Below are 57,285 nucleotides of genomic sequence, written 5' to 3' on the forward strand. Positions count from 1 at the left end.
CGCCGCGCTCAATCTCGTCGTCATACGAACGTTCCGTGTCGACGAACTGCCAGTTGCGCCGCGGCAGTTCCTCGCGCGGAATCGTGCTGACCTTCGCCGCGAAGCCGTTTTCATAGCGCTTGTCGACGAGGATGACCGGCGCGAGCGAGGCATAGGACACGTTCATCGCCACGCGCCATTCCTCGGCGTCGTCGGCGACGTCCATCAGCTCCGCCACATACGGCAGCTGCGCCGGATCGAGGCCGACGGCCTGCGCGATCCGGTCGCGCGACGAACGCATGTCGGCGGTGATGCGGGAGCCGGACTTGCGCTTGCGTTCGTAGTCGTCCTCCAGCGCGGCCAGCTGCTGCGCGAGCTCCCTGCGTTCGTGCAGCAGCTCGAAATAGCGCGTCGTCAGCGCGTCCTTGCGTTCGTTGTAGTCGGTAAGGAACGCGTCCAGCTCGCTTTGCAGCGCATCCCACGCGCCCTGGTCCGCCGGCATCGCCGTTTCGGCGCGCTCGAACGCCGACGCCATCCGGCTGCGCCGCACTTCGCGGTCGCGCGCCTGCTGCGACGCCTGCTGCAGCTGCGTTTCAAGCAGCTCGAGCCGTTCGCCGCCGGCGCCGCCGATCTTCGCCTGCAGCGCCTTGGCGCGTTCCTCGAGCGTTCCTATCCGAGATTCGCCGGCTTCCACCGCCGCAGCGCACTGCGCGGCCTGCGTTTCGTACGCCGGCAGCATTTCGGCGACGTCGTCGTCGGCGCGCGCCTGCAGCCATGCGGCGCGCACCGCCGCGCTGCCCTCGCGCTGCGGGTCGACGGCGCGCAGCGCCTCGACCTGCCCGCGCGCCTCGTCGTAGGCTCCGTAATCCCGTTCGATGGTTTCCAGCACGTCCAGGCGACGCTGGCTCCCTTCCATCGCATGGAAGTTCTGCTCGAACTGGCGGTAGTCGTCGGCGGTTTCCCGCCCGCGCTGCACGGCGCGCGGCTCGCCGAGGACGCCTTTGCGGAAGATGTCGTCGAGCTGGCTGGGCGCGTCGGAAGCCTGCATGCGGTGCAGCAGCCGGCAAGCCGCTTCGGTCAGCCCGAAGCGTTTCCAGACCACCTCGCGGAACTGGTTGGCCTGGCGGAAGAACTGGGCGCCGGGATAGACCTGCTTGAGCAGCGGAATCGTGAACGCTTCGTCGCGGCTGTCGTCAAGCAGCCGCGGATCGAGCGGCTCGCTGGACACGGCGAAAATCTTGATGACGTCTTCGGAGGAGCCGCCTGCCGGAAGGTACATGAACTTCGCAATCGACATGTCGGCGCAGTTGGCGGTGTCTTCATAGCGGTCGACGATGGCGCCCCAAACGGCGTACGGTTCGCCGTCGACGGTTTCGCCGCGCAGGTAGACGGCTTCGTCGTGGCCGCCGTCGTTGCGGATGCCGCGCTGCCCGCGCAGGTACGAATAGTCGCTGCGGTCGGAGCGGCCGGCGTTCGACGCCTTGTTGAACGCGGCGCCAGTGGGGTAGAGGAGCGAGACCTGCGCGTCCAGCAGCGTCGACTTGCCGGATTCGCTCTGGCCGGTCAGCAGCGTCACCGTCTGGTCGTCGGCCTCGGACGGCGCGAACGTATGGTAGCCGTCGTAGGAACCCCAGTTGACGAGCTGGCGTTCGCGCAGCACCCAGTGCGGCGCAATCAGCTCGATCTGCGCGTAATCGTCATCCCAGACTTGCGTCATGCCGCCGTGTCCTTTCCATCCGCGCCATCGCCGTCGAGCTGCCCCAGCCATGCCCGCATGCGCTGGCTATCCACCACGGCGGCCAGCAGCGGCGTGATCAGCTTCATGCCGTCGTCGGCTTCGGCGAGGAAGCCGTTGGTTTCCATCGCCGCGATCAGCGCGTCGGCTTCCTTCTCCACCGATTCCTCGCTGTTGCGTCCGGCGAGCGGCCCGGAACCGCTCGACAGCTGCTGAACGAGTTCTTCACGTGAAACAATCCAGTCGCTCGGCGGCACCTTCATGTTTTCGTATTCGAGCGCCTTGCGCCGCAGAATGACGGCCAGCGCCGCCTGCGCCGCCGTCAGCGACGAACGGTGCTTCAGCGACGGCACATGCACGTCGGCGCCGTCGATGGGCTGCGCGTACATCACCTGGTAGTACTCGTCGATGACCGGCACGAGCATGTCGTTGTTCAGCGACCGCTCGACGTCCGGCAGGTAGTCCATCGCCTGCCGGAACAGCGCGCCGCCAATGCTGCGGCTGCGCTTGAGCGCAATCGCCGCCTCGCGCGCCGGCGCCGGCATGTCGCCGCGGTCGCCGTCGAACAGCGCGAACGGATTGGCCACGTCGGCCATGCCGGCTTCGTCCTCGAATACCGGCGCCGCATCGCCGGCTACCGTTGCGTTCGATGCGATGTCGCCGGTATCGTCAGCGAATTCCATCACGCCTCCTTCGCTTCGTCCGTTGCCGTTTCCATTGTCCAAAGATTTCCAAGATTCCGCGCCCCGCCTTCACGCCGCCGCATCCGCTGGTTCCCGAGCCACCATCTACGCCTGCGCGAGGAACTCGCGCAGCGTATCGGCTCCGACGGCCAGCGGCGCCGTCGTCCAGATCCGCTCGTCGCCGTCGGCGTCGACGCAACGCCACCGCCGTTCGAAATCTTGGTGTTCCGACGCTTGTGAACTCCCCTCGCAAGGCGCAAGGTAGCTTAGGAACCCCACGATTTCGCTTTCGCGGCGTTCGTCGACCGGCAGGCCGTTGAAGCTGGCCGCCACGTCGATGAAGCCGCCGCGCATCGCCGGGGCCGCCTCGATGAGTTCCAGCATCCGCACGATCCGCGGGCCGGAAGCGGCGACGATGGCGTGCAGGTCGGGCGGCGTCGCCGGCTGCGCCTGCGCAAGCTGAGGCGCCGAAGCGCGCGCCGGGGTCTCGCGGGCGCGCGTCGCCACCGTCGGCAGCGAAACGGAGCCGGTGCCGATGTCGAATTCCTTCGGCCCGCGCAGCGTACGGCCGCCGCGCGCCGCGTCGCCGAGCCTGCCCAGCAGCGTTCCCAGCTGGCGCGACATCGTGCGGAACTGCATGTCGCTTTGCTGGCGCACGAGCATCCTGATGGTTTCGTCGGTCTGCCGCACCTGGTGGCGCACGGCGTCGATGCCGTCGTAGATGTCGTCGAATTCGCGGTTGACGGTGTCCATCAGCTCGTCGGCGTCGTCGTGCATCCAGGCGCTGTGCGCGATGTCCTGCAGCGCGTCGCCGATTTCGCGACGGCTTTCCGGCGCGTACATAATCTGGAACGCGTCCTCGAACCGGCGCCCTTCGTCGCTGAGCCGGTGGATGCGTTCGTAGCCTTCATGGTAGAACGCCAGCAGTTCGTCGGCCGGAACGTCGGCGCCGTCCATGCGCCGGCGCAGTTCGTCGCCGTTGTCACGTTCGGCGACGACCAGGTCGCGCAAATCCACCGGCACGCCGCGCAACGTGTTGTGCACGACGTTGATGATGTCCGACACCTGTTCCGCCGTCAGCGGCTCGGTGGTGCCGGTCGCCCGCAGCTGGTCGATCTGGCGCTGTCGTTCGTCGATTTCCCCCTGCAGAATGCCGATGCGTTCCTCGACGTCGACGGTAAGCTGCTTGCGGGCGTTCTCCACTTCGAGAATGATCGAGTTGACCTGCGCTCCGGAGAGGGAAACGGTGCGCTGCTGCAGCGTTCCGAGCGCTTCGATGGCGCGGTGCGCGCGCTGCGTCAGCCGGCACATCACGCGGTGCGTACGGCGGTCGACGGAATCGGCGATCCAGGCGTAGTCGTCGTCGCTTTGCGCCTTGAGCTCGCGCAGGATCCGCCGCGCAGCAAGGCCGGCGTCCTCGCCTTCGTGCGGTTCGAAGGAACCGTCGCCGATGAGCAGCACCAGCGAATCGGCCATGTCGGCGAGCAGCCGTTCCTGCGGCACTTCGCCGGTCAGCGGGTCGAAGGCGGCGCGCAGCAGCGCAACGTAGATGCGGGCATTGGGACGCAGCAGCATGCGCAGCGCTCCGGTTTCGTACACGGGCCGCAACTGCGCCAGCTCGGTCCTCACATCCGCCATCGCCACTCCGTTCCGTAATCGTCCCCGATTCTACCAAAACGCCTGAATGGCAGCCGCTGGCGCCTATGCAACGCAAGGAGTCGGAGCAGAATGAAAAGGTTCTGATGCAGTTTGCGTGGGTTGAGTTCGTAGCGATGCCCCTAGCGACGTATACATCGCTACTCTCCGATCAGCCACTCCGGCGCATACTCCACCTTGATTCCCTCTTCCGTCACACCGGTATCGAACCGGTTCAGCGTCAGTACAAGGCGGTCGTAGGCATCGGTGAGTTCCTGCAACGGTTTCAATTCGCGGGACCGGACCCGTTCATCCATCATGTCGAGCGTCACCTGGATGTACAGCCGCTCCGTACCGCGCCGGGCGACGAAATCGACTTCTCCGCCGGAATTTCCAGCTGAATTCGCGTTGCCGAGATCCCCAACCGTCACCGTGTATCCACGACGCACCAGTTCCATGAAGACAATGCCTTCAAGCTGGGCTCCGCGATCCGAATCCGGGTTTCCGGTTGCCAGGTTCCGAAAGCCGTTGTCGACCGGATACCACTTCTTATTCGGGTTGAGCAGCGCTTTGCCGCGGAGCCGTTCCTGCGGCGCCGAATACAGAAGGAAGGCGTCGCTCATCGTCGTCATCCACTGCTCGACGGCGTTTCGGGAAACCAACGTATTGTTTTGCCTGAGCGCTCCGGCCACCTTCGTCACATTGACCAGACTGCCGGACGTGCTAAAGAGATACTGGCAAAGTTTTCCGAGCGCCGTCTTGTCGCGGATCTGGTTGCGCGCGGCAACATCCCGGTTGACTACGCTTTCGTAGATATCAGTCAGCGTTTCGGCCCACCGTACGCCGTCCGGCCGCCCGTCTTCATAGATGGCCGGCATCCCGCCATACCGCATGTACTGGAGGAACTTGTCCTCCAGAGTCGTGTTATCGCCAATCGTTTCACTATACGCAACGATTTCCGCGAACGACAGCGGCTGCACGTCGACACTGACGTACCGTCCCGCAAGATACGTTGCCAACTCGCCAGAAAGCAGGTAGGCATTCGATCCGGTCACGTAGACGTCGACGGCATCCATCGTTTCCAGGCCCCGAACGATTCGCTCCCATCCAGCCACCCCCTGAATCTCATCCAGAAACACGTAAAAGGGGCCATCCGCCTTGAGTTTCAGCGCGTTGCCGATTTCCTCATGGAGATCCTGATCGGTGTAGTTGAAGAGGTACTGGAATTCGTCAAGCCTGCGGACGAAAACGTTTTCCTCCGGAACCCCCGACCCGACGAGCCGGCGCGCGAATTCGGCAAGCAGCGTGCTCTTGCCGCAACGCCGGACACCGGTCAGTACCTTGATCAGTTTGCTATCACGGTATTGTTCGAGATGCTTCATCAGCTCAGGACGTTCGATAAACATGATTTTCAGTATACTGAAAATAGTTACACAACAAGCCACGAATTTTCAACGTACTGAAAATTTACATCTCCCGAATCCTCCTCAGAGGCAGTCAAGGCCGCTCTCGCTGCCCCTCCCGACCTATCAAACTGCCCGCACAAACTACAACTGAGCCATAAAAAGGGTCTCTGTTGACGGCGGGGACTGTCGCGCGATGGCATAATCGGAACATGGGTCGCTTTTTCGCTCGTTGGATTGTTCTGACCGTTGCCGCGGCGGTCATGGTATTGCTGTTGCCGGGCATGCATGCCGTCGGCCATCCGCCGATTCTCGGCATCGCCGTATGGGCGCTGTTCATGGCGTTGCTGAACGCCTCGCTCAAGCCGATCGTGCAGACGCTCGCGTTGCCGTTCACGATACTGAGTTTCGGCTTGCTCGCGCTGGTCATCAACTGGCTGTTCATGGAGCTTGCGTCGTGGATGGCGCTGAGCCTGTTCGACGTGGGCGTCACGATCGGCGGCTTCTGGTGGGCGGTGCTTGGTTCGCTGATCATGTCGATTGTCAGCAGCATCGTTTCGGCGCTGATTGGCGCCGACTAGCCCCACGCCGTTCGAACCGGCCTTTATTTCAGCGCGGTTCCTCCGACGGTGAGCGTGAAGCCGTTGCGTTCGATGTTGGCGTTCGACGCGTCCGCGTTCTTGAGCGACGAGACGGCCGAATCTCCCGTCAATACGAGCGTCGAGGAGGCGTCCAGTTCCAGCGCCAGGCCGGTCGACCCGTCGAGGGTGCCAGTCAGCCGCGTTCCGTCGCGCAGCGCCAGCGTCGCCGAGTCGAGCGAATCGGCGACGTCGCCTTCGATCTGCACGCCGCCGAGCGTCAGCGTGCCGCCTTCGAGCGCGGCGATTTGCCCGCTTTCCGCGGTGTATTGGCCCCCGGAAACGCTCACCTGCGCGCTTCCCGTCAGCCGGAACAGCGGCGACGACTGCGCCGACCATTGGCCGCCTTCCAGCGCCACGCTTCCCGCCGTCGCAACCACGACCGGGCTGGATGCGCCGACCGTCAGCCCGGTGCCGCCGGTCACGCTCACGGCGCCGCCGGTGACCCACAGCGCCGGCGACGAGTTCTGCTTCGTCGTCAGCGACGGCTGCGTCAGCGTCACCGCCGTCCCTTCCCCGGCCACGTACAGCGCCGCCGCGCCGAGCCCGTCGGTCGTGACGGTCAGGTTCGCGAACGTCGCGTTCGCGCCGCCGCGCGCCAGAATCGCCGCGTTGGTGCCGGAATCCATCCACTGCCCGCTGGAAACGCCGGTCTTGATGACGGTATCGCCGCTCGCCTCCACCGTCGCGCCGTCAACGAGCAGCGCGTTCTCGTCGGCGCCGTCGGACTGCAGCATCTGCGCATCCAGCGTGCCGTCGCCTTCCACCGTCGTCACGGCGCTGTACTTCGCGCCCGCGCCGGCGGTTTCGCTGTCCGTATTGGACCCAGATTGGCATGCCGCAGCCGACAGCAGCATCGCCGCCGCGCACATCGCAGCTATGCTGCGTCCAAGATTCCTGTATATATCGCGCATGGGTTCCCTCCCGTTTCGTCGCGGAGCGTACGCCGTTGGGCGCTGGAGCGGCATAAGCTAGGGTACAGGATTCCGCGCGGGCTTCAATGCCGCGCCACCGCTTTTGGGAAAGAGGGCACATGACCGACACAACCGAGCGCACCGAAACGACCGCCAATACGACCTGGAGCGCCATGCTCGCCGGCAACCGCCGCTTTGCCGACGGCAAGATGATCCACCCGGCGCAGACGCCGGACATCCGCAAGGATCTGGAAGGCGGCCAGCACCCCGATGCGCTGGTGCTCTCGTGCGCGGATTCGCGCGTCGCCCCCGAAATCGTTTTCGACGCGGGGCTGGGCGACATTTTCAGCGTCCGCACGGCCGGCCAGTTCGTCGACGCCGGCACGATCGCGTCGCTGGAGTTCGCCGTCCGGTCGCTGCACCCGAGCCTGCTGGTCGTGCTCGGCCACCAGCATTGCGCGGCCGTCGCCGGCGCGCGCAAGGAATACGACGAACTCGTCGCGCGCACGGCGAAGGAAACCGGCAAGCCGGCCGCCGAATTCGAAGACGACATGGACCAGATCATCGACGCGTCCGAGGACCCGGTGTTCCGCTTCACCGGCCAGTCGGTATGGCAGGCAAAGATGGCCGACCTCGACTCCGCTGAAGATTGCGAGCAGGTGCATATCGCCCACACGCTCGAATACATCGTCACGCATTCGGAAACCATCCGCGACGCCATCGCCCGCGAACAGCTGATGATGGTCGGCGCCCGCTACCGCATGGACAACGGCCTGGTGGAAGTCCTCAGCTTCTAGGGCAGCTCTGAGGGCGGTTTCCAAGGCGCCGTCGTCCGCGGCGCCATCCGCAGCATTCCGCGGTTGTTCGAGCCAGCGTTTTAATCTGTTGCCATGTCCCTTGGTTTGAACATCCTGCTGATTTTCGTCTTCCTGCTGCTCGGGTCGGTCTTCGCCGGCACCGAGCTGGCTTTGGTGAGCCTGCGCGGCTCGCAGATCGACCAAATGGAGCAGGAGGACGCCCGCGGCGCCCGCGTCGCCAAAATCGCCCGCGACCCGAATACGTTCCTGTCGACGGTGCAGATCGGCGTGACGCTGTCCGGCTTCCTGTCGGCTTCGTTCGGCGAATCTTCCATCTCCCCGTATATCGTGCCGGTCGTGGAAGGCTGGGGCGTTCCGTCGTCGGTCGCGGCGCCGCTAACGACGATCGTGCTGACGCTGATCATTTCCTACTGCTCGATCGTCATTTCGGAAATGGTGCCGAAACGCATCGCGATGCAGCGCAACGAACAAATCGCCCGTGCCGTCGTGCCGGCAATCTCGGCGTTCGCGAAGATCTGCAAGCCAATCATCTGGCTGATCGGCAAGAATACGAACGGCCTGGTGCGCCTGCTCGGCTTCGATCCGAACGAAACGGAAAGCGAGGTTTCCGACGAGGAGCTGCGCGTGCTCGTCAACTCGAATACGAACCTCACGAAGGACGAACGCACGATCCTCGACGACGTGTTCGACGCCTCCGAAACAATCGTCGCCGAAGTCATGCGGCCGCGTGCCGACGTCGTGTTCCTCGAGGGGAGCATGCCGCTTGCCGAAGCAGCGGAATACGTACGCGAAATGCCGTACTCGCGCTATCCGGTCACCGGCAAGGATTTCGACGACGTGCTTGGTTTCGTGCACGTGCGCGACCTGCTTGACGTACGCGATGAGAACGCGAAGACGGTCGCCGACGTCACCCGCGAGGGGATTTCGCTGCCGGGCACGTCGAAGCTGCTGCCGAGCCTGTCGCTGCTGCGCAAGCGCGGCATCCACCTCGCCGTCGTCATCGACGAGTACGGCGGCACCGACGGCATCGTCACGCTCGAAGACCTCACCGAAGAACTGATCGGCGACATCCGCGACGAGTACGACCTTCCGGCCGAGCCCGGCGCAGCCGACGTGTTCGTTGGCGGCGTCGCCACCGTCGACGGCGGCATGTCCATTGAAGATTTCGACGACCTGACCGGCATCGAACTTGCGGACGGCCCCTACGAAACCGTCGCCGGCTACTTCCTCGCGAAAACGGGCAAGCTTGCTTCCGCAGGAGATTCCTTCTCCGAAGACGGCTACACAATGACCGTTACCAAAGTGGACGGCCGCCGCATAGAAACCCTCCAGGTCACCAAAGACAGCTAATTTCCTCTCACCCCGCTAGCGCCCGCCGCTGAAATATGCAAACGCGAAAGCGTTTGCGGCCTTGTTCGGGGGTCGCTGAGAGCGAGCGAAGCGACGCTCGAAGCGGGGGGTGGTCGCAAACCGGCAAAGCCGGTTTGCGCGAATGCGAGTGGAGGGGCACCGCCCCTCCGCGAGCATCCGCATTAGCAAGCAACCCCGCTCACTAATGCGATGACTCACTCATCGTTTTCCATACCCTTCGGTTCAGCCACCGTATATCGTGTCCTCCGACCGCCTCCGATTGTAACGATGAGCCCCTCTTCGCGCATACGCCGCAACAATACTTGAATACGACGATTCTTAAGATGCATTTTTGTAGCAAGCTGAGCGGTAGTCACCTCTCCGTAAGCGCGTGCATAGCTTAGGATTTCGTTTTGTTGCTCCTGCTCGCGCTGCTTTCGCGCACTGTTTTCCATTTTCGCGCACTGTTTCCTGCTTTCGCGCACTGTTTCCTGCTTTCGCGCACTGTTTTCCGCTTTCGCGCACTGTTTCCTGCTTTCGCGTACTGTTTTCCGCTTTCGCGCACTGTTTTCCGCGCGCTCTGATGATTCTTGGAGTGCGTGTTTTCCCTGATCATTCATTGGCTTCCAACCTTTTCGGGTGAATGCCGGATGCGCCATGAAGGTCACTCTGAAAAAGCTACGGTCATTATCGGTCTCGAAAAGAGGGGGAGTAGAGCCATTGTGTTCCAAGGCCCGCAACATGGTGGGAACACCTGTATTCCGACCCTCCGACAGATGCAGCTCCTTGAGAAAATCTCCAATGCGCCGGTTGCGGTACTTTGCAGAAATCATATGGCGCTGTGCAATATCCTCATCCGAGATAGATCGGTCCGGACCCGGAAGGCTGGTTATGGCCATCCTATCTTGTTCGATGCGAACCGTGACGGGTTCGGGAATCGCATAACTCTTGTGGTACACCGCATTGGTTAACGCTTCTTCGATAGCGGCATAGGGGTAATTGAAAACTCGTACTGCTTCCGCTTGATTGGGGAGCTTGAAGATTTTCTCGGCAACGACGGTGTTGCGGATGTACCGCAATGCGTCGGCAAGTTGCCGGTCTAATGGGCCCCGGAATATTTTTTCTTCCATCCCTTCTCCGGTTGGATCAGGGATGTTGACGACTTCAATTTGCGCAAGACGAATATGCTGCTCGGGCTGCATGGAGAAGAACAACAGCCCAACATTACGCGGATGCATGTCTTCAACGGGACCTCCTACAACACGAAGATCCTGAGCAATGGAAAGCGTATCCTTATCGCTTATAGCCAAGGTGCTGTCGACTGTTGCGAGGTAATCCAGCATGAGGCTGGAACGCAGGTCGCTAATCTGGGCTGCTGGATTTACACGGTCATCATAGGGAATATTCGGCCCCAACGACATGAGCTCGTTAATCTCTGACTGCGATGCGCGAACGGTGTTGGAAAAACGACGAATAAAGTAATCTTTGCCTGTCTCACGCTTGCTGAGAATGCGAGGCGCACGGTATGGGCGTTCATAGCCTCCAGGAGCCCAAATAAGGAGCAGATGCTTGCCCTCGAACTCAACTGGCTGACACACAGGTGCATACACCGGATCGATGCGATGACACATCTGGACGAGATCTTTCTGGTACCTATCTAGCTTTTCTTTTGGTAAGCCAGTGACAGGCAATACAGGAGTACCATTTTCCTCTTTGACGCCGATGACGAGGTAGCCACCACCTAAGTTGTTGATGTCATTGGCAAATGCGCAGAGGGTATGGATAATGGATTCCGGATTCCAGCCCTCTTTATATTCAATACGTGCTTGTTCCACAACTTGGCCACGGAGCAGCTGCTCAACATTGACTGGGATGCTCATCGACTCAGTCCTCCTTGGCGATTGGTTAAGTCATGGTTAAGTCAACATAGTTGGTGCCTACCACTTTACTGATCAAGTCAGCAAGCACCATTCTGGCGCGCCACCCCCTCCACCTCGAACCCGCGCAAATGCTCCGCATTTGCACTTCCTACGTTGTGAATCTTTCTTCCGGCGAACCGGGGGAGTCTTCCGGCGACCTCGGCTAGGCTGGAATGAACCGTGACGGCTTCACCGTCGCGCCAAGCACCCAGGGAAGGGGTACAGTATGGCACTTGAATTCGTTGTTCCGGGCCTTGACGAAGCGGCTTCGGAGAAGGCAATCGGCATCCTGCAGGAAGCGCTGAGCCACGAGCAGGAAACCGCGCTGATCCTCAAGCACGCGCATTGGAACGTTGCCGGCCCGAATTTCATTGCGGTCCACGAAATGATCGACCCGCAGGTCGACGAAGTTCTGGAAATGGCCGACGAGTCGGCCGAGCGCATCGCGCAGCTGGGTGGCTCTCCGGCAGGCCGCGCAACCGACATCGAGCGCTACCGTACGTGGCCGAAGTTCGAGCTGGAAGGCCGCAAGAATGCGCTCGAATACCTCAAGGCGCTCGACGCCTATTATGACAACCTGATCCGTTCGGAACGCCAGGCGTTCGCAGAACTGGAAGAGCTGGACGTCATCAGCTCGAACATCCTGCAGGACCACGTCCAGAGCCTCGAAAAGTTCCAGTGGTTCATGCGCAGCCACCTGGTCGAGGTCCCGGCAGCCCTCGTCTGATAACCGCCGGTTTCAAAGATTCTTGCCAGAGCGCCCGGTTTCCACCATCGGATTCCGGGCGCTCAGCATATTCCGCACAGTAATTATTCAGCACGCAGCTTCGGAAACCGGCTGCAGTGCCGCAACCTCGCCATCGCTATTTTCCGGTTGCTTTCCAAACGAAATCCAGTTTCCCTCCCGCTTCCGCGTACGGGAACCGAGAATAACGCTAACCACGAGCATCCCGAAAATAAATCCAAGCTCATTGAGCGTTATATCGACGATATCGAAGAACCCAAGCGATAAAATCGGCTGCAATGTTTCGCAAACAAGAATGCCAGCAAGGGAAACCAACGCGCTTTTCCACAGCTTATAGCCTTCCAGCGCAGCGCAGCATCCCAGCGGAAGCAGAATGAAAAGATTGACCAGCAATGTCAGCGGGTTTTCTTCAAATTGGGTAACGATATCAAGAAAGTTCAAGTTCACGCCGCCAATGCGGATTCCGCTGCTTTTCAGCATGATCACCACGACCGCAGCCAGAGCGTAGACGATGCCCAGCACGCGCAGATACACGAGATTCAAACGGTTCCGGCACAGCTGATATATCAGGATTCCTGCCAGCACCGCCGGTGTCGCCAGCAACGCCAGCATGAATAGATTGCTTTCCAGCAGCACTGAATCTTCGCCAAGAATATTCACCAGAATATCCCAACCGATAGCGCTATCGACAACAAGATATTTCAACCCAACGAAACAAAGAACACAACTCAATAATCCAGCGATGGCGGAAACACTTTTTCTCATATTCTTCTCCCAACTCTCGTGCGTCCTCGCTGTGTAAATTCATCAACAGCAGGGAACCCATTTTCCTTGATAGCGCATCGAAAAACAGTTCGACCTTGGCTGTCTCATACAGCGAGCAAAAAAGGAGAGGGGAGGAGAGGAAGGGAGCCGTGTCCGCTTTGCCGCGTCGGCTGCCAGAATACCGCAAATCACTGTCCCAGAGGCAATTGACCGGCGCAGCGCCTACCGCAGAATCAGCTCTTTGTTCAGGCGCGTTCGCAACTGTTTCCAGTTGGGCAGCAGCATCGTCATGCGGTTTTGGAAGCCTTCGCCATGGCCATGCTCCCACAGGTGCGTCAGCTCATGGACGACAACGTACTCCAGCAGCTCTTCGTCCATCAACCCCAGCTGAAGGTTAAGCCGGATGCGTCCGGTTTTCGGCGTGCACGATCCCCAGCGGCTCGTCATTTTCCGCAGCGTTACGTCAGTGGGCGCCTTGCCGACGCGCGGCACCCAGCGTTCCAGCAGCCTCGGCACCGCTTCCTCAAGATTTTCGCGTGCCTTGCGTTCCAGATCTTCGTTCCATGTGAAACTCTCTCCCGAAATATCGGGGCGCCCGGCATCCGCCCGCGACTGCGCCATCTTGCGCTGCGCCCCGTCAATCCAGTCGGCGCGCTCCGTCACGAACTGCTCGATGGTGCGACGCGGCATGCGCTGCGGGGCGCTCACTTCGATCTGCCCGTACGGCGGCCGCACCCGCAGGTACATATTGCGGTTATTCTTGCGCAGCACCGTCACCTGCCGCCCGGCGACATCGATAACTTCACGTGAAACAATCTTTCGGGAAGGAGTGGGCTGAGCGAAACCGCGGGCGCGGGGAAGGTTGCGAAACGACATGCCTCACATTCTAAACCGCGCCTTCCGCACCGCTATCTGCGCATCCGTTGCGACCTGGCAACACACAATGCCGAACGCGACAGCGGCACCGCTATGGTTACCCACCAGCTACAATCCCTCGACAGCCAAAGACAAATCAGGGGAAGCCGAAAAACCCGCACCGCCCCAACGGCCCCTAGCATAAAGCAGCAGAATAAAGGCAGCACGTAGAATGAAAAGGACACGCAAGGAGGTGAGCCGCCATGGCCGAATATGTGCTTCACATCGCAGACGACCCCTTGATGACCTTCAGCGCACAACGGCGCACCGGCCTTGGCGGCGGCACGCTGGACATCCATATCCACTGGGTTGACGAAGCAAACCGCAACCGCCTTCCTTTCCCCATCGCCCCTCATCCCACCGCCGAAGCGGTCCGCGAATGGCTCACGCGCCGCACGATACCGCGCAACCGTCAGTTCGCCGAGCAGATTCTTTCCGCCGCCGGCCTTGCAGTCAACGACGTCCTCGGCATCATCGACCTGTGCAAAGGCCTGTCCGTCAACGATGCATACTGGCTCGAACGAGAAGGGGAGAACCTGCGCTTCGCCGACATCAACCTGTTCGACAACCAGCTCGACGAAGCGCTGGCCCTCACCGCCTACACCGGCTACACATCCAGCGAGAAGCACGCCATTGGCCTGTCCAGCGAATGGACGACCGACGGCCAGTTCCCGAAGGCATGGCGCCGCGGCGCGCACGGCCTGGAACTGTGGAAGGGCGGCACCGAAGGCTATGCAAACGCGGGCATGGAGCCGTATTCGGAACTGTTCGCCGCGCAAGTCGCCCGCCAGGTCGGCATCGACGCCGTCAACTACCACCTCGACAAGTGGAAGGGCAAGCTTGCGTCGGTCTGCCCCCTGATGAACACCGCCGACGTTTCGTTCGTGCCATTCTACGCGGCGACCGGCAACCCCGGCTTCCCGCTTGCCCTGGCCACCGCGCGGGCGATGGGAGAAGAGACGTTCGACGCCGTGCGCACGATGTATGTATTCGATGCGCTCATCGCCAACCGCGACCGGCACGCCAACAACCACGGATTCCTGCGCGACAACGCCACCGGCCACATGCTCGGCCCGGCGCCGCTGTTCGACCATAACTGCAGCCTGCTCGCCTACGCCATGGAGGACGAGTGGAGCGATCCGGCATGGATGGATTCCGTCCTCGATACGCAGGGGCCGGCCAGCGTGCGCGAATCGTTCATGGAGCAGGCGCAGTCGATTATGGGCCCGCAGCAGCACGAGATGCTCCGGCGCGCGCTCGACATCCATCTCGTCAACGACGAACGGTATCCGATGGATTCACGGCGCCTCGCAGCGCTGGAACGGTACGTGCGCAACGCGGCCCGGCGCCTGCTGGAGGTGCCGCCGGTCGACGAAGCCGAGCTCATGGCCCAGCTTGACGAATACGAGCAGGAAGCGACGGCCAGCAACCCGGCATGGAACAACGAACGCGAACTCGCCGGCAAGTGACGAGCGGCGAACGGCAGGCAACAGCGAGAGGCAGCCAGCAGCCGGAAGGCACCGCCACCAGGCTTCCACGCCCAGCAATCCGTAGCCGACACGCCGAAACCGCGCTCAGGTTGACATAGTTTTCACGTTGAGTAAGATTTCATTCTGTTGCGCGCGAGAGCGTCCAACACCGAATCATTCGGGCCCGTAGCTCAGGTGGTTAGAGCGCATCCCTGATAAGGATGAGGTCGGAGGTTCAAGTCCTCCCGGGCCCACCATGAAACCACTGCGGTTTCTTTGGGGCTATAGCGCAGCTGGTAGCGCATCTGCTTTGCAAGCAGAGGGTCGCCGGTTCGAACCCGGCTAGCTCCACGGGTGCAATTTCCGGCTTTCCAATTTCCTTCGCTTTCCTTCGATTATTGGAGCTGCACAGCATGCAGCACACGCCCCCATTGCGCCATACATGCTCGACCATTCGAGAAACTGCTCACTTCCACTGTGCAGGATGCGAGCTAAATCCGGCTCGGCTACAATTGCGTGGCCATCCGGGCGCGACCGCTCAAGGCTGTTGTCACCTTGGGTTCTTTCCCCTTCCGCGCCCGGGGCCGGATTTTTTACTTAAGATTTTCTACTTCTTTGCGCGCTTGAGCGGCGACGCCTTTTCCTGCGGCCTGAGTTCGGGGAACTGCTTGAGCATCCAGCGATGCACCGGCGGCACGTTGGCGAGGGCCGCGCCGAACGCCAGCGCCCCGATGGCGATCCAGCTCGCGGCGTCCATCCCCAGCAGCATCAGGATCACGACGGCGCCGAGCGCCGCGATGCCGGCAAGCTGCTGGAACTTGTTCTGCTGTTCGGTCATCTTATGGCTGCGCAGCGGCATCGCACCCATTGCCATGCCTGCGGCCAGGCATGCGATGCCGACGATAATGGACACGGTGATTTCAACTGCAGACATCGGTTCTCCTTTGAACGGGCCTGTTGGCATTGCGTCGTGAAAAATTCTGCGGCTACCGGCTTTCCATGCTATGCGTTGCCGGCTCGCCGGTCAATAGCGAGCCCGCGCACATGCCGGCTGATTTTGCGTGTGGAGATTCCGGCGTCGCCGTCGCTTTTCACGCCCGAGATTTCCGCGATGATCTGTTCGTACGTCGTTTCGCGGGTGTCGTGGATGCTGGCGATATGCCCGCGCCTCATGACGACGATGCGGTCGGACACGGCGAACACGTCGGGCAGGTTGTGGCAGATCATGACAATCGAGCATCCCTGCGCCCGCAGCCGCTTGATATAGTCCAGCACTTCCGCCGTCTGGATGACCGACAGCGACGCGGTGGGTTCGTCCATCACGATGATCGACGGGTCATGCAGCAGCGTCCGCGCAATCGCCACCGTCTGCCGCTGGCCTCCGGACAGCGACGCAATGCTCTGGCTGGGCCGTATGTTGGCGGTCAGCGACGCCAGCGCCTTGCGCGCGCCGCGCACCATCGACTCGTCGTCGCGCAGCCTGCAGCGCCTGCGCTGTTCGTTGCCGAGGAACAGGTTCGCGGACACATCGAGATTTTCGCAGAACTCCTGGTTCTGGAATACGGCGGCGATGCCCTGGTCGCTTGCCTGCTTGACGCTGGCGAACGTCACTTCGCGCCCGTCGCGCAGCATGATGCCGCTATCGGGGGAGGTCACGCCGGTCATGATGTTGGCAAGCGTGGATTTTCCGGCGCCGTTGTCGCCGACAATCGCCACGATTTCGCCGGCATACACCGACAGATCCACGCTCTTGAGCGCTTCGATATGGTCGTAGGTCTTGCAAACGCCTCGCAGTTCCAGTAGCGGTGTCGTTTTCTTCATCGTCTCGCCTCGCGTCCGGCTCTCGTCATTGCTGCGCCAGATTGGTGCGTTCTACGTTCTCGATTGCCATGATAGCCGCGCCGATGGCCGCGCCGGCCGTCGGGTATTTCGCCGGAATCACTTCGATTGCCGACATGACGTTGGGGAACAGCTTGCGTTGCAGCGATTCCGAGAACGGCTCGCTGAACGCGTCGCCTGACTGCGAAAGCAGGCCGCCGATGACGATGAGTTCGGGGTCGAATGCGATGCACGTCGTGGCGGTGACGTCGCCGACGCGCATTGCGGCGTCCTCGATGACGCGGCGGCATCCGACGTCGCCGTCGTTGGCTTTCTGGACGAGATCCTCCATCGTCAGGTGGCCGTGCGTCACCTCCAGCAGCGACGTCAGCCGCTGCTCGTTGACGACGGTGTTGAGGCACCCGCGGTTGCCGCACAGGCAGATGCTGCCCAGCGGATCGACCTGTACGTGCCCGATTTCGCCGGCCAGCCCGGTGACGCCGCGCCATACTTCGCCGTCGCTGATCAGTCCGGCCCCCACGCCACTGGATACCTGCACGTACAGGAACGAGCGCACGTTCTCTTCGGAGGCCGCGCCGATGCGCGCTTCGCACAGCGCCGCCGCGTTCGCGTCGTTGTCGACGAACACCGGAACGTGGTAGGCGTTGCCGATGACGTCGGCGACCGACACGTCCTCCCAGCCGTTGAGCAGCCCGGGCACGGCGATCATGTTCGAACGCTTCTCGACCGGAGCGCCCAGCGCCACGCCGACGCCGGTCACTTCATCGATGGAGAAGCCGCCGGTTTCCAGCGTTTCGGCAAGCAGCATCTGCGCCCGTTCGAGCGTTTCGTCGGGCCGGTGCCCGTCGCCGAGCGGCAGCGCATGGCGCGCGAGGATCTGCTTGGCGGAATCCAGCAGCACGAGGTCGAGCGTGCGGCGCGTAATGGCAACGCCGACGGCGAGGCCCTGGTCGTGGGCCAGCGCGACGAGCGTCGCGCGCCGTCCGTTGCGTACGGTGCTGCGCGTTTCCAGCCTGCCCTCGTCGGCCAGCTCATGCACGAGCGCCGAGACCGTCGCCGTCGACAGCCCCGTCATCTCCGCAAGCTCGACCTGCGTCATCGCGCCGTACTTATGGACAGTATCCAGTAGATTGGCGCGGTTAGCCTCCCGTAACGAACGTTGGGATCCAAAAAGCTTTCCTGCCATAGTTATCTATAGTAAACACAAAAACTTAACAAATCGACAGGAATCTCCAGTTTTGAACGTTTTTCTCACGTTCTCAGCAATCTTGAGTTAACAAACCGAACTCAATAGACATTTTTTCGGAGTGTTGAGTTTGACAATCTAACTCAACATCGACATCATAGAGACTAGCCAACGAGCAATCGGAGGCCAGCGGACAAAGCAGTCCGTTCCTTCAATGAAGAAGATGGAGAAGCACATGAAGTTTCCCAAGAAAGCACTGGCACTGTTTGCCGGCATAGCGATGATCGCATCGCTGGGCGCCTGCAGCAGCACTCGTGCCGGTTATGAGAACAACACGAATACGAAGCTTGAAAAAGGCGCGACCATCGGCATTTCGATGCCGACGAAGTCCGAAGAGCGCTGGAACAAGGACGGCAACAACCTCAAGGCCAAGCTGGAGAAGGCCGGGTACAACGTCGTGCTCAACTTCGCCGACGACAAGCCCGCCCAGCAGAACGCGGACATCGAGAACATGGTCAACAAGGACGCCAAGATCATCGTCGTCGCCGCCAAGGACGGCTCGGCCGTAGGCCCCGCCGTCGAGAAGGCCCGCGACGCCGGCGCCAAGGTCATCGCCTACGACCGCCTGATCATGAACACCGACGCCGTCGACTACTACGCCACGTTCCAGCTGGAGCAGGTCGGCGTGCTCGAAGCCAACTACCTCATCGAAATGCTCGGCCTCAACAGCGGCGCCGAAGGCCCGTTCAACATCGAGCTGTTCACCGGCTCGCCGGACGACAACAACGCCAAGTACTTCTTCAAGGGCGCGTGGGACCTGCTGCAGCCCTACTTCGAGAAGGGCGTGCTGGTGTGCCCGTCCAAGCACGGCGGCGGCGTGACGAAGGACTTCACCGTCGACGACTGGCAGAAGATCTCGGTGCAGAGCTGGAAGACGGAGCAAGCGCAGAAGGACATGGAATCGATCCTCGACTCCACCTACGCCAACGGCCAGAAGCTCGACGCGGTCCTCACCCCGTATGACGGCATCGCGCAGGGCGTCATCAACGCCATCGAATCCAAGCGCCCCGACATGGTCCCCGGCACCGATACGTGGCCGGCCATCACCGGCCAGGACGCCATGGAGATCGCCGTGTCGAACATCGCCGCCGAAAAGCAGGGGGAAACTGTGTTCAAGGACGTCAACGAACTCGGCGAAGCCGTCTACAACATGGTCATCGAAATCGCCGAAGGCAAGGAAGTGTCCGGCATCAACGGCGAATTCAACAACGACGTCAAGGACGTGCCGACGAAGATGCTCGACCCGCAGAACATCACGATTGACAATCTCTCCGACCTTGTCAAGGCTGACTACATCACGCAGGAACGCTTCGACAAGCTCACCAGCGGCAGCGCCGCCGAATGACCCCAACCAGCCACGAAAGGAGCATCCGCATGTCTGGAAACGACACGATCCTGCACATGGACAACATCGTCAAGACGTTCGGGCCCGTCAAGGCGCTTTCCGGAGTGGACCTCAACGTGGAGCGCGGCGAAATCCACGCGATCTGCGGCGAGAACGGCGCCGGCAAGTCGACCCTGATGAACGTGCTGTCGGGAGTCTACCCCTATGGCAGCTACGAAGGGACGATCACCTTCGACGGCAAGGAATGCAAGTACCGCAACATCAGGGATTCCGAGCATGACGGCATCGTCATCATCCACCAGGAGCTGGCCTTGAGCCCCTTCCTGTCCATCGCCGAGAACATCTTCATCGGCAATGAGCAGGAAAAGGGCGGCGTCATCGACTGGGACGTCACGCGGGCCAAGGCGAAGGAGCTGCTGGAACGCGTCGGGCTGCCGGAAAACCCGGACACGAAGATCATGGACATCGGCGTCGGCAAGCAGCAGCTGGTGGAAATCGCCAAGGCGCTGTCGAAGGACGTCAAGCTGCTGATCCTCGACGAGCCGACCGCGGCCCTCAACGACGAGGACTCGGCCCACCTGCTCGACCTGGTGCGCCAGCTGCGCGACGAGCACGGCGTGACGAGCATCATCATCACGCACAAGCTCAACGAGGTGGCGGCCATCGCCGACAACGTGACGGTCATCCGCGACGGCCAGACCGTCGGGGAGATGTTCATCACGCCGGAAACGCCGCTCGACCAGGACGAGCTAATCCGCAAGATGGTCGGCCGTTCGCTGACGAACCTCTACCCGGAGCACGACACCAATCCGCCGGGCCCCGAATACCTGCGCATCAAGGACTGGACCGTCTACCATCCGCTCGATACGCACCGCGTCATCGTCGACCACGCCGACATCGTCGTCCACTCGGGCGAAATCGTCGGGCTGGCCGGGCTGATGGGCGCAGGCCGCACCGAAATGGCGATGAGCATCTTCGGCCATTCCTACGGTTCGCACATCTCCGGCGAGCTGTACGTCAAGGGCAAGAAGATGGACCTGCACAACGTGCAGGCCGCCATCGACGCCGGCCTGGGGTACGCGTCCGAAGACCGCAAGGGCAATGGGCTGAACCTGCTGCAGAACATCCGCGAGAACGCCTCGATGGCGTCCCTGAAGAAGATGAGCTCGCACGGCGTGATGGACGACAACCTCGAGCGCACGACGGTGGAGCGGTTCCGCAAGGAATTCAACATCAAGTGCCACGACATCGACGTCCCCGTCTCCACGCTCTCCGGCGGCAACCAGCAGAAGGTCGTGCTGTCGAAGTGGGTCATCTCCGACCCGGACGTGCTGATCCTCGACGAACCGACGCGAGGCATCGACGTCGGCGCCAAATACGAAATCTATGAAATCATCAACCAGCTTGCCGACGCAGGCAAGGCCGTCCTCGTCATCTCCTCCGAACTGCCCGAACTCATTGGCATCTGCGACCGCATCTACACGGTCAGCCAGGGCGTCGTGACGGACAACGTGGACAAGCGTGGATTCACGCAGGAATACCTCATGAAGGGCATGACCAAGGAAAAGGAGGTGGCAGGACGATGAGCTCGTCTACCGCATCACCCGTGAAGAAAGAGAAGACCGGCGTCCTCGCCACTCTCGCCAATAATTCGAAGCAGTACGGCATCGTCGGCGCCCTCGTCGTCATCGTGCTCGTCTTCGAGTTCCTGACCAAGGGCGTGCTGCTCAAGCCCAACAGCTTCGTGTCGCTCATCCAGCAGAACGCGTACGTCATCATCCTGGCCATCGGCATGGTGATGGTCATCATCGCCACCCACATCGACTTGTCGGTCGGCTCGATAGTCGCCTTCGTAGGCGGCGTGTGCGCCATCCTGATGGAACGCCAGGGCGTCAACTGGATGCTGGCCATCCTCATCGCGCTGATCGTCGGCCTGATCATCGGCTGCTGGCAGGGCTTCTGGATCGCCTACGTCGGCATACCCGGCTTCATCACGACATTGGCAGGCATGCTGATCTTCCGAGGCCTGGCCACCGTCATCGTCGGCGAATCGGTGCCGATCACCTCCCCGGAATTCCGCGCCATCGCCCGCAACTACCTGCCCAACATCTTCCTGTGGTGGGGACCGTTCGACGGCCTGACCATCGTCGTCGGCATCCTGTGCATCGCCGGCTTCATCTGGTCCACGCTGCGCAAGCGCGCCCGCGTCGCCAAGGCGGGCCTGACGCCCGAACCGATGGCCCTCGCCATCACGAAGATCGTCATCGCCACGCTGCTCATCGGCTTCGTCACCTACCTGCTGGCCCTCTCGGGCAACGCCACGCAGGGCGGCATCCCGATCATGCTCGTCATCCTCGCGGTGCTCGTGTTCGTCTACAACTTCATCCTGACGAAGACGGTGTTCGGACGCCACGTCTACGCCGTCGGCGGCAACCGCAAGGCCGCGATCCTCTCGGGCATCAACACCCGCCTCGTGGACTTCAAGCTCTTCGTCCACATGGGCTTCCTGTCCGCCGTCGCAGCCGTCTGCGTGCTCTCCCGCCTGTCCTCGGCCACCGCGCAGGCCGGCATGGAGTTCGAAATGGACGCCATCGCTTCCTGCTTCATCGGCGGCACGGCCGTCACCGGCGGCGTCGGCACCATTCCGGGCGCCGTGGTCGGCGCACTGGTCATGGGCGTCATCAACCAGGGCCTGTCGATCATGGGCGTGGATACCGCCATCGTCAAGACGATCAAGGGCCTGGTGCTCCTCGGGGCCGTCGCGGTCGACATCATGTCGAAGCGCAAGAAGGCCTGACCTACTTACCATCATCACCACCACCAACAGCAACGACAGGAGAACACGACCATGAAGCTCAATACCGCAAGCCGCGCGAGGCTCTACGCACTCACCTGCATCGCCATGATGATCTGGCTCGTACAGACCGTCATGCAGTCGGAAGCGGACGGCACGCTGTTCTCCTGGTCGTCGCTGGTCTTCATCGCCTGCATCGCCACCGTCACCGTCTACTGCGGCTACTGCGCCGTCAAGGACTGGAACGTCAAGGACCCGGCGGAAGGCGACGACGCCGGCGATGGCGATGCCGACGCAACGAAAGGAGGCAAGCAAGTCCAGTCGAAAAAATAACGGCTCTCGTTGAATCTAGTTTTCCTTTAATCTCGTCTCTTTCTCTCCTTACAGCGGCCGGCCGCGATGGCGGCGACAGCACCCGGCAGCGCAGCCGGCCGCTTCCTTCCTTCTTCCCGAACAGGAGCATTCACCATGGCAACCCAATCCTCTTCCCGTACCGACGACATCGTGGCCGGACGCACCGCACTCGGCGTTGAGTTCGGTTCGACGCGCATCAAGGCCGTCCTGATCGGCGAGCGGCACGAAACGCTGGCTACCGGCGAATACGAATGGGCGAGCCATCTGGAAAACGGCCTGTGGACCTACGGCCAGAACGAAATCTGGCAGGGGCTGCAGGCAGCCTACGCCGACCTCGCCAACGACGTCGAGGCGACGTACGGCACCAGGCTGGAACGCATCGCCCATATCGGCTTCTCCGGCATGATGCACGGCTACCTGGCGTTCGGCGCGGACGGCGAACTGCTCGTGCCGTTCCGCACCTGGCAGAACACCAACACCCACGAAGCGCATCTGGAGCTCTCGGAACTGTTCCAGTACAACATTCCGGAACGCTGGTCGGTAGCGCACCTGTACCAGGCCGTGCTGGATGGCGAACCGCACGTCGCCGAAATCTCGTATATCACCACGCTGTCGGGCTACGTCCACTGGAAGCTCACCGGGCGCAAGGCGCTCGGCATCGGGGACGCTTCCGGCATGTTCCCGATCGACCCCGACACCAAAACGTATGAGCAGCGCTTCCTCGAGCAGTTCAACGCATTGCCGGCCATCGCCGCGCAGCCCTGGCAGTTGCAGGACCTGCTGCCCGAGCCGCTGGTCGCCGGCACGCCGGCCGGAACGCTCACCGAACAGGGCGCGCTGCTGCTCGACCCCACCGGAACCCTCCAGCCGGGAGCGGTGCTGGCGCCGCCGGAAGGCGATGCGGGCACCGGCATGGTCGCCACGAATTCGGTGCGTCAGCGTACCGGCAACGTGTCGGCCGGCACGTCGATCTTCGCCACCGTCGTGCTGGAACGCAGGCTTTCGAAGCTCTATCCGCAGGTCGACCTCGTCACCACGCCGTGCGGCGACCTCGCCGGCATGAGCCACGCCAACAACTTCACCTCGGACCTGAACGCATGGGTCGGCCTGTTCCGCGAATTCGCCGCGGCGAGCGGTCATCCGATTTCCACCGGCGACCTGTTCGCCACGCTGTTCAACGCGGCCATCAGCGCCGACGCCGACAGCGACTGCGACGGCCTCATCAACTATCCATTCCGTTCCGGCGAATTCCTCGCCGGCATCGAGGAGGGGCGCCCGCTGTTCGCCCGCGCTCCCGAAGCGCGCATGACGCTGGCGAACTTCATGCGCACGCAGCTGTTCAGCGCGTTCAGCCCGGTCAAGATCGGCATGGACGTCATGACGAAGGACGAAGAGGTGCGCATCGACACCCTCGTCGGACATGGCGGCATCTTCACGACGCCGGTGGTGGCGCAGAAGATCCTGGCGGCGGCGTTCAATACGCCGATCAAGGTCATGGCGACGGCCGCCGAAGGGGGCGCCTGGGGCATGGCCGTGCTGGCCGGATACCTCGACCATGCCGCCGTGCCGCTCGCCGACTACCTCGAGCACGACGTGTTCGCCGGCGCCGAATCGACGACGCTGGAACCGGATGCCGCCGACGTGGCCGGCTTCGAGGCCTTCTTCAGCCGGTTCCTCAACGGGCTGGACATCGAACGGGCCGCCATCCGCGCCATCCCGCTGGAGTCGTGAGATTTTCGCCCGGTCAACGCCGCCCGGGCGAAACCACCCAACGCAACCATCCAGCCAACGCAACCAACGCAATACCTGAACACCTGAATACCTGAACCAACCGAAAGGACACCCACCATGGCAACCCTGGCAGACTACGGGCCCGAAGTGAGGGCCGAAGTCAAGCAGGTGCGCGAAATCGTCGCAAGCCTGCACGAACAGCTCATCAAGTGGAATCTGGTCGTATGGACGGCCGGCAACGTCTCGCAGCGGCTGCACACCGCCGACCTGATGGTCATCAAGCCCAGCGGGCTGCGCTACGAATACCTGACGCCCAGCTCGATGGTCGTCACCGATCTCGACGGCAACGTCGTCGACGGCAACGAGGCGCCGAGCTCGGACACCGCGTCGCACGCGTACATCTACCGGCACATGCCGGACGTGTACGGCGTCGTGCACACCCATTCCACCTACGCCACCGCGTGGGCAGCCACCGGACGCAACATTCCGTGCGGGCTGACGATGATGGGCGACGAATTCGGCGGCCCGGTGCCGGTGGGGCCGTTCCGGCTCATCGGTTCGGAAGCGATCGGGGAGGGCGTCGTCGAAACGCTGCGCAAGTACCCGCATTCGCCGGCCGTGCTCATGCAGAACCATGGCCCGTTCACCATCGGCAAGGATGCCGAATCGGCGGTGAAGGCGGCCGCGATGACCGAGGAAGTGGCGAGGACGATGTGGGCGGCAACGCAGCTGGGCCCGATCATCGAGATCGCCCCCGACGACATCGCCAAGCTCAACGACCGCTACCAGAACGTCTACGGCCAGCACTGAGCAAGGGCCCTCCCGAACAACGCCGGCACTGGGGCAGTTCCCGTACCGGCGGAAGCCGGAGCCCGCAGCACCACCAACTTCACTTAGCTCACCACCTTCATCAATCCCACCAAGGAGAAACAATGACCCTCGAAAACCCGTTTGCAGGCAAGGAAATCTGGTTCGGCGTCGGCTCGCAGGACCTGTACGGCGAAGAGACGCTGCGCCAGGTCGCCGCGCAGTCGCAGGAAATCGTCGATACGCTCAACGCCAGCGACGACATCCCCGTCAAGCTCGTGCTCAAGCCGACGCTGAAGTCGTCCGACGGCGTCAAGCAGTTCATGGTGGAAGCCAGCGCCAATCCGAACGTCATCGGCGTCATCGCCTGGTGCCATACGTTCTCGCCGGCGAAGATGTGGATCCGCGGCCTCGAAGCGCTCACCAAGCCGCTGCTGCAGCTCAATACGCAGCATCATTTCGAAATCCCGTGGGAAACCATCGACATGGACTTCATGAACCTGAACCAGGCCGCGCACGGCGACCGCGAGTTCGGCTACATCCTCACCCGCCTGGGCATCCCGCGCAAAATCGTCGTCGGCCACTACACCGACCCCGAAGTCGCCGCGAAGATCGGCGTCTGGGCACGCGCCTGCGCCGGCTGGGATGCGTCGAACAACATGAAGGTCATGCGCTGGGGCGACAACATGCGCAACGTCGCCGTCACCGAAGGCGACAAGACGGAAGCGGAACGCGTATTCGGCGCCTCGATCAACACCTGGTCGGTCAACGAGCTGTGCGCCGCCTACGACGCCGTCACCGACGACGAGGCCAACGCCATCATCGAGGACTACAAGGCCAAGTACGACATCGCGCCGAGCCTGCTCGACCCGGCGAAGGACTACGAATCGCTCGTCATCGCCGCGAAGGAAGAAGCGGCCATGGTCGGCATGATGCGCGCCAACGGCTGCACCGCCGCCGTCGACAACTTCGAGGACCTCGGCACGCTGCCGCAGCTGCCGGGCGTCGCCGCGCAGCGCCTGCCTTCCGAATACGGCTTCGGCTTCTCGGCGGAAGGCGACTGGAAGACGGCCGTGCTCGTCCGCGTCGGCAACGTCATGGGCTACGGGATGCCAGGCGGCGCCTCGCTGATGGAGGACTACTCGTACAACTTCGTTGGCGGCCACGAGAAGATCCTCGGCTCGCACATGCTGGAAGTCTCGCCGTCGCTGGGCACCATCGCCAAGCCGAAGATGGAGATCCATCCGCTCGGCATCGGCGGCAAGGCCGACCCGGTACGCCTCGTCTTCACCGTCGCGCCGAAGAAGGACGCCGTCGTCGTGTCGATGGCCGACGTGCGCGAACGCTTCCGCCTGACGATGAACGTCGTCAACGTCGTCGAGCCGGACGGCAGCCTCCAGGCGCTGCCGTGCGCCCGCGCGCTGTGGGCTCCGGAACCGAGCCTGAAGGTCTCGGCGGAATGCTGGCTGATGAGCGGCGCCTCGCACCACACCTGCATGACGACGTCGGTCGGCCGCGAAGCGTGGGAGGATTTCGCGCGTATCGCCGGCGTCGAGCTCGCCGTCATCGACGAGGACACCACGCCACGCGGTTTCGAAACGGAACTGAAGATGGAGGACATCTACCACCGCCTCAACAACCGCCACTAAAACCAAGATTGCCAATGGCAGCCCCCGCCAACGTAACGCCCCCACGTCACGTTGGCGCGGCCTGCGGCAATGGAAAGGCCCCGGGAATCCCGGGGCCTTTCCAATTCCAGCGCCATTACGCCGACGCCATTGCATCGGCTATGCGTACGAGAACGTCGCCGGATCATGCCCGGCGCGGGTCGGACCGTCCAGCGCGTCGATGGCCGCATGTTCTTCGGGCGTCAGCTCGAACCCGAACAGCTCGATGTTCTCGCGCTGCCGCTCCGCGTGAACCGACTTGGGGATGATGATCGTGCCGTTCTCGATGTGCCAGCGCAGAATGGCCTGCGCCGGGGTGACGCCGTGGGCGGCGGCGATGCGTTCGATGACGCCGTCGCCGGCGGCGAGGTCGGCGCCGCGCGCCATCGGCGAATACGCCTCGACGGCGATGCCGTGCTCCTTGCAGAACGCGACGACGTCGCGCTGCTGCCAGGTCGGGTGCAGCTCGATCTGGTTGACGGCCGGCCACTGTCCGGTTTCGTCGTGCAGGCGCTGCAAGTCGGACGGCATGAAGTTGCATACGCCGAGCGTGCGGATGCGCCCCTCGTCCTGCAGGCGACGCATCGCGCGCCATGCCTGCGGCGAGCGCCAGTCGAACGGCGTCGGCCAGTGCAGCATGTACATGTCGACGTAGTCGAGCCCGAGCAGCCCCAGCTGCCGGTCGAACGCCCGCAAGCACGAATCGTAGCCCTGCTCGGAGTCCTTGAGCTTCGTCGTGACCCACAGGTCGGCGCGGTCGACGCCAGCGTTCGCGATGCCGCGCCCCACGCCGGCTTCGTTGCCGTACCCGGCCGCCCCGTCGATGTGGCGGTAGCCGATTTCCAGCGCCGATTCGACGACTGGCACGACGCCTTCATCGTCGATGCGCAGCACGCCGAGCCCGACCTGCGGAATGGCGTTGCCGTCGTTGAGCGCGATATTCGGCACCAGCGCCGCCTGCGGATCTTCCATCATCCCTCCCAATCTTGTAGGTAACGGTACGAGCTTACACGGCTCACGCGGCGCTGTGCTTGCCGTTGTGCGCTTCGGCTTCGGCCGCTTCGTTCTGCTTGGCGAGCGAATCGCGGATCTGCTGCAGCAGGATGACGGTCTGCTCTTCGGCGCTCAGGTCCGGTTCCTCGGCGGCCACGTCCTCGCCGCCCTTGCGGTGTGCGGCCATCGCCTTCTCGGTGACGTCGCGCATCTTGTTAATCGGCACGACGATGCAGAAGTACACGGCGACCGAAATAATCAGGAAGTTGATGACGGCTCCGAGGATCGAGCCGATCTTGAACTGCGAATTGTTGATCGTGAACACCCACAGGTTGCTCATGTCCTGCTTGCCGAAAATGGCGGTGACCAGAGGATTGATGAACCCGTCTACGAGCGCCGTGACGATGGTGGTGACCGCGGCGCCCATAACGACGCCGACTGCCATGTCGACCATATTGCCGCGCATGATGAACTTCTTGAACCCGTCAAGCATGATATGCTCCTTCACTATGCGGGCTGCCACCTCCCGCGGACTGGTTGGGTCAGCCGCGAAACCCCGCCGGGTAGCGTACCGGTTGCCGCCCTATTGCGACGCCGCCAATGCCCCCGCCGGCTGGTCCTCCGGCCTTTTTGGCTTAGTGCCAAGTGTAGCGGTTCGTTGCACGGCGCCACGTGAAGCGCTCAAGAACCGCACCGCTGTTTCCTCCCGGCGAACATGTCCGGCACGCCGCGCCCGGCTGCCGCACACTGGGAACCGGAGGAATGCGGAATAATAGGACTCCAGATTCCCGCTTTTCCGGCCGTCCATCAGGCATGGTCCATCAGGCACCGCCATGGCGACCCGCCCCGCGTTGCCTTGAAAGGACTTCCATGGAATACGACAGCCACGCGCCTTCCGGCGGCACCACCACGCCTTCCGGCACTCCTGCGCCGGCTTCCGGCAAGGTCGCCCCGTTCACGGCGGCAAAGCTTCCGTCCGGCAAGCCGAAGAAGGAACGCCTGCTGACCCGCGATGTGCTGCTGATCATCGGCGCGACGTTCCTGTACATGGGCTCGATGATGCTGACGAACCCGATCATGGCCGGTTTCGCCGGCTCGATGGGCGTCGGCGGCGTCATGATGGGCTTCGTTACGGCGCTGCTGTCCATCGTTGCGCTGTTCTGCCGCCCGATTGCCGGCAACCTTTCCGACCGGACGAGCAAGCGCCGCCTCGCGCTGTTCGGTTCCGTGCTGATGGCGCTGGCCAACGTGTCGTATGCGTTCGCGCCGAACACCGGCCTGCTGATGGCGTCGCGCGTGCTCAACGGCATCGGGTTCGCCGCGTGCTCGGTGTGCCTGGCGAGCTGGATGTCGATGCTGCTGCCGATGAGCCGCATGGGCGCCGGCATGGGCCTGTACGGCACGACGAACGCGCTGGCGCAGGCCGTCGGGCCGGCCCTGGGCATCCGCTGTTCGGAAACGATCGGCTACCGGCCGACGTTCTTCATCGCCGCTGGAATGTCGCTGGCGATGGTCGCCTGCGTCCTGCTGATCCGGGACCCCGGCTTGCCGCCGTCCCAGCGCCGCGCCGCGCTCGAAGCCGTGGAGGGGAAGGGACAAGATTCACGGCTTCGCGACGAGGAAGCGCTGGTCGACGACTTCACCAAACAACCAGATTCCCCCGCTTCCAGCGGAGCAGTTCCCCCTAAGCGCCGCCGGTTCTCGCTGAATTCGCTGTTCGAAGTCAAGGTGATTCCGGTCGCGCTGATCTTCATGCTGTTCGCCATTCCGTATTTCGCGAACCAGTCGTTCCTTGTCGAATACTGCAACGGGCGGCATCTGGACGTGTCGGCCTCGCTGTTCTTCCCGGCGTACGCCATCGCGTTGCTGCTGCTGCGCATTTTCATGCGCAACCTGTTCGACCGCAAATCGTTCGCGTTCTTCCTGACGCTGGGCACGGCGGGGGACCTGCTGATGCTGCTGGGGCTGACGGTCATGCGCAGCAATCTCGTGATGCTGGCTGCGGCCATCATCACGGCGTTCGGCTACGGCATGATGAGTTCGGTCACGCAATCGCAGGCCGTCATCATCGCCGGAAAGGAGCGCGCCGGCATGGCGAATACGACCTACTATGCCGGCATCGACCTTGGCCAGGCCATCGGCCCGCTGCTTGGCGGCGTGCTGTATGCGGCGCTGCCGCTGCAGTGGTTCTACGTCGTGTTCATGGCGACGATGCCGCTGGCCTGGATTATCTACGCGTTCACCCGCGCATCTTCACAACGACCATGAAGATGGCCACGACGTGGCAGGCGTAGCCGAGCACCGTCGCCAGATGGAAAATCTCGTGGTAGCCGAATACCTTCGGCGCCGGGTTCGGCTTGCGCAGCGCGAAGCAGACGGCGCCGGCGATGTATACGCCGCCGCCGCAAATCAGCAGCACGGTCGGCACGACGCCGATATACGGCGACTGGAAGAACAGCCAGATGATGGAGAACGGCGCGAGTCCCAGGATGCAGTAGAAGATGGTGAACAGCCAGTCTAGGCCTTCGGACCAGATCAGGTGCAGCACGGTGCCGAGGATTGCCAGCCCCCACACGATGCCGAGGTAGGTCCAGCGGATCGCCACGTTCTGTATGGCGAACAGGAACGGTGTATTGGTGCCGGCGATGATCAGGAAGATGTTCGTGTAGTCGATTTTGCACAGCGTCTGGTCGACGCTGACGGGGAAGTGGCCATGGCCGATGTGCAGCGCGGCGCTGACGCCGAACAGCAGCATCGACGTAGCGCCGAACAGGCTGACGGCGACGGTCATTGCGCCGGCGGGCGCGAGGCAGATCAATACCACGGTGACGGCGATGGACAGCGGGAACGTCACCAAATGGAACCAGCCGCGCATCAGCGGCTTTTCGTCCAGCATCTTCTTGCGCTGGCGTCGTTCCTTCACGACGGCGACGCGCTTCTTGCGCTCCCGGAGCTCATCGGCCGACAACGCGCCGCTCGCCCGGTCCTGCTGTGTCGTCATATTCATTTTCCGACCCATACCCGTCACCCTACTCACCCCGCCACCCCCGCTGGCGGGGGTCGGAGAGCCGAGCCGAAGGCGAAGGCGATTCGGGGGGTGGTCATCCAACGCAACCAAAGAAAAAGCGGGCAGCAAGTACATTGCTTACTACCCGCCAACTACGCTTTACACGCTGGCTGTATCAGATAACCCCTTCAGCCACCATGGCGTCGGCCACCTTGATGAACCCGGCGATGTTCGCGCCTTCCATCAGGTTGCCTTCATTGCCGTACTTCTTCGCCGCATCGAGCGATTCGGCGACGATTTCCTCCATGATGCCCTTGAGCTTGGCGTCGACTTCGTCGAAGCTCCACGACAGGCGGTAGGAGTTCTGGCTCATTTCCAAGCCGGAGACGGCCACGCCGCCGGCGTTCGCCGCCTTGGCCGGACCGTAGAGCACGCCGTTCTTCTGGTAGATCTCGATGGCTTCCGGCGTCGACGGCATGTTCGCGCCTTCGCACACGACGGTGCAGCCGTTGTCGACGAGGCGGCGGGCGCCCTCTTCGTCGATTTCGTTCTGCGTGGCGCACGGCAGCGCGATGTCGCACTTGACGGTCCACACGTCGCGGCAGCCTTCGTGGTATTCGGAGCCTGGAACGCGCTTGGCGTACTCGGAAATGCGGCCGCGGTGCTCGAGCTTGATGTCCTTGACGACATCGAGGTTAATGCCGTTCGGATCGTAGACGTAGCCGTTCGAATCGGAGCAGGTGACGACCTTGGCGCCGAGCTGCTGGGCCTTCTCGATGGCGAAGATCGCCACGTTGCCGGAGCCGGAGACGGCGACGGTCTTGCCTTCGAAGGAGTCGTTGCGCAGCACGCGCAGCGCTTCCTGCGTGTAGTAGCACAGGCCGTAGCCGGTGGCTTCGGTGCGGGCGAGCGAGCCGCCGAATTCGAGGCCCTTGCCGGTCAGCACGCCGGTGAACTGGTTGGCGAGGCGCTTGTACTGGCCGAACAGGTAGCCCACTTCGCGGGCGCCGACGTTGATGTCGCCGGCCGGCACGTCGGTGAACTGGCCGATGTGGCGGTACAGCTCGGTCATGAAGCTCTGGCAGAAGCGCATCACTTCGGCATCGGAACGGCCCCTCGGGTTGAAGTCGGAGCCGCCCTTGCCGCCGCCCATCGGCAGGCCGGTCAGGGAGTTCTTGAAGATCTGCTCGAAGCCGAGGAACTTGATGACGCCTTCGTTGACGGTCGGGTGGAAGCGCAGGCCGCCCTTGTAAGGGCCGATGGCCGAATTGAACTGCACGCGGTAGCCGCGGTTGACCTGCACATGTCCTTCGTCGTCGACCCAGGCCACGCGGAACTTCACGAGACGCTCGGGCTCCACCAGGCGCTCGAGCACGCCGGCTGCTTCATACTGCGGATGATCCTTGAACACGGGCTCAATGCTTTCGAACACCTCGCGGACCGCCTGCAGGAATTCAGGCTGGTCTCCGTCGCGTTCCTCAACCTTGGCGTATACGCGCCGCACATACTCATCAGTGAGCATTTTCTCCCCTTCCGGGATCGGTTACGGTTTCACTTTCATCGGTGCAGTGCCGTGTAGCACAAACACGGCCATTGTAAGAACGACCCCGCGAAGCCGCCACCCCCTTTCCCTATATTCGGACTGCAACGCCATCCAGCGCGATCAGCAGCTCCGGTTTCCTTCGTTCTCCCCGGGATTTTCTATATAGCAAAGCCATGAATGCGTAGATACGATCCTTCGGGACAGAAGTCCTGCTATTCAAGATCATCTCATTATCCGGATTCCGTTTTCGCTGACTTTCCAGTGTTTTTCAGCCGTCCCGAACCAGAATCGGCACGCTTCCCCTAGGAGCACGCAAAACACCTGGCTGGAATCCATTTCACTATCCGCACCACAGCCGCTTCTCCTATGCGTCCAACAACGTTCATGCCAAAGAAAACGTAAACCTCAAGAACCGCCCTATTCCGCCATTCTTGCGGTTGACAATCTGAGCCTTAGAAAAATTGTTGGACGCTCTCCCCGGTAGGCGTCCAACAATTTCTTAGCGGGCCCAAATGTAAACCGCCGGAATGGCGAAATCAAGCCATTTAAGCGGTTTACAATTTCATCCGCGAGGAAGCGGAAGCACACGCATGGACAGCGAGTTCGCGCTACCCAAAATCTTTTCCTGCTGCCCAAGGTTCCAAAGAATCCGTTTCTATTCGCTACCTTGAAAACCGGCTCCGCCGGGCTTGAGCAGGCGCTTCTTCAGCCTCTTGTCGAATGTGCAGACGGCGTCGTTGTGCAGGACGTTGCGCGCGAGCAGTTCGCAGTCCACCATGTCGAGATTGGGATGCTCCCGGTGCATGCGGAGCGCGTAGAGGATGATGTCCCTCGGCTCGTAGTACACCTCGCCGTCCAGTTCGAGCAGCAGGTCCATGAGGTTTTCCGTAGGATAGCTTTTCGTTTCGCGCCCCTCGTCGTCCGTGGATTTCGCGCATTCCAGCACGTATATCACTTCGTTCAATACCTCCACGACCACGGTCACTTCCCCTTCGACCATGCAGGCGGCCTGCTTGGCGAGATTTTCCGGTTTGCCGGTCAGATAGTAGATGATGGCGTTCGCGTCTATGTAGGTCTTGCTCATTCGCTCCACCCTTCGGCTTCACGCTGCCGGAACCGTCGCGCGGCTTCCTCGGCGGCGGTGGGCATGGTGACTGTGAACGGCCGCCCTCCTTCAGGGGCCTGCGCTTTGAGCGCGCCCATGAGGCGCGGCTTACGCTTGCCGGTTTCCTTCTTGAGGGTGATCACCATGTCCTTGCCGTCGCGGCTTTTGATGGTGACGTCTTCGCCTTGCTTGACCTGTTCGAGGGTTTCGCGCATGTGGCTGCGCAAATCGGTTGGGGTGATTGTCGTGGCCATAGTCGCACCTCCCATATGTACATGTTATATGTACATATATTATCAGGGTTTCTCCCGGAGGGGGAGCCCTGCGGCATTCACGGAAGACGCTTCCGGCGTATCTCGGCCCTCGCTGCCTTCGATCGGCTTGCCGGGAATCAGGTCCCATGGCATTTTTGCGGAACACGAGCCAGAACACGAGCATCAGCGCTAGCAGGAGCCAGAAATATAGACCACACCCTCCGGGTTTCTCTCTGAGCATATTCCTCATAGAATGAACTGGAAGGCATTCAGAAGAGGGCGAGAATCATCATGTCAACGTTCAGAATAGGCAAGAAAGCCGCTATCGCAATAACCGCAGGCGTCGTAGCCGTCGGAGCTGGCGGCGCGGGCATCGCCGTCATCCACCACAATCACGTTCTCGATGAGGCGCGGGAGGCATGCGTCGCCGCTACACAAACCTTGCAGAGCAACATGGACCAGTACACGGCATTGCATGACGGTGACGCCACGGACGCCGCCAGCATCGAGGAAGGGCAGGTGGCGGACGAGACTGTGGTTGCCGCGTTCGTGGAAGAGTATGAAGCGGAAGCCCCCGTAATGGTGTCGTGCGACGCGGATAATGCTGACAGCTACCGTCAGGCGCAGGCGGACGCGGAATCCGCGTCGGCATGGTATTCGCAGCATACGGACTCGTTGAAGGAAGCATCGGCCAATGTCGTCGCCTCCCGCGACCAGAAGACGCTGGATGACGCGAAAACGGAGTACGACAAGCAGGTGAAGGCCGCTCAGAAAACGTATGACGAGTCAGACGGCAAGGTAGCAGATACCGCCGTGCGCGATACGCTCGGCAAGCTGCTTGAAGAAGCCAAGAAAGCCGACCAGACCGACGCAGCCAAGCTCAAGGAGTACGCGAAGAAACTCAAGGAACAGGCGCAGAAGGTGACGGACAGCGTCGCCGCGAAGACGAAGGCTGATGAGGAAGCCACCGCGAAAGCCGAAGCTGAAGCTGCGGCAGCAGTGCAAACCAATTCGCAATCATATAACTACTCATACTCAGACTCAGGTTCTTCCGGAACGTCTTCCTCGCATGGCTCTAGCTCCAACTACACATCGAGCAACGGCTACGCCAACACGGGAGTTGATTCATCAGGAACCTCAACCAACTCATCCGGCAACGTTTTAAACGGAGAAAGCTCCTCCGGTTCTTCAACGCCCTTCAATGACGATTCGTCTTCGTCCGACGATGAAGTTTTTATGACCTGCACCGGAGATACATCAGGGAATTGGGGCACATGCCATTGGAAGTAGCGTTTCTTAGAAGGCATGTAGAATCCCTAGCTGGCCTCCAGCCAATCACACCTTTTCCCCATCAGTATGAATGGGTTGGCTTGGTAGCCGGTTTGATCCGGCCTGACAGCACGTTCCAGCCAATGATTCTGCATGCCCGTTTTTTGCTTGCCTCCATGCATTTGGATTTAGATAATTTGCAAAGCTCCTATAAGAATGGAAATCACGAAAGCAGCGACCATGAGGATCCGCCGTTGACGCAAGGTATCATCCTTACGGGCAAGGAGCTTGCGGTAATAAATGCCGAGCAGGATGAGAATGGTACATGCTAAGGCGGTCATGTAGTAGCGTAAAGAGGACATGACAGTTCCTTCATCTTGACTTCTAATTACCTCATCATTGATGAATGCCCCTGCCTATATGATAGGCTTTTCTATTCGCTACGTTGGAAACCGGCTCAGGCGCCCGCATCAGTCCGATTGAAGCGCTGCAGCATTCGTAGACGGTGCTTCCGGCGTCTCGCCGACCTCTTCATCCTCGATCGGCTTGCCGGGAATCAGGTCCCATGGCATTCTGCGGAACACGAGCCAGAACACGAGCATCAGCGCCAGCACGAGCCAGAAATGCGGCTCGCCGTTGACCATCATCAGGAACATGCCGCCGACGATCATCGTGCGGATGAAGTAGAACGCGGCGCGCGCCCAGCCATGGCGCCGCTGCGTCTCCACCGTCATATGCGTATACATCGCCCCCAGCGTGCGCCCCTGGTGGGCGAGCGGTATCCACAGCTCGAATACGAGGAACGACACGGCGGCGATGGTCCACGCCGACGCCTGCACGAACGTCGTGTCGACGCGCAGCGTGAACAGCGAGAACGTGCCGTCGTTGAACGGTTTGGCGATCTTGTAGAACAGGTTGATGAAGCCGAACGATACGACGAAATAGCACAGGAACGCGAACAGGAAATCTATGGCCATCGCCACGAGGCGGTGCACGAAGCCGGGCTTGGTGACCACGCTGGCCGGCGCTTCGTTGAAGCGCTGCGGCACGAAATGCGTATACAGCACGCCGCACAGGTAGCCTACGACGGCGCCGGTGGTGTTCGTCAGCATGTCGTCGACGTCGAAATGGCGGTAGGCGCACGGGTAGGCGCCCCAGAACCCGGTCAGCTGCGACGTTTCGATGAACACCGAGCAGCCGAACGCGAACGGAATGGCGACCCACCAGCGCCATTTCGCCCAGCGTTGCAGCATGAAGCCCATCGGCATGAAGAAGATGACGTTGTAGAGCAGCTGCAGCCGGTCGGCGAGGCTGCCGTGCAGCACCTGCGGCACGAATTTCCACAGGTCGAGCTGCGGGCCGAAATGGTGCGCCGCGCAGAACGCCGCCGGGTCGTCCGGCATCGGGTACAGCGTGAACGCGAGGACGCCGAGCGCGTACAGCACGGCGACGTAGGACGTGACGACCGAGCCGACTCCCAGCCGCCGGTTGCGATGGTAGATGAACGCGAGGATCGGCAGCGTCAGCAGCGCCGACACAAACGGCCACAGAAGTACCGCGAGCGTGAAGGAGGAGCTGAACAGGCCGATGTAGGAAAGCATGCCTTCAAGCCTAGCCCACGAAAAAGCGCCCCTCGTGCCGAGGAGCGCTTGCAGAGTAAAAACGGCCGGTCAGTCGTCGCCGAGCGTAATGTGCACGCCGCCGACGAGGATGCTCACCACGTTGTACAGCAGCGCGAAGATCGTCGCGATGATCGTGATCAGGATGATTTCCGCAATCGAGAAGATCGTCACCGCGCTCAGCACCGTCGGCAGCGAGAACACGTTGGCGAGGTTCAGGCCGCTGCCGTCAAGGCCTGCGGACGACACGATCTGGTCGACCTGGTCGAAAACGCCGACGACCTTGAGCAGCGACCACAGCAGCGTCGCCGCCACGATCTGGATCAGCGCGCCGGCCACCGACAGCATGAACGCCACCTTCGCGACCGACCATGCCTCGACGCGCGTGACCGACAGGTTCATGCGCCGCGCACGCGGCTTCTTCTTGCGGCGCTGCACCGGGCGCACCGGCCGGTTCTCGTCCGGCCGGTCCTTGTCGGCGATGAGCGGCTGGTTCGACGCCGAACGCGCCACGCGCGGCCCTTGGCCTGCGCTGGAGGCGCTACGTGCGCCCTGCGGCGGCGCCGGCGCTTGGGGGGCGCCGTTGAACGCGGCATTCGGCTGGTTATCGCTCATGTTCGCTCCTTGCAATCGTTGCCCGACCTGTCAAGCCTTCCCTCGAGGGTACCAGCGTTATTCGACCGTGGGGGCCGCGCTTTCCTCCGCCGGGTTCCCTGCTTCAGATTCGCCGGCCGGCTGGCTTGCCGCGGCCGTTTCGGCGCCTGCGGCGCCGTCGGCTTGCGTAGCGCCTTCGGCTTCCGCCACGTCGTCGGTTTCGTCGTCCTGCTCGGCATTGCGCGCGATCGAGATGATCTCGTCGCCCTTGTCGGGCTTGGCGAGCGTGACGCCCTGCGTCGTGCGGCCGGTGCGGTTGACCTCGCTGACGTCGGAACGGATGACCTTGCCGGACTTCATGATCGCCAGCACCTGGTCGTCTTCAGCCACGACGAGCGCGCCGACCAGTTCGCCGCGTCCTTCCGCCAGCTGCACGGCCTTGACGCCGTAGCCGTTGCGGCCCTGCAGGCGGTATTCGCCCACGGCCGTGCGCTTGGCGAAGCCTTCGTTCGTCACGACGAGCAGGTCCTTGTCGGTGTCGCCCCACACGACGTCCATCGACAGCAGCTCGTCGCCGTCACGGAACTTCATGCCCTGCACGCCGGCCGTCTGGCGGCCCATCGGGCGCAGCTGGCCGTCGTCGGCCTTGAATTTCAGGCTCATGCCCTTGCGGGACACGAGGATGATGTCGTCGTCGGCGTTGCACAGGTTCGCGCCGATGAGCTCGTCGGCGTTCTCGCCGTTTTCGTCGCTCATCAGGCGCACGGCGATCAGGCCGCCCTGGCGCGGGGAGTCGTATTCCGACAGCTTCGTCTTCTTCACCTTGCCCGAGCGGGTGGCGAGCACGAGGTAGTCGGCGACTTCGTAGTTCGGAATCGACAGCACCGTCTGGATCGTCTCGTCCGGGGCGAGCTGCAGCAGGTTGGCGACGTGCTGGCCCTTCGAGTCGCGCGAGCCTTCCGGCAGCTCGTAGGCCTTGATGCGGTAGACGCGGCCCTTGTTCGTGAAGAACAGCAGCCAGTTGTGCGTGCTCGTCAGGAAGAAGTGGTCGACGACGTCGTCCTCGCGCAGCTTGGCGCCCTTGATGCCCTTGCCGCCGCGGTGCTGCGAACGGTATTCGTCGGCCTTCGTGCGCTTGACGAAGCCGGCGTGGGTGACGGTGACGACGACGTTCTCTTCGGCGATGAGGTCCTCGACGTTCATTTCGCCCGAGTACGGCAGGATCTGCGTGCGGCGGTCGTCGCCGTAACGAGCCACGATCTCGTCGAGCTCGTCACCGACGATCTGGCGCTGGCGTTCCGGACGCGCGAGGATGTCGTTGTAGTCGGCGATCTTGCGCATGAGCTCCTCGTGCTCGTCGAGGATCTTCTGGCGTTCGAGCGCGGCCAGGCGGCGCAGCTGCATCGCCAGGATCGCGTCCGCCTGGATCTCGTCGACGTCGAGCAGGTCCATCAGTCCGGCGCGGGCCGTCTCGACCGTCGCGGAGGAGCGGATGAGCTTGATGACCTCCTCGATCATGTCGAGGGCCTTCAAGTAGCCCTGCAGGATGTGGTCGCGTTCCTCGGCTTCGCGCTTCAGGTACGCGGTGCGGCGGGCGATGACGTCGAGCTGGTGGCTCACCCAGTGGCGGATGAACGCGTCAAGGCTCAGCGTGCGCGGCACGCCGTCGACCAGCGCCAGCATGTTCGCGCCGAACGTCTGCTGCAGCTGCGAATGCTTATACAGGTTGTTGAGCACGACCTTCGGCACGGCGTCGCGCTTGAGCACGAGGACGAGGCGCTGGCCGGTGCGGCCCGACGTCTCGTCGCGCATGTCGGCGATGCCGGTGATCTTGCCGTCGCGCACCGCTTCGCGGATCGACACGACGAGGCGGTCCGGGTTCACCTGGTACGGCAGCTCGGTGATGACCAGGCACATGCGGCCGTTGATTTCCTCGGTGTTGACGACGGCGCGCATCGTGATCAGGCCGCGGCCGGTGCGGTAGGCCTGCTCGATGCCCTTGTGGCCGAGGATCGTCGCGCCGGTCGGGAAGTCCGGTCCCTTGATGCGCTGCAGCAGCGCCTCGAGCAGCTCTTCGCGGCTGGCTTCCGGGTGGTCGAGCGCCCAGTGGACGCCGTCGGCCACCTCGCGCATGTTGTGCGGGGGGATGTTCGTCGCCATGCCGACGGCGATGCCCGAAGAGCCGTTGACGAGCAGGTTCGGGAAGCGCGCGGGCAGCACGGTGGGCTCCTGCGTCTTGCCGTCGTAGTTGGGCACGAAGTCGACGGTGTCCTTGTCGATGTCGCGCACCATTTCCATGGCCAGCGGGGCCATGCGGCATTCGGTGTAACGCATGGCGGCAGCCGGGTCGTCGCCGGGGGAGCCGAAGTTGCCCTGGCCGTCGACGAGCATGTAGCGCATCGACCAGCTCTGGGCCATGCGCACGAGCGTGTCGTAGATCGCCGAATCGCCGTGCGGATGGTACTTGCCCATCACGTCGCCGACGACGCGGGAGCACTTGTTGTAGCCGCGGTCCGGGCGGTAGCCGCCGTCGTACATCGCGTAGATGACGCGGCGGTGCACCGGCTTCATGCCGTCGCGCACGTCCGGCAGGGCGCGCTCGACGATGACCGACAGCGCATAGGAGAGGTACGACTGGCGCATCTCCTCCTGCAGGTCGATCTTCTGGATGCGTTCGCCGACCATCAGCCCGTAGTCGGTGTTGTCGCTTTCCTGCGGGCTCAACGGCTCCATCGAGCCGTCCGGCACCGGCTGTTCGCCGCCGAAGCCGTCATTGAATTCGTCTGCCACTGTAAGTTCCTTAGGGTTCGCTTCAGTATTCGCTTCGTATTACTTCACGCGTCGATCCAGCGGGCGTTGTGCGCGTTGCGCTGGATGAATAGGCGGCGCGGTTCGACTTCGTCGCCCATCAGCATCGTGAAGGTCTCGTCGGCCTGCAGGGCGTCCTCGATCTGCACCTGCTTCAGAATGCGGTGTTCGGGGTCCATCGTCGTTTCCCACAGCTCCTGGTAGCTCATTTCGCCCAGGCCCTTGTAGCGCTGGATGCCCTCGCCCTTCGGCAGCTGGCGTCCGGCGGCCTTGCCTTCGGCGAGCACGCGGTCGCGTTCGGCGTCGGTATACACGAAGTCGTGCGGGCCCTTCGTCCACTTGAGCCGGTAGAGCGGCGGCATGGCCACGTACACGTAGCCGGCCGTGATCATCGGGCGCATGTAGCGGAAGAACAGCGTAAGGTTCAGCGTCGCGATATGCGCGCCGTCGACGTCGGCGTCGGCCATGATGATGACCTTGTGGTAGCGCACCTTGTCGAGGTCGAAGTCCTCGCCGTAGCCGCCGCCGACGGCCGTGATCAGCGATTCGATCGTGTCCGACTTCATCATGCGGTCGAGGCTGGCGCGCTCGGTGTTGAGGATCTTGCCGCGCAGCGGCAGGATCGCCTGCGTGATCGGGTTGCGCCCCTGGATGGCGGAGCCGCCTGCCGAATCGCCCTCGACGATGAACAGCTCGCACTCGGCGGGGTCGTTGGACTGGCAGTCCTTGAGCTTGTCCGGCATGCCGGCCGATTCGAAGATCGACTTGCGGCGCGTGTTCTCGCGGGCCTTCTTGGCGGCCAGGCGGGCCCGGGAGGCCTCGATGGCCTTCTGGATGATGTTCTTGGCTTCGGCAGGATGCGAGTCGAGCCAGTCGCCGAGCTTCTCGTTCATCACGCGCTGCACGAACGTCTTGGCTTCCGAGTTGCCCAGCTTCGTCTTCGTCTGGCCTTCGAACTGCGGGTTCGTCAGCTTGACGGACACGACGGCGGTCAGGCCTTCGCGCACGTCGTCGCCGGAGAGGTTGTCGTCCTTGTCCTTGAGGATGCCCTTGTCGCGTGCATAGCGGTTGACCAGGCTGGTCAGCGCGGCGCGGAAGCCCTCTTCGTGCGTGCCGCCTTCGGTCGTCGAGATCGTGTTGGCGAACGTATGCACCGATTCGGTGTAGGATGTCGTCCACTGCATGGCGATTTCGGCGGAGACGCCGATCGTCAGGTCCTCGGACTCGAAGTCGATGACGTCGGGCTCGACCGGCGTGGCCTTGTGGGCCTTGACCATGTACTCGACGTAGTCCTTGATGCCGTTGGCGTACTGGTACGTCACCGTCTGGTGCAGCTCTTCGGCGACGTTGTCGCCGTCGCCGGCCACCTCGTCGGCGGCTTCGTCGACCTGGCGCATGTCGGTCAGGGAAATCTTGAGCCCCTTGTTGAGGAACGCCATCTGCTGGAAGCGGCTGCGCAGCGTCTCGAAGTCGTAGATCGTCGTTTCGAAGATCGCGGGGTCGGCCCAGAACGTCACCGACGTGCCGGTGGACTCGTCCTCGCCCATCTCGCGGCCGCGCTCGAGCGGGGCGACCGGCTTCTGGTCGATGTACGTTTGCGTCCAGTGGTAGCCCTGGCGGCGCACCTCGATGTCGACGCGCGTCGAGAGCGCGTTGACGACGGAAATGCCGACGCCGTGCAGGCCGCCGGAGACCGCGTAGCCGCCGCCGCCGAACTTGCCGCCGGCGTGCAGCTTCGTCATCACCGTCTCGACGCCGGAAATGCCTTCGCCCGGCACTTCGTCGACCGGGATGCCGCGGCCGTCGTCGACGACGCGGATGCCGTTGTCGGGCAGAATCGTCACTTCGATGTGCGTGGCGTAGCCGGCGAGCGCCTCGTCGACGGAGTTGTCGACGATTTCGTACACGAGGTGGTGCAGGCCGCGCGGGCCGGTGGAGCCGATATACATGCCCGGACGGATGCGCACGGCCTCGAGGCCTTCCAGCACCCGAAGGTCGCTGGCGTCGTAGTGTTCGGGGGAGAGGGTGTCGTCGAGCTGCGCATCAGCGACGTCGTGGGCCACTTCGTCATCCTGTTCGGGGTTGGTCAGCGGTCCGTCGCCTGGCGCAGGCATGCGGTCCATGGGTTCCGGCATATCGTCCGGTGCAAAATCCGCCACAGAGATTCCTTCCTGCGTTTTCGCCGTCCAGAAGGGGGTTTAATTGGAGCGATACGCCCTAAAACGCAAATAAACGCCCCTTCAAGGCGTTCAACTAGTCTGCATGTGATTCTACTAGGGGAGGGGGACTCTTGCGCCCCAGCCGCCTACTGTGCAAATCCACGGAAAATCAACGGATACGTCCCGTTTTCCAGAGGTCCATATCCCCAATTCCCGGTTCCGCATTGCGCAAGGATGGCGAGGTCTGAAAGTCGGCGTATACCCTATTGCTCGCCACTGTTGGCTTTGTATGCAACCTAACTAATGCCTATGGCTATAGCGACTTTTCCGATGCGCTACCGGACCGACTACATTGACATGTTCCACGTGCAACTCAGGCATCTTCTCCTGTACCTTTTCGAGAATCTGCGGCGAAATGCCTTGCAGAGTCACCGTCCACGCCGGGCTGCGGGTGCATACGGTCAGCACGCCATCGCGCAGCCCGATGACCCGTGAATTGCGCGCATTGGCTTCGCCGACGACCTTGTCCCAGTCGCTGTTGAGCTCGGCCAGGCGCATGTACGGCTTCCAGCCGCTCGTCGTGGCGAACGAGTCGAGCACGCCGCCCAGCCGGCCCGGGTCACGCCCCGGCTTGCCGAAGCTTTCGAACGCCTTCTCGTTGCGTTCCCGCCGGCGCCGCGCGCTGCCGGCCTTCGCGACGATCCGCTCGAACGTTTCGGCGGGAAGCTTGCGCTGGTCGAGCCCGAGCGCGACGCACGCCGGCACGTTGTGCGCGCTCATGGCATGTCCGTTCCGCGCAGCCCGGCAACGTCGACGACGTTGGCGCCGGCCAGTTCCGGGATGTCGCTGGCCGCGGCGACGGTGATCAGCGACTGCGGCTGGGCGGCGGCGAACGACAGGATCTCGCCGCGCCTGCTTTCGTCAAGCTGCGCGAACACGTCGTCGAGGATGACGATCGGCGCTTCGCCGCGGTCGGCGCGCACCGTTTCGTACAGCGCCATCTTCAGCGCGAGCGCCAGCGTCCACATCTCGCCGTTCGACGCGAATTCGCGCGCCGGCATGCCGTCCAGCCCCACTTCGAGGTCGTCGCGCTGGGGCCCGATGAGATTGATGCCGCGGGCCGTCTCGCCGGCGAACAGCCGCTGGAAATGCCGGCTGATTTCGGCGTGCGGCTCGCTGAATTCCAGCACTTCCGCGAAGGACGGCGCGTAGTCGAGCGACGCCGGCGCCCCGCCTGCGGCCATCCGGTGCGCCAGGCGCGCGAACGGTTCCTGCAGCAGTCTGACGACGGCGTCGCGCTTGCGCGTCAGCTCCACTCCGGCCTCTATATATTGTCCGGTCCAGATTTCCAGACCGCTCAGCGCCGCCATCTGGTCGAATTCGGCGTCGGAACGGCTGCCGAGATTCTTCAGCAGCGCCGCACGCTGGCGCGCGATATGGGAGAACTGCTGCTGCAGCGGCGCATACGAACGGTCAAGTAGCGTCGCCGCCTGGTCGAGGAAGGAACGCCGCGCCGACGGGTCGCCGGATACGATCCGCTGGTCGTCCGGCGTGAAGGACACGGTCGGGATGTCGCCGACGATGTCGCGCATGTACAGGCTCTGGCCGCCGTTGATGCGCGCGCGGTTGGCGCCTTTGGCGCGGATCGTCGCCTCATAGGTGGCCGTCCGCTCGCCTTCGACCAGATTCGCCCGCACCGTCGCCTTCTCGGCGCCCCGCCGCACCAGCGGGGCGGAACCGCTGGCGCGGTGGCTGGCGCCGGTCGACAGCACCTCGACGGCCTCGACGATGTTGGTCTTGCCGATGCCGTTGGGGCCGTGCAGGATCGTCGCCCCTTGAGGCAAGTCGAGCACGAGGTGGTCCCATGAACGGAAATCGTCGAGGGCGAGGCGCGATATATGCATATGGCTCACTGCCCGAAGCGCATCGGCACGAGCAGGTAGCGGTAGTCCATCGATTCCTCGCTGTCCGCTTCCTGCTGGCCGTCGAATTCCACGGGCTTGACGGCCGTCGTCATCTTCATGCGCACGTACGGCTCGGCGATGGCAGCGATGCCGTTCTGCAGGTAGCTGGGGTTGAACGCCACGGTGATGTCCTCGCCATCGAGGTCGACGTCGAGGATTTCGTTGGCCTGGGCCTCGTCGAGCGCGCCGGCGGTCAGCGCCACCTCGTCCTCGGTGAACGTCATGCGCACCGGCTCGTTCTGGCCGGCGACGAGCGCGACGCGCTTGATGGCGTCGAGCAGGTCCTGCTTGCCGAGCACGGCGTGGATCGGGTATTCGTCGGCGTAGAGGCGGTCGACGGCCGGGAATTCGCCGTCGGTGAGCTGGATCGTGGAGATGCGGCCGGCATTCTCGATGCCGATGAGCGTCGGCTTGGCCGGATCGCAGTAGACCGACACGTTCTGGTGGGTGTCGAGGGAATGGGCGACGTCGCGCAGGATGCTGCCCTTGACCAGCGCGGTGGCTTCCAGCGCCTCGTCCTGCGGCGTCCAGCTGAACGTGGCGCGCGACAGGCGGAAGCGGTCGGTGCTCGAAAGCGTGACGGTGTTGCCGTTGAACTGCATGCGGATGGCGGCCAGCACCGGACGCACCTCGTCGGTGGCGACGGACACGGCAGCCTGGTTGATGGCCTGGGCGAACGTCTGCGCGTCCACCTGGCCGATGAGCGGCGGCAGCTGTGGCAGGTCCGGGAATTCGGTTTCCGGCATCAGCTGCAGCGTGAACGTCGACTTGCCCGACGTGATGCGCAGCTTGTTGCCTTCGGTCGCCAGATATGCCTTCTCGGCGGGCAGGCTTCGGGAAATGTCGGACAGGAGCTTGCCGAGCACGACGACGCTGCCCGGTTCGTCGACGCCGGCCTCGATGCGGTCGCGTGCCGTCACTTCATAGCTGAATGCCGAAAGCTGCAGCGAACCGTCCACCGCTTCAAGGCGGATGCCGGAGAGGATGGGGTTCGGCTGACGGCTGTTCAATGCCCTTGATGCCCATGCCACAGCATCGGCGAGGGAAGTGGAGTTGACTTCGACTTTCATGCATGCTCCTGTCGTTTGGTCTTCGTGGTCTTCATTCTATCCGTCCGATGCGCTTTGCGTTCGAGGGTTGCGGCCCGTTATTACTACGACGATGACCTCTAAAGGGAGAGCTTGAGTTAGTAGTAATAATAAGTCCGGTGGATATGTGGATAATGTTGTTGAAACGTTGAAACGCCGCGAGTTATCCACCGGAGAACCTTGTGGATAACTTTTGGATGGCCTGTGGATAATTCAGGTACTTATCCACAGGAAAACATCGGTCTCGGAGTTATCCACATTTTTGGTGGATATATCAACAGCTTGTCCACGCGAAAATGGCGGTTATTCACCGCTTATCCCGAGGATTCACCCACATTTGTGGATAAGCATGTGGATAACTTTTCCGAAAATTCTCCACCGCCGGGAGTGTCGCATTATCCACCGGACCCGTGGAAAACCTATTCGGAATGGCGCAGCTGCATCGTCAGCTGGTTCACGTAGTTGTAGATTTCCTGGTTCTCGCGCATCTCGTTGGAAATGCGGTCGCAGGCGTGCATGATCGTCGTATGGTCCTTGCCGCCGAACACCTGGCCGATATCGACGAGGCTCATGCTGGTCATCTCACGCGTCAGGTACATGGCGATCTGGCGTGCCAGCGCCACGTTCTTCGTGCGCTTGCGGCCTACCAGGTCGTCGAACGTCAGGTGGAAGAACCGGGCCGTCTGGCCGATGATGTCGGACGGCTTGGCGTCCACGTCGTTGCTGAAGAAGTCCCGCAGCGTCTGCTCGGCGAGCGCACGCGTCACCGGCTGGTGGTTGAGCGACGCGACGGCGGTGACGCGCGTCAGCGCGCCTTCGAGCTCGCGGATGTTCTCGGTGAACCGCTCGGCGATCAGGTCGAGCACGTCGTTGGGCACCGGGACGCCGGTCACCGACGCCATCATGCGCAGGATCGCCGCGCGCGTCTCGAGGTCCGGCGGCTCGACCTGCACGGTCAGGCCCGACTCGAAGCGCGAAATCAGGCGCGATTCGAAGTCCTTGAGGTTCTTCGGCGCGACGTCGGAGGAGATGACGATGCGCTTGTTGGCCTGGTACAGCGTATTGAAGGTATGGAAGAACTGCTCGAGCGTCGACGTCTTGCCGCCAAGGAACTGGATGTCGTCGATGAGCAGGATGTCCACCTCGCGGTAGCGCTTGTTGAACTCCGCCATCGGCTTCGTATCGGACCCCTCGGGCCGCAGCGACTCGATGAACTCGTTCGTGAACTCCTCGCTGGTGACGTAGCGCACCTTGAGCGAGGGCTCCTTGCGCAGCGCCTCGTTGCCGATGGCGTTGAGCAGGTGCGTCTTGCCCAGCCCGGATCCGCCGTAAATACACAGCGGGTTGAAGTCCTGCCCGGAGCCTTCGGCGACGGCCAGCGCGACGGTGCGCGCGAACCGGTTCGAGTTGCCCGGTATGAACGTGTCGAACGTCGCGGCCTTGTTCAGGTGCGTATCGGGGTCGCGTTCCTGCAGCGTCTTCATGCCGGTGCCGAATCCCTGCGGCGGCATCGTCGTCGACGGGATGGGCAGCTGCCCCTGCGTCGGGGCCGGCGTGGATTCCACATGCACCACGACTCCCGTTGCCGTCAGCTGGCCCTGCGCCGGGGCCGCTGCCGCATGCGCCTGCGGCAGCGGCAGCCGCTCGGCGACCGTTTCCTCAAACGTTTGCGCCTGCTGGTCGAGAGGGTCGGGCTGCCCCGCTGCGGCCAGCGTCGGCTGGCTGGCATCCAGCGTGCCCTGCACCGGTACGGAAGGGTGGGAGCGGTCACGCTCGGCCAGCGACGGGAAAGATCCGGTGGCCGGCGCCGATGCGTCCGTCAGCGGCGAGGATGGCACCGGCGATGACGGGGAGGAAGGAGATTGCTGGGCACCCTGGGATTGCATCGGCGGCTCCGCGGCGGCCGGCTCGGCCGTTTCGGAAGCCTTCGCAACGGGGGACGGGGCTCCCTGAGCCGCTTCGGAAGCGGGGGTTTCGCGCGGGCCGATCTTGAACGCGGGGAACATCGGCTGGCCGGCATTGGCCATCCGCAGCGCCTGCATCAGCGGGGCGTTCAGGTCGTTCTGGAGCACCTGCAGCGTCGTGTTGTCCTCCACGCACAGCACGATGGTGGGGCCGTAGACGGCTTCGGGCATCACGCCGCCGAGCCATGCCTTCTGGCGGCTGGAGAGCTTGTTGTTGAGAATGGCAAGCGTGTTCATCCAGATGTCAGTGGCCTGGGTCCCCGGGTCGAGGTTGTCATCGCCCATCCTGTGCGAGCCTCCTGATTCATGAAAAAGTCAACATCTAATATCTACTCCCAATCGGGGAAGTTATCCACATGCTTGCGTGTTGCAAAACAAGGGAATGTGAATAACATCGGTGTAGTTTATCGACAGAGTTATCCACATTTTGGGGTGCTGGAAAACAAGGAATTGTGAATAACACGCGTGTAGTTTGTGGATAACTTTCCGCCGGTTTTCCCCACCATTCCAACGTTTTGTAAACAGTCCGCGAAAACGCCATCCACGGCATGGCCCCTTGAGGGGTATCGCCATGGCCGCGCAAAGCGCACCGCCACTTGTATTCAGGGTAGGGGTGAGAGTACTTTGGTAGAGCTTGACTCATGAGGAGCCGTGCACAAGCATGGCTGAATACAACCGGGAGCATTGATTATGAAGAGGACATTCCAGCCGAACAACCGCCGTCGCCACATGAAGCACGGCTTCCGCGTGCGCATGCGCACCCGTTCCGGTCGTGCGCTGATCAACCGCCGCCGCGCCAAGGGCCGCAAGTCCCTGTCCGCCTGATCCGTCGGGCTACAAGGAGCGAATGGGCGAAGTGGAACGGCTCAAGAGCCATCGCGAATTCGTTGCAGTACTTCAACGCCGTCGCAGGGTTTCCGACCATGACATCGTGGTGCATTACCGTTTGCGGGAAGGGAATCCGGACGGCGTTCGCGTAGTTTCAGGCAACCGCATGGGGCTCGCCGTATCCAAGTCGGTGGGCAACGCCGTCGTGCGCAACCACGTTAAGCGGCGGTTCCGCGTGCTCGCCGCGGCGCATGAAGGGCTGTTGCCCGAAGGCTGCGACATCGTCATGCGCGCCAAGCCGAGCGCGGCGACGGCTTCGTTCCAGTCGCTCGACGCCCAGGTGGCGCGGCTGTTCGCCGACGTGCACGCCAAAGCGTCGCGCCAATGAGCTCCGCCGCCGCCCGCGCCGCGATGAAGGCGATCCGCTGGTACCAGCGGCGCATTTCGCCGCAGCTGGGCCCGCAATGCCGCTACTATCCGAGCTGCTCGCGCTACGCGTTCGAGGCAATCGAACGGTTCGGCGCATTGCGCGGAGGGCTGCTTGCGGCGCTGCGCATACTGAGGTGCCGCCCATGGTCGCGAGGCGGCATCGACGACGTTCCGGCCCGTTTTTCCCCGTTCTATAGGTTTTCATGGTCGAAGGCGCATGAAGAGCCTCGGCTGCAACCCCGCGCAGACGTTCGAGAAGGAGAAGACGTCCCGTCATGAACAGCGATAATTTCATGCTCGATAGCGGATTCTGGGGCTGGCTGTACAAGCTGCTGACCCCGGTCGAATGGCTCATGACCTGGATCATGAAGCTGTTCCATAGCTTCCTGACGCTCATCGGCATGCCGGCAGTGGGCCTTTCGTGGGTCTTTTCGATCATCTTCCTCGTCATCGTCGTGCAGGCATGCGTGTTCCCGCTCTTCTACAAGCAGATGAAGTCGATGCGGCGCATGCAGGCCATCGCGCCGAAGATGGCGAAGATCCAGAACAAGTACAAGGGCAAGACCGATCCCGCCAGCAAGGAAGCGATGCAGCGGGAGACGATGAAGCTCTACCAGGAGAACAACGCGAACCCGATGAGCTCGTGCCTGCCGATGCTGATCCAGGGCCCGGTGTTCATGTGCATGTTCTACGTGCTCTCCGCCATCCCCTACATCGGCCGCGGCAAGCGCGCCCCGCTGGGCGCCTTCGACGTGGCGACGGCGCAGGAGTTCTCCAAGACGACGTTCTTCGGCACGAAGGTCACCGACACGTTCACGACGGCCCAGGCTTCCGGCAAGGTCGTCATCGCGCTCTTCGTGGCCCTGATGTGCGCCTGCCTGTGGTACATGCAGTACAACACGATGAAGAAGAACACGGCCGCCGCCACGATGAACAAGCAGAACGAGCGCATGCAGAAGATGATGCTGTGGCTGTTCCCGATCATGTACATCTTCTCCGGCGTCGCGATGCCGTTTGCCGTGCTCGTCTACTGGCTCGCCAACAACATCTGCAACCTGCTGCGCTCGTTCTGGCAGATCCGCGAATTCCCGACGCCCGGCTCCCCGGCTGCCGAGGCGAAGGAGAAGCGCGACCACGACAACGAGAACCGCAAGCGCGCCAAGGAAGGCCGTCCCTCCCTCGAGGAGGAGGCGCTGACCAAGGCGAAGGCCGAGAACGACCGGCGCGTGGCGCAGGGCTTCCAGCGCCAGCAGCCCAAGCGCAAGAACCGCAACAAGAAGAAGTGAGCGCCGCCAGGCTCCGCCGTTGCGTGGAACCATGGGTGCGTGAAATGTGGGGGCGACGCCGCCAGCCAGCCAGGTTCTACCGTTGCGTGGAACCGCGGCCCGGCGCTTCGCCCCGTTTGCCTAGACTGTTTGTAGCTTCAACACCAAGGAGTACGCATGGTACAAGACGACAAGACGATCGACCAGCTCAACGACGAAGCCGACATCGCGGCCGATTACCTCGAGGGGCTGCTCGACATCGCCGACTATGAAGGCGATATCGAAATGGGCGTGCGCAACGGACGCCCGATGATCCAGATCGTCGCCGACGACGATTCCGACATCAAGCACCTCATCGGCCGCAACGGCGAAGTGGTGGACGCCCTGCAGCAGCTGACGCGCCTGGCCGTGCAGCAGCGCACCGGCGAGCGTTCGCACCTGATCGTCGACGTGGACGGCTACCTCAAGCGCAAGCGCCAGATCCTGCGCGACATGGCGCTCGACGCCGTCGACGAGGTGCGCGAGACCGGCGAGCCGGTGGACCTGAAGCCGATGAACTCGTTCGAGCGCAAGGTGGTGCACGACGTCGTGCGCGACGAGGGCCTCAAGTCCCGCTCGCATGGCGAGGAGCCCCACCGCTACGTCACCGTGTACCTCAAGCGCACCGAGGAGGACGGCGAAGACTACGAGGACGGGTACGTCGAGGAGTAGCCGCAGCCCGTTACCCATTCGCAGCAAGCCCCCGCATGGGGGCTTTTCCAATCGGGGTGCCTCCGAGGGGAGGCGAGGAAGCAGGAACGATGTCGAAATCGAAGAAGCGGCGCCGCGGGGCGCCCAACGAGCCCAACCCATACCGCCAGGCGCGTGCCGAAGCGCAGAAAAGGCGCGAAGCCGAGCAGGTCAAGGCCAGCCAGGAGCTGCCGAAGGCCCCGCCGAAGCAGAAGCCGACGGTGCTGACCGTCGTCGGCGCCGTGCTCGTCGTCGTGGCGCTCGTCATGAGCTGCATTGCGCCGCTGGCGTTCGCAGGGTTCTGGGTGTCGATCGTGGCCGTCGTCGTCGCGGTGGCGAACATCCCGGCGCCGAAGAAGGTGACGAGCCCGCTCAAATGGCGCCTCGGCGTGCTGGCGGCCGCATTGCTGTCGGTGCTGTTCACGGCGATGTCGGTGGACTGGTCTGCCGTGACGTGGTAACGCCATGCCGGCATCCCCGGTGCCTCTCGACGACATGGGGAGCGCCACTGGTGATGCATACGTTGGGCATGGCGACGTGCCGGTGGCCGGATGAGATGGCAACGTGCCATTGCCGGGCCTCATCCTGCCGCGGTGAACACGTCGCCGTTTCCCGTGAAACAGGTAGGATAGGGGCTTATGACTGACGATACTGACGAACAAACCGGTGCAGCGCTGGAGCAGGAGCTGCACGACGAACTCGAAGGCAGCCCGCTGCTCGAGCGCATGCTGGGCCCGGCGATGCCCCAGCTGGAAACGTTCCACGACAAACTGATGGCCGAAGGCGTCGAGCGCGGCATCATCGGCCCGCGCGACCAGCCGATCCTGTGGGAGCGCCATATCCTCAACTCGGCCGCCGTCGTGCCGTTCATCCGCAAGTCGCTGGCCAAGAAGCAGTTCAAGACGGTCGCCGACATCGGTTCGGGCGGCGGCTTCCCGGGCCTTGTGGCGGCCGCGTTGCTGCCCGAGGCGTCGTTCACGCTCGTCGAGCCGATGGAGCGCCGCGTCGAATGGCTCGACGAATGCGTCGAGCAGATGGGGTTGAACAACGTCACCGTCGTGCGCGCGCGCAGCGAGGAGGCCATCGGTGCGCTCAAGCGCCACGGCACGCTCAAGGGCCCGGCGCCCAAGAGCACGCTGGCCGTCGACGCGGCCACGCTCGAGGCCATCCACCACCCGTTCGCCGTCGTTACCTGCCGCGCCGTCGCGCCGCTGACCAAGCTGGCCGGCTGGACGCTGCCGCTGCTCGTGCCCGGCGGCCAGCTGATCGCCCTCAAGGGCAAGTCGGCGCAGGCGGAAATCGAGAAGGCGGCGAAGGAAATCGCGCATCAGGGCGGCATGAATCCCCGCGTCATCGAAGCCCCGGTCGCCGGCGGGCTGACGCCGACGTATGTCGTCGTCGTGACGAAGCGGAAGTAGCCGTCGCCTGTGGATAAAGTTATCCACATTTTCCGAATCTTGTGGATATTATCCACATTCGTTTTCCACAGCGCGACGGACGCTGGAAAACAGTTGGAAAATAGCGGAAAATCTTGAGCAATAATCGACGGCTGGAACGTGGGTTATCCACCGGTTATCCACACTTATCCACAGTTATCCACGGCACTGCGCCGTGTCCATACGGCTGAAGAAACTGGAACCACCAGCAATAAATGAGGAGGGCCTCTTCGTGGCGGATCAAGGGAACGTCCCTGGCATGGAAAGCGCACAGGAAACCATCAGCAGAATTTTCGGGGGAGATGATTCGTCGCTCGGCGCGGAAATCGCCGACGAATCGACGCGCTACGAACGCGTGCACTCCGCTACGTTCACCCCTCCGGCCGAAACGCGCCGGCTGGCAGTCGCCAACCAGAAGGGCGGCGTCGGCAAGACGACGACGGCGGTGAACGTCGCCGCGGCGCTGGCCGAAGGCGGCCTCAACGTCCTCGTCATCGACATGGATCCGCAGGGCAACGCCTCGACGGCGCTGGGCATCGAGCACCCTTCCGGCACCCCGTCGGTCTACGACGTCATCGAAGGGCGCCTGTCGATTGCCGAAGTCAAACAGGAGTGCCCCGATTTCCCGAACCTCGACGTCGTGCCGGCCTCGATCGATCTGTCGGGCGCCGAGCTCGAGCTTGCGGACATGCCCAACCGCAACAACCTGCTCAAGGAGAAGCTCGACGAATTCCTCGAGGCAAGCGAGAAGCATTACGACTACGTGTTCATCGACTGCCCGCCGAGCCTGGGCCTGCTTGTCATCAACGCGATGTGCGCGGTCAACGAAATGCTGATCCCGATCCAGGCCGAATACTATGCGCTCGAAGGCCTCGGGCAGCTCATCAACACGATCGGCCTCGTGCAGCAGAACTTCAACCCCGCGCTGCTCGTGTCGACGATGCTCGTCACGATGTACAGCAAGCGCACGCTGCTCAGCCAGCAGGTGTATGCCGAGGTCAAGAGCCATTACCCGTCCATCGTGCTCGACACCGCCATCCCGCGCACGGTGAAGGTGTCGGAAGCCCCGAGCTTCTTCCAGAGCGTCATCAAGTACGATCCGCATGGCAAAGGTGCGATTTCCTATTGCGAAGCGGCGCTGGAAATCAACGAGCGGTCCGCCGTCGTACTGGAAACCATCGGCATGAGGAGAAACGAGAACTGACATGGCGAAATCACGGTTAGGCAGGGGTCTGGGCGCGCTGTTCCCGGCTCTCCCCGGCGAGCAGCTCAAAACGAAGCAGGGCGACGCGGCCCAGAAGAATGAGGCTCCCACGCCGCAGGAAGCGGCGGAAGCGGCCGACCTGGCAGCGCAGGCCGCCCAGCAGGCCACGAGCGGCGAACCGGCTGCCGTGGCAGCGGCGGCGCCCAACGGCACTGCGCAGGCCGATGACGCGGCGCAGGGGGCTGCCCAATCTCAATCTCAGGAAGAAGCACAGCAGGCGGAACCGGAAGCGCCGATCTCGCCGCTGGACTCCACGATTCCGTCGATGGGCGAAATGACGCGCAATGCCGACACCGTCTCGCGGCTGTCGAAGCCGATGACGCTGACGCCGCAGGCCGCCGAACACAAGCTCGAGCCGGCGCAGGAATCCGGCGCGGCCCAGGAGGAAGCCGCGCAGCCGAACGGTTCGAAGCGCGCCGCGATGCCGTCGATCGGCGACATGGCGCACCCCAGCGACCTGTTCTTCGGCGCCTCGGTGCTCGACGACGACAAGATGGCCAAGCTCAAGGCCGCCAACGACGCGGCCAAGCAGGCCGTGCAGGGCGACGCGGCGCCGGCCCCCGCTGAAAGCGCCACGCAGGGCGCTGGCAGCGCACAGGGCGACGACGGCATGGAGCTCAAGCCGGTGCAGGGCGGCTACCTGGTGGAGCTGAGCCTGAGCGACATCGGGCCGAATCTGCACCAGCCGCGGACGGTGTTCGACGAGAACGAGCTCAAGGAGCTCGCGCAGTCGATCAAGGAAGTGGGCGTGCTGCAGCCGATCGTCGTGCGCAAGCGTCCGGCCGAGCAGATCGAGGCCGCCCGCGCGCGCATGGCCGCCGAACGCGAAGCCGCCGAAAACGAAGCGGCAGCGAATGCCGGCGCTGAAAACGCAGCCGCCGAGAGCGACCCCCCTGCCGCAAATGCCTCCCAGAGCAGCGAAACGCAGCCCCAGAACGCCGCAAAGCCGTCGCTGCAGGAATGGCTCGACCGGCAGTTCGAAGGCCGTCTGGACAGCGAATACGAGCTCGTGATGGGCGAACGCCGCTGGCGCGCCTCGCAGCTCGCCGGCTTCGACACCATCCCCGCCATCGTCAAGACGACGGCCGACGACTACATGCTGCGCGACGCGCTGCTCGAGAACCTGCACCGCGTGGCGCTCAACCCGCTTGAAGAGGCGGCCGCCTACCAGCAGATGATCGACGAATTCGGCCTGACGCAGCTGCAGCTGTCGAAGTCGGTGTCCAAGTCGCGTCCGCAGATCGCCAATACGCTGCGCCTGATGAACCTGCCGTCCGCCGTGCAGAAGCGCGTCGCCGCCGGCGAGCTGACGGCCGGCCACGCCCGCGCGCTGCTGGGCCTGAAGAACGACGCCGACATGGAGGCGCTGGCCGAACGCATCGTCAACGAGGGGCTGTCGGTGCGCAGCACCGAGGAAATCGTGTCGCTCAAGGCCGCCGAAAACGGCGAGAAGCTGCACAAGCAGAAGTCGAACCGCGCCAACCCGTGGTCCGGCTCGGCCATCCAGCAGCATCTCGAGGACCGCTTCGACACGAAGGTGACGATCAAGGGTTCCGAAAAGCACGGCCGCATCGAAATCGTGTTCAGCTCGCCCGACGAACTCGACCGCATCGCGGCGCTGCTCGCCCCCGGCGAGACGCTTCCCGGCGCGCAGGAAACGCTCGAGGCGCACGCCGCAGCCACCGAACGTTCCTGAAAATCTCGATTCAGCATTCCGGTTCCAACAGCCCAGCCGCTTCCGACCAGCGGCTGGGCTGTTGCGTTCCGGACGTCCAACGGAACGCCGACAGGCGAATTTCGGGCGCCGGCCGCGGCCGTTCCGTAAGGTAGGGGGCATGAGCGAAAACGTACGTCAAGCAGTCATCATCGGCTCCGGCCCGGCCGGCTATACGGCGGCCATCTACCTGGGCCGCGCGGGCCTCAAGCCGCTGGTCGTCGCCGGCGCGCTGACGCCGGGCGGCCAGCTGATCAACACCACCGAAGTGGAGAACTACCCGGGCTTCCCGGACGGCATTCTCGGCCCCGACCTGATGGAGAACATGCAGCGGCAGGCCGAGCGGTTCGGCGCCGAACTGGTGTTCGACGACGCCGTGTCGGTGGCGCTGGCCGAACCGGTCAAGCAGATCGCGCTGTCCGGCGGCTGCGAAATCGACGCGCGCGCCGTCATCGTCGCCACCGGCTCGAGCTACCGCAAGCTCGACGTGCCGGGCGAGATCGACTATTCCGGCAAGGGCGTTTCGTATTGCGCCACCTGCGACGGCTTCTTCTTCCGCGGCAAGCCGGTCGTCGTCGTCGGCGGCGGCGACAGCGCGCTGGAAGAGGCGCTGTTCCTCACGCGCTTCGCGTCGTCGGTCACCGTCATCCACCGCCGCGGCCAGTTCCGCGCCTCGCGGATCATGGTGGACCGCGCCGTCGCCAACGACAAGATTTCGTTCGTCATGGACTCGCGCGTCGAGCAGATTGTCGGCGACGGCACCGGCGTGACGTCGGTACGCGTACGCAACGTCGCCACCGGCGAGGAAACGGACCTGCCGGCCAACGGCGTGTTCGTGGCGATCGGCCACGAGCCGTGCACGGCGTTCCTCGACGGCCAGCTGCCGCTCACCGACCGCGGCTACATCCAGGTGGCCGGCGCGTCGGCGAAAACGGTCGTGCCGGGCGTCTTCGCGGCAGGAGACTGCGTCGACGACGTCTACCAGCAGGCCATCAGCTCCGCGGGCATGGGGTGCCGCGCGGCGCTGGACGCACAGCATTACCTTGACGAGCTGTCCGCATAGGGCAAGCCCGCCTTCCTTCCTCCACCACCAAGCCCCGCCGGTTCCTTGCGGTTCCGGCGGGGCTTCGTTTTCTGCGTCCATGGGCCTTGCCTGCTACGGGGAGATTTCCTCGCGGTGGCCGCGAACGTTGCCGTGTACGGCTTGCTGCGCGTCCGCCGTGCGGCAATGGCGGCTTTAGTAGGCCTTCATCGATTCGATATAGAGCTGGTTGCCCGGCAGGCTGTCGATCGGCACCCACAGCACGATGTCCTGCGTCTTGACGGCCTTGTCGAACACGACGTCGGTCGTGCCGGACTCGGCGAACGTGAACTGCGCGACCTGCTCGCCCTGCGTCGGGTCGCCGGCCGTGTTGACGCGGATGTAGCCGGTGCCGCCGGAGGAGCGGATCGTAATGACGACGCGCGAGACCTCCTCCTGCTGGCTCAGGTGCAGGTAGTAGCCGTAGCCCTGCTGGCCGTTGGGCTCATTGAGGAACTTCTGCGACGCCACCGTGTACGGGGTCGTGTTCGTCGTCGTGGCCGATTCGGTCGGCGACGGGCTTTCGGTGGCGGTAGGCGACTTCGTGGGGGTCGGCTGGTCCTCGCTCGCGTCCTCGCCGGTACGGGAGCCGAACGGCACGTCGTTGAGGTTCATCGACGGCCAGTAGCTCGTGTCGTCCTCCTTGAGGAACCCGAACAGCGAGCCGCCGGTGGCCAGCGAATGCACCGCTACGCCCAGCGCCGCCACGAGTGCGACGATGACGACGATGATGACGGCCAGGCGCCCGCGGTGCTTCTTCTTGCCGTCGTCGTCCTCCAGCGTCGGCAGCGTGGCCTTCGCCGGGCTCGACTGCGGGGCGTAGCTCGGCGGCAGCGCCGCCAGGCCCGCGTCGTACGTTTCGTTGATCTGGCGGCGTTCCTCGTCCAGCGCCCGCTGCGATTCGGCGCCCGGAGGCACCACCTTGCCGTCGGGACCGATGACCGGAATGCGGCCGGTGGAGTTGATGGAATCGACCAGGTCGCGCGAGCCGTCGCGAATGCCGCTGACGTCCATCGACACCGTCATGCGGTTGGGCTGCAGCGGCGATTCCGGCTCGTCGCCGGTGAACGCCGTGAACATTTCGGTGGCGTCGGAAGGGTTGATTTCCGGCGTCGTGCCCGTATCGGGGGCGGGCTTGCCCTCCATCATCGCCTTGCTGGCGCTCCACAGCGACTTGAAGCCGGCGGCCTGCATCGCCTCCGTCTTCTCGCCGGGGTTCTCGTCCTCCTCCTCGTCGATGAGCGGGCCGACATCGGCCAGCGGATCGTTGATGGCGTTGAACACCAGCGACGGCATCGTTTCGGACGAGGCGAGCGACTCGGGCAGCGGGATGATGTCCGAAGGCAGCACCGGCTTGACCGGCGCCGACACGATCGAGCATTCGCCTTCGATGCCCGGCAGCCTTACGTCGGTGCGGCTCA

Annotated in this window: 50 protein-coding genes, 2 tRNA genes and 1 pseudogene (2 of these 53 cut by a window edge); 27 read left to right on the forward strand and 26 right to left on the reverse strand. The window is 63.1% G+C overall.

Annotation, left to right across the window (positions count from 1 at the left end; all coding sequences use genetic code 11):
• The 4 genes from AC1AXT_RS07700 to AC1AXT_RS07715 all read right to left on the reverse strand — a co-directional run.
• Nucleotides 1-1,696 carry the 5' end (the start) of an ATP-binding protein gene (locus tag AC1AXT_RS07700; RefSeq protein WP_476541079.1) on the reverse strand. The gene continues 1,817 nt to the left of window position 1, outside the view, so only the first 1,696 of its 3,513 coding nucleotides appear in the window; its start codon is at nt 1,694-1,696; the stop codon falls past the left edge of the window.
• Nucleotides 1,693-2,397: a DUF4194 domain-containing protein gene (locus AC1AXT_RS07705; protein ID WP_476541081.1), complete on the reverse strand. Its 705-nt coding sequence runs from the start codon at nt 2,395-2,397 to the stop codon at nt 1,693-1,695. The genes AC1AXT_RS07700 and AC1AXT_RS07705 overlap by 4 nt, the downstream gene beginning before the upstream one ends.
• A gap of 105 nt (nt 2,398-2,502) precedes the next feature.
• A complete protein-coding gene (locus AC1AXT_RS07710) occupies nt 2,503-4,035 on the reverse strand; it encodes a DUF3375 family protein (protein WP_476541083.1) in 1,533 nt (510 codons plus the stop codon).
• A 158-nt stretch (nt 4,036-4,193) separates the two neighbouring features.
• A complete protein-coding gene (locus AC1AXT_RS07715) occupies nt 4,194-5,438 on the reverse strand; it encodes an ATP-binding protein (protein WP_476541085.1) in 1,245 nt (414 codons plus the stop codon).
• 209 nt (nt 5,439-5,647) lie between these two features.
• Between AC1AXT_RS07715 and AC1AXT_RS07720 the strand changes: the two genes are divergently transcribed.
• Nucleotides 5,648-6,016 (forward strand): phage holin family protein, encoded by a 369-nt coding sequence (locus tag AC1AXT_RS07720; RefSeq protein ID WP_476541087.1) that lies wholly within the window; start codon nt 5,648-5,650, stop codon nt 6,014-6,016.
• A gap of 23 nt (nt 6,017-6,039) precedes the next feature.
• On the opposite strand, the gene AC1AXT_RS07725 is transcribed toward AC1AXT_RS07720, so the two are convergent.
• Nucleotides 6,040-6,987: a hypothetical protein gene (locus AC1AXT_RS07725; protein ID WP_476541089.1), complete on the reverse strand. Its 948-nt coding sequence runs from the start codon at nt 6,985-6,987 to the stop codon at nt 6,040-6,042.
• A 119-nt stretch (nt 6,988-7,106) separates the two neighbouring features.
• Between AC1AXT_RS07725 and AC1AXT_RS07730 the strand changes: the two genes are divergently transcribed.
• Both AC1AXT_RS07730 and AC1AXT_RS07735 read left to right on the forward strand, forming a co-directional pair.
• Complete coding sequence (locus AC1AXT_RS07730; RefSeq protein WP_476541091.1) at nt 7,107-7,784, forward strand: carbonic anhydrase; 678 nt, start codon at nt 7,107-7,109, stop codon at nt 7,782-7,784.
• Between the two features lie 93 nt (nt 7,785-7,877).
• Nucleotides 7,878-9,155 carry a hemolysin family protein gene (locus AC1AXT_RS07735; protein ID WP_476541093.1) on the forward strand — a complete coding sequence of 426 codons (1,278 nt, stop codon included), beginning with the start codon at nt 7,878-7,880 and terminating at the stop codon, nt 9,153-9,155.
• Nucleotides 9,156-9,370: 215 nt separating this feature from the next.
• On the opposite strand, the gene AC1AXT_RS07740 is transcribed toward AC1AXT_RS07735, so the two are convergent.
• Complete coding sequence (locus AC1AXT_RS07740; protein WP_476541095.1) at nt 9,371-11,035, reverse strand: RNA-binding domain-containing protein; 1,665 nt, start codon at nt 11,033-11,035, stop codon at nt 9,371-9,373.
• A 265-nt stretch (nt 11,036-11,300) separates the two neighbouring features.
• Between AC1AXT_RS07740 and AC1AXT_RS07745 the strand changes: the two genes are divergently transcribed.
• Nucleotides 11,301-11,801, forward strand: a complete 501-nt coding sequence (locus AC1AXT_RS07745; protein WP_476541096.1) for a Dps family protein — start codon at nt 11,301-11,303, stop codon at nt 11,799-11,801.
• A gap of 87 nt (nt 11,802-11,888) precedes the next feature.
• On the opposite strand, the gene AC1AXT_RS07750 is transcribed toward AC1AXT_RS07745, so the two are convergent.
• Complete coding sequence (locus AC1AXT_RS07750) at nt 11,889-12,584, reverse strand: VanZ family protein (RefSeq protein ID WP_476541098.1); 696 nt, start codon at nt 12,582-12,584, stop codon at nt 11,889-11,891.
• A 222-nt stretch (nt 12,585-12,806) separates the two neighbouring features.
• Nucleotides 12,807-13,460: a M48 family metallopeptidase gene (locus AC1AXT_RS07755; RefSeq protein ID WP_476541099.1), complete on the reverse strand. Its 654-nt coding sequence runs from the start codon at nt 13,458-13,460 to the stop codon at nt 12,807-12,809.
• A gap of 242 nt (nt 13,461-13,702) precedes the next feature.
• On the opposite strand from AC1AXT_RS07755, the gene AC1AXT_RS07760 reads away from it, so the two are divergent.
• The 3 genes from AC1AXT_RS07760 (at nt 13,703) to AC1AXT_RS07770 (ending at nt 15,319) form a co-directional block, all read left to right on the forward strand.
• A complete protein-coding gene (locus AC1AXT_RS07760) occupies nt 13,703-14,968 on the forward strand; it encodes a HipA domain-containing protein (protein ID WP_476541101.1) in 1,266 nt (421 codons plus the stop codon).
• A gap of 180 nt (nt 14,969-15,148) precedes the next feature.
• Nucleotides 15,149-15,225, forward strand: a tRNA-Ile gene (locus AC1AXT_RS07765).
• Nucleotides 15,226-15,246: 21 nt separating this feature from the next.
• Nucleotides 15,247-15,319, forward strand: a tRNA-Ala gene (locus tag AC1AXT_RS07770).
• Nucleotides 15,320-15,575: 256 nt separating this feature from the next.
• On the opposite strand, the gene AC1AXT_RS07775 is transcribed toward AC1AXT_RS07770, so the two are convergent.
• The 3 genes from AC1AXT_RS07775 to AC1AXT_RS07785 form a co-directional block, all read right to left on the reverse strand.
• Complete coding sequence (locus tag AC1AXT_RS07775) at nt 15,576-15,902, reverse strand: hypothetical protein (RefSeq protein ID WP_476541102.1); 327 nt, start codon at nt 15,900-15,902, stop codon at nt 15,576-15,578.
• A gap of 68 nt (nt 15,903-15,970) precedes the next feature.
• The gene (locus tag AC1AXT_RS07780; RefSeq protein WP_476541103.1) at nt 15,971-16,789 is read right to left on the reverse strand and encodes an ATP-binding cassette domain-containing protein; all 819 of its coding nucleotides are present in this window, start codon (nt 16,787-16,789) and stop codon (nt 15,971-15,973) included.
• Nucleotides 16,790-16,814: 25 nt separating this feature from the next.
• Nucleotides 16,815-17,993, reverse strand: a complete 1,179-nt coding sequence (locus AC1AXT_RS07785; RefSeq protein WP_476541105.1) for an ROK family transcriptional regulator — start codon at nt 17,991-17,993, stop codon at nt 16,815-16,817.
• 235 nt (nt 17,994-18,228) lie between these two features.
• On the opposite strand from AC1AXT_RS07785, the gene AC1AXT_RS07790 reads away from it, so the two are divergent.
• From AC1AXT_RS07790 to araA, 7 genes are all read left to right on the forward strand, one after another.
• On the forward strand, nt 18,229-19,398 hold the full coding sequence (locus AC1AXT_RS07790; RefSeq protein ID WP_476541106.1) for a substrate-binding domain-containing protein: 1,170 nt from the start codon (nt 18,229-18,231) through the stop codon (nt 19,396-19,398).
• 29 nt (nt 19,399-19,427) lie between these two features.
• Entirely contained in the window at nt 19,428-20,984 is a 1,557-nt protein-coding gene (locus tag AC1AXT_RS07795; protein ID WP_476541108.1) for an ATP-binding cassette domain-containing protein, read from the forward strand.
• On the forward strand, nt 20,981-22,195 hold the full coding sequence (mmsB, locus tag AC1AXT_RS07800; protein WP_476541110.1) for a multiple monosaccharide ABC transporter permease: 1,215 nt from the start codon (nt 20,981-20,983) through the stop codon (nt 22,193-22,195). Before AC1AXT_RS07795 ends, mmsB begins: the two co-directional genes overlap by 4 nt.
• Nucleotides 22,196-22,246: 51 nt before the next feature.
• Nucleotides 22,247-22,525: a carbon starvation protein gene (locus AC1AXT_RS07805; RefSeq protein ID WP_476541112.1), complete on the forward strand. Its 279-nt coding sequence runs from the start codon at nt 22,247-22,249 to the stop codon at nt 22,523-22,525.
• 135 nt (nt 22,526-22,660) lie between these two features.
• Nucleotides 22,661-24,277: a xylulokinase gene (locus AC1AXT_RS07810; protein WP_476541113.1), complete on the forward strand. Its 1,617-nt coding sequence runs from the start codon at nt 22,661-22,663 to the stop codon at nt 24,275-24,277.
• Between the two features lie 117 nt (nt 24,278-24,394).
• Nucleotides 24,395-25,087, forward strand: a complete 693-nt coding sequence (locus tag AC1AXT_RS07815; protein ID WP_476541115.1) for an L-ribulose-5-phosphate 4-epimerase — start codon at nt 24,395-24,397, stop codon at nt 25,085-25,087.
• Nucleotides 25,088-25,209: 122 nt separating this feature from the next.
• Nucleotides 25,210-26,733 carry an L-arabinose isomerase gene (gene araA / locus AC1AXT_RS07820; protein WP_476541117.1) on the forward strand — a complete coding sequence of 508 codons (1,524 nt, stop codon included), beginning with the start codon at nt 25,210-25,212 and terminating at the stop codon, nt 26,731-26,733.
• Between the two features lie 138 nt (nt 26,734-26,871).
• Here the strand turns inward: araA and AC1AXT_RS07825 are convergent, their stop codons facing one another.
• Nucleotides 26,872-27,726, reverse strand: a complete 855-nt coding sequence (locus AC1AXT_RS07825; protein WP_476541118.1) for an aldo/keto reductase — start codon at nt 27,724-27,726, stop codon at nt 26,872-26,874.
• Between the two features lie 40 nt (nt 27,727-27,766).
• Entirely contained in the window at nt 27,767-28,237 is a 471-nt protein-coding gene (gene mscL / locus AC1AXT_RS07830; protein WP_476541120.1) for a large conductance mechanosensitive channel protein MscL, read from the reverse strand.
• Nucleotides 28,238-28,614: 377 nt separating this feature from the next.
• On the opposite strand from mscL, the gene AC1AXT_RS07835 reads away from it, so the two are divergent.
• A complete protein-coding gene (locus AC1AXT_RS07835) occupies nt 28,615-30,012 on the forward strand; it encodes an MFS transporter (RefSeq protein ID WP_476541121.1) in 1,398 nt (465 codons plus the stop codon).
• On the opposite strand, the gene trhA is transcribed toward AC1AXT_RS07835, so the two are convergent.
• From trhA to AC1AXT_RS07855, 4 genes are all read right to left on the reverse strand, one after another.
• A complete protein-coding gene (gene trhA / locus AC1AXT_RS07840) occupies nt 29,984-30,745 on the reverse strand; it encodes a PAQR family membrane homeostasis protein TrhA (protein ID WP_476541123.1) in 762 nt (253 codons plus the stop codon). The two genes, AC1AXT_RS07835 and trhA, sit on opposite strands and share 29 nt — an antisense overlap.
• Nucleotides 30,746-30,926: 181 nt before the next feature.
• Nucleotides 30,927-32,273, reverse strand: a complete 1,347-nt coding sequence (gene gdhA, locus AC1AXT_RS07845) for an NADP-specific glutamate dehydrogenase (RefSeq protein WP_476541124.1) — start codon at nt 32,271-32,273, stop codon at nt 30,927-30,929.
• A gap of 676 nt (nt 32,274-32,949) precedes the next feature.
• Nucleotides 32,950-33,378, reverse strand: a complete 429-nt coding sequence (locus tag AC1AXT_RS07850) for a PIN domain-containing protein (RefSeq protein WP_476541126.1) — start codon at nt 33,376-33,378, stop codon at nt 32,950-32,952.
• Nucleotides 33,375-33,668: a hypothetical protein gene (locus tag AC1AXT_RS07855; RefSeq protein WP_476541128.1), complete on the reverse strand. Its 294-nt coding sequence runs from the start codon at nt 33,666-33,668 to the stop codon at nt 33,375-33,377. Before AC1AXT_RS07855 ends, AC1AXT_RS07850 begins: the two co-directional genes overlap by 4 nt.
• A gap of 276 nt (nt 33,669-33,944) precedes the next feature.
• Here AC1AXT_RS07855 and AC1AXT_RS07860 point away from each other — a divergent pair, with 276 nt between their 5' ends.
• The gene (locus AC1AXT_RS07860) at nt 33,945-34,943 is read left to right on the forward strand and encodes a hypothetical protein (protein WP_476541130.1); all 999 of its coding nucleotides are present in this window, start codon (nt 33,945-33,947) and stop codon (nt 34,941-34,943) included.
• A complete protein-coding gene (locus AC1AXT_RS07865) occupies nt 34,928-35,254 on the forward strand; it encodes a hypothetical protein (protein ID WP_476541132.1) in 327 nt (108 codons plus the stop codon). Before AC1AXT_RS07860 ends, AC1AXT_RS07865 begins: the two co-directional genes overlap by 16 nt.
• A gap of 138 nt (nt 35,255-35,392) precedes the next feature.
• Here AC1AXT_RS07865 and AC1AXT_RS07870 read toward each other — a convergent pair whose 3' ends face one another.
• The 8 genes and pseudogenes from AC1AXT_RS07870 to dnaA form a co-directional block, all read right to left on the reverse strand.
• Entirely contained in the window at nt 35,393-36,523 is a 1,131-nt protein-coding gene (locus AC1AXT_RS07870; RefSeq protein ID WP_476541133.1) for a VanZ family protein, read from the reverse strand.
• Nucleotides 36,524-36,592: 69 nt separating this feature from the next.
• Nucleotides 36,593-37,156, reverse strand: coding sequence for a DUF3566 domain-containing protein (locus AC1AXT_RS07875; RefSeq protein WP_476541135.1), 564 nt, complete (start codon nt 37,154-37,156; stop codon nt 36,593-36,595).
• A 57-nt stretch (nt 37,157-37,213) separates the two neighbouring features.
• Nucleotides 37,214-39,868, reverse strand: a complete 2,655-nt coding sequence (gene gyrA, locus AC1AXT_RS07880) for a DNA gyrase subunit A (protein WP_476541205.1) — start codon at nt 39,866-39,868, stop codon at nt 37,214-37,216.
• A gap of 101 nt (nt 39,869-39,969) precedes the next feature.
• Nucleotides 39,970-41,970 (reverse strand): annotated as a pseudogene (gene gyrB, locus AC1AXT_RS07885) (DNA topoisomerase (ATP-hydrolyzing) subunit B); the annotation flags it as partial.
• A gap of 432 nt (nt 41,971-42,402) precedes the next feature.
• Nucleotides 42,403-42,882: a DciA family protein gene (locus AC1AXT_RS07890; RefSeq protein WP_476541137.1), complete on the reverse strand. Its 480-nt coding sequence runs from the start codon at nt 42,880-42,882 to the stop codon at nt 42,403-42,405.
• Nucleotides 42,879-44,006: a DNA replication/repair protein RecF gene (gene recF / locus AC1AXT_RS07895; protein ID WP_476541207.1), complete on the reverse strand. Its 1,128-nt coding sequence runs from the start codon at nt 44,004-44,006 to the stop codon at nt 42,879-42,881. The genes AC1AXT_RS07890 and recF overlap by 4 nt, the downstream gene beginning before the upstream one ends.
• 5 nt (nt 44,007-44,011) lie before the next feature.
• A complete protein-coding gene (gene dnaN, locus AC1AXT_RS07900) occupies nt 44,012-45,136 on the reverse strand; it encodes a DNA polymerase III subunit beta (RefSeq protein ID WP_476541139.1) in 1,125 nt (374 codons plus the stop codon).
• Nucleotides 45,137-45,573: 437 nt separating this feature from the next.
• Nucleotides 45,574-47,403: a chromosomal replication initiator protein DnaA gene (dnaA, locus tag AC1AXT_RS07905; protein ID WP_476541141.1), complete on the reverse strand. Its 1,830-nt coding sequence runs from the start codon at nt 47,401-47,403 to the stop codon at nt 45,574-45,576.
• A 405-nt stretch (nt 47,404-47,808) separates the two neighbouring features.
• Between dnaA and rpmH the strand changes: the two genes are divergently transcribed.
• From rpmH to trxB, 10 genes are all read left to right on the forward strand, one after another.
• Nucleotides 47,809-47,943, forward strand: a complete 135-nt coding sequence (gene rpmH, locus AC1AXT_RS07910; protein ID WP_003827866.1) for a 50S ribosomal protein L34 — start codon at nt 47,809-47,811, stop codon at nt 47,941-47,943.
• A 31-nt stretch (nt 47,944-47,974) separates the two neighbouring features.
• A complete protein-coding gene (gene rnpA / locus AC1AXT_RS07915; RefSeq protein WP_476541208.1) occupies nt 47,975-48,334 on the forward strand; it encodes a ribonuclease P protein component in 360 nt (119 codons plus the stop codon).
• Nucleotides 48,331-48,654, forward strand: a complete 324-nt coding sequence (yidD, locus tag AC1AXT_RS07920; protein WP_476541143.1) for a membrane protein insertion efficiency factor YidD — start codon at nt 48,331-48,333, stop codon at nt 48,652-48,654. The genes rnpA and yidD overlap by 4 nt, the downstream gene beginning before the upstream one ends.
• Complete coding sequence (yidC, locus tag AC1AXT_RS07925) at nt 48,651-49,661, forward strand: membrane protein insertase YidC (RefSeq protein ID WP_476541145.1); 1,011 nt, start codon at nt 48,651-48,653, stop codon at nt 49,659-49,661. Before yidD ends, yidC begins: the two co-directional genes overlap by 4 nt.
• A gap of 156 nt (nt 49,662-49,817) precedes the next feature.
• On the forward strand, nt 49,818-50,351 hold the full coding sequence (locus tag AC1AXT_RS07930; RefSeq protein ID WP_476541147.1) for a Jag family protein: 534 nt from the start codon (nt 49,818-49,820) through the stop codon (nt 50,349-50,351).
• A gap of 89 nt (nt 50,352-50,440) precedes the next feature.
• Nucleotides 50,441-50,830, forward strand: coding sequence for a hypothetical protein (locus tag AC1AXT_RS07935; protein WP_476541148.1), 390 nt, complete (start codon nt 50,441-50,443; stop codon nt 50,828-50,830).
• 177 nt (nt 50,831-51,007) lie between these two features.
• A complete protein-coding gene (gene rsmG / locus AC1AXT_RS07940; RefSeq protein WP_476541150.1) occupies nt 51,008-51,787 on the forward strand; it encodes a 16S rRNA (guanine(527)-N(7))-methyltransferase RsmG in 780 nt (259 codons plus the stop codon).
• A 277-nt stretch (nt 51,788-52,064) separates the two neighbouring features.
• Nucleotides 52,065-53,009: a ParA family protein gene (locus AC1AXT_RS07945; protein WP_476541152.1), complete on the forward strand. Its 945-nt coding sequence runs from the start codon at nt 52,065-52,067 to the stop codon at nt 53,007-53,009.
• Nucleotide 53,010: 1 nt separating this feature from the next.
• A complete protein-coding gene (locus AC1AXT_RS07950; protein WP_476541154.1) occupies nt 53,011-54,765 on the forward strand; it encodes a ParB/RepB/Spo0J family partition protein in 1,755 nt (584 codons plus the stop codon).
• 139 nt (nt 54,766-54,904) lie between these two features.
• Complete coding sequence (gene trxB / locus AC1AXT_RS07955) at nt 54,905-55,846, forward strand: thioredoxin-disulfide reductase (protein WP_476541156.1); 942 nt, start codon at nt 54,905-54,907, stop codon at nt 55,844-55,846.
• Nucleotides 55,847-56,020: 174 nt separating this feature from the next.
• Here trxB and AC1AXT_RS07960 read toward each other — a convergent pair whose 3' ends face one another.
• A protein-coding gene (locus AC1AXT_RS07960) for a lipid II flippase MurJ (protein WP_476541158.1) crosses the window boundary here: on the reverse strand, nt 56,021-57,285 show its end. Its footprint extends 2,632 nt past the window's final position; 1,265 of the gene's 3,897 nt are visible here — the last part of the coding sequence; its start codon lies off the right edge, out of view; the stop codon is at nt 56,021-56,023.

It is taken from the genome of Bifidobacterium sp. LH_450, assembly GCF_056356715.1.

Coding starts and splice junctions, on each gene's coding strand:
- gdhA (WP_476541124.1), bottom strand. CDS start 32,273: ATGCTCACTGATGAGTATGTGCGGCGCGTATACGCCAAGGTTGAGGAA.
- AC1AXT_RS07835 (WP_476541121.1), top strand. CDS start 28,615: ATGGAATACGACAGCCACGCGCCTTCCGGCGGCACCACCACGCCTTCC.
- AC1AXT_RS07870 (WP_476541133.1), bottom strand. CDS start 36,523: ATGCTTTCCTACATCGGCCTGTTCAGCTCCTCCTTCACGCTCGCGGTA.
- araA (WP_476541117.1), top strand. CDS start 25,210: ATGACCCTCGAAAACCCGTTTGCAGGCAAGGAAATCTGGTTCGGCGTC.
- AC1AXT_RS07855 (WP_476541128.1), bottom strand. CDS start 33,668: ATGGGAGGTGCGACTATGGCCACGACAATCACCCCAACCGATTTGCGC.
- AC1AXT_RS07720 (WP_476541087.1), top strand. CDS start 5,648: ATGGGTCGCTTTTTCGCTCGTTGGATTGTTCTGACCGTTGCCGCGGCG.
- AC1AXT_RS07745 (WP_476541096.1), top strand. CDS start 11,301: ATGGCACTTGAATTCGTTGTTCCGGGCCTTGACGAAGCGGCTTCGGAG.
- recF (WP_476541207.1), bottom strand. CDS start 44,006: ATGCATATATCGCGCCTCGCCCTCGACGATTTCCGTTCATGGGACCAC.
- AC1AXT_RS07945 (WP_476541152.1), top strand. CDS start 52,065: ATGGAAAGCGCACAGGAAACCATCAGCAGAATTTTCGGGGGAGATGAT.
- AC1AXT_RS07725 (WP_476541089.1), bottom strand. CDS start 6,987: ATGCGCGATATATACAGGAATCTTGGACGCAGCATAGCTGCGATGTGC.
- AC1AXT_RS07785 (WP_476541105.1), bottom strand. CDS start 17,993: ATGGCAGGAAAGCTTTTTGGATCCCAACGTTCGTTACGGGAGGCTAAC.
- AC1AXT_RS07715 (WP_476541085.1), bottom strand. CDS start 5,438: ATGTTTATCGAACGTCCTGAGCTGATGAAGCATCTCGAACAATACCGT.
- AC1AXT_RS07795 (WP_476541108.1), top strand. CDS start 19,428: ATGTCTGGAAACGACACGATCCTGCACATGGACAACATCGTCAAGACG.
- gyrA (WP_476541205.1), bottom strand. CDS start 39,868: ATGGAGCCGTTGAGCCCGCAGGAAAGCGACAACACCGACTACGGGCTG.
- AC1AXT_RS07740 (WP_476541095.1), bottom strand. CDS start 11,035: ATGAGCATCCCAGTCAATGTTGAGCAGCTGCTCCGTGGCCAAGTTGTG.
- AC1AXT_RS07750 (WP_476541098.1), bottom strand. CDS start 12,584: ATGAGAAAAAGTGTTTCCGCCATCGCTGGATTATTGAGTTGTGTTCTT.
- AC1AXT_RS07760 (WP_476541101.1), top strand. CDS start 13,703: ATGGCCGAATATGTGCTTCACATCGCAGACGACCCCTTGATGACCTTC.
- AC1AXT_RS07780 (WP_476541103.1), bottom strand. CDS start 16,789: ATGAAGAAAACGACACCGCTACTGGAACTGCGAGGCGTTTGCAAGACC.
- AC1AXT_RS07950 (WP_476541154.1), top strand. CDS start 53,011: ATGGCGAAATCACGGTTAGGCAGGGGTCTGGGCGCGCTGTTCCCGGCT.
- AC1AXT_RS07810 (WP_476541113.1), top strand. CDS start 22,661: ATGGCAACCCAATCCTCTTCCCGTACCGACGACATCGTGGCCGGACGC.
- trhA (WP_476541123.1), bottom strand. CDS start 30,745: ATGACGACACAGCAGGACCGGGCGAGCGGCGCGTTGTCGGCCGATGAG.
- AC1AXT_RS07805 (WP_476541112.1), top strand. CDS start 22,247: ATGAAGCTCAATACCGCAAGCCGCGCGAGGCTCTACGCACTCACCTGC.
- AC1AXT_RS07775 (WP_476541102.1), bottom strand. CDS start 15,902: ATGTCTGCAGTTGAAATCACCGTGTCCATTATCGTCGGCATCGCATGC.
- AC1AXT_RS07930 (WP_476541147.1), top strand. CDS start 49,818: ATGGTACAAGACGACAAGACGATCGACCAGCTCAACGACGAAGCCGAC.
- yidD (WP_476541143.1), top strand. CDS start 48,331: ATGAGCTCCGCCGCCGCCCGCGCCGCGATGAAGGCGATCCGCTGGTAC.
- rsmG (WP_476541150.1), top strand. CDS start 51,008: ATGACTGACGATACTGACGAACAAACCGGTGCAGCGCTGGAGCAGGAG.
- AC1AXT_RS07865 (WP_476541132.1), top strand. CDS start 34,928: ATGCCATTGGAAGTAGCGTTTCTTAGAAGGCATGTAGAATCCCTAGCT.
- AC1AXT_RS07935 (WP_476541148.1), top strand. CDS start 50,441: ATGTCGAAATCGAAGAAGCGGCGCCGCGGGGCGCCCAACGAGCCCAAC.
- AC1AXT_RS07730 (WP_476541091.1), top strand. CDS start 7,107: ATGACCGACACAACCGAGCGCACCGAAACGACCGCCAATACGACCTGG.
- AC1AXT_RS07710 (WP_476541083.1), bottom strand. CDS start 4,035: ATGGCGGATGTGAGGACCGAGCTGGCGCAGTTGCGGCCCGTGTACGAA.
- rpmH (WP_003827866.1), top strand. CDS start 47,809: ATGAAGAGGACATTCCAGCCGAACAACCGCCGTCGCCACATGAAGCAC.
- AC1AXT_RS07890 (WP_476541137.1), bottom strand. CDS start 42,882: ATGAGCGCGCACAACGTGCCGGCGTGCGTCGCGCTCGGGCTCGACCAG.
- yidC (WP_476541145.1), top strand. CDS start 48,651: ATGAACAGCGATAATTTCATGCTCGATAGCGGATTCTGGGGCTGGCTG.
- mmsB (WP_476541110.1), top strand. CDS start 20,981: ATGAGCTCGTCTACCGCATCACCCGTGAAGAAAGAGAAGACCGGCGTC.
- AC1AXT_RS07815 (WP_476541115.1), top strand. CDS start 24,395: ATGGCAACCCTGGCAGACTACGGGCCCGAAGTGAGGGCCGAAGTCAAG.
- AC1AXT_RS07850 (WP_476541126.1), bottom strand. CDS start 33,378: ATGAGCAAGACCTACATAGACGCGAACGCCATCATCTACTATCTGACC.
- AC1AXT_RS07705 (WP_476541081.1), bottom strand. CDS start 2,397: ATGGAATTCGCTGACGATACCGGCGACATCGCATCGAACGCAACGGTA.
- dnaA (WP_476541141.1), bottom strand. CDS start 47,403: ATGGGCGATGACAACCTCGACCCGGGGACCCAGGCCACTGACATCTGG.
- trxB (WP_476541156.1), top strand. CDS start 54,905: ATGAGCGAAAACGTACGTCAAGCAGTCATCATCGGCTCCGGCCCGGCC.
- dnaN (WP_476541139.1), bottom strand. CDS start 45,136: ATGAAAGTCGAAGTCAACTCCACTTCCCTCGCCGATGCTGTGGCATGG.
- AC1AXT_RS07790 (WP_476541106.1), top strand. CDS start 18,229: ATGAAGTTTCCCAAGAAAGCACTGGCACTGTTTGCCGGCATAGCGATG.
- mscL (WP_476541120.1), bottom strand. CDS start 28,237: ATGCTTGACGGGTTCAAGAAGTTCATCATGCGCGGCAATATGGTCGAC.
- AC1AXT_RS07860 (WP_476541130.1), top strand. CDS start 33,945: ATGTCAACGTTCAGAATAGGCAAGAAAGCCGCTATCGCAATAACCGCA.
- AC1AXT_RS07755 (WP_476541099.1), bottom strand. CDS start 13,460: ATGTCGTTTCGCAACCTTCCCCGCGCCCGCGGTTTCGCTCAGCCCACT.
- AC1AXT_RS07875 (WP_476541135.1), bottom strand. CDS start 37,156: ATGAGCGATAACCAGCCGAATGCCGCGTTCAACGGCGCCCCCCAAGCG.
- AC1AXT_RS07825 (WP_476541118.1), bottom strand. CDS start 27,726: ATGATGGAAGATCCGCAGGCGGCGCTGGTGCCGAATATCGCGCTCAAC.
- AC1AXT_RS07735 (WP_476541093.1), top strand. CDS start 7,878: ATGTCCCTTGGTTTGAACATCCTGCTGATTTTCGTCTTCCTGCTGCTC.